General features: G+C 69.5%; 61 protein-coding genes and 2 pseudogenes. 48 read left to right on the top strand and 15 right to left on the bottom strand.

Annotation, left to right across the window (positions count from 1 at the left end):
• Positions 1 to 21 precede the first annotated feature (21 nt).
• Positions 22 to 198, top strand: a complete 177-nt coding sequence (locus ACZ56L_RS34015) for a transposase (protein WP_471068848.1) — start codon at positions 22 to 24, stop codon at positions 196 to 198.
• Positions 199 to 417: 219 nt separating this feature from the next.
• On the opposite strand, the gene ACZ56L_RS34010 is transcribed toward ACZ56L_RS34015, so the two are convergent.
• The 6 genes from ACZ56L_RS34010 to ACZ56L_RS33985 form a co-directional block, all read right to left on the bottom strand.
• Entirely contained in the window at positions 418 to 1,251 is an 834-nt protein-coding gene (locus tag ACZ56L_RS34010) for a DciA family protein (protein WP_471068845.1), read from the bottom strand.
• A gap of 10 nt (positions 1,252 to 1,261) precedes the next feature.
• Complete coding sequence (locus ACZ56L_RS34005; protein WP_471068842.1) at positions 1,262 to 2,743, bottom strand: helix-turn-helix domain-containing protein; 1,482 nt, start codon at positions 2,741 to 2,743, stop codon at positions 1,262 to 1,264.
• 1,226 nt (positions 2,744 to 3,969) lie between these two features.
• A complete protein-coding gene (locus ACZ56L_RS34000; RefSeq protein WP_471068840.1) occupies positions 3,970 to 4,260 on the bottom strand; it encodes a hypothetical protein in 291 nt (96 codons plus the stop codon).
• 34 nt (positions 4,261 to 4,294) lie between these two features.
• Positions 4,295 to 4,630 (bottom strand): hypothetical protein, encoded by a 336-nt coding sequence (locus ACZ56L_RS33995; protein ID WP_471068837.1) that lies wholly within the window; start codon positions 4,628 to 4,630, stop codon positions 4,295 to 4,297.
• A 79-nt stretch (positions 4,631 to 4,709) separates the two neighbouring features.
• Positions 4,710 to 5,267, bottom strand: a complete 558-nt coding sequence (locus tag ACZ56L_RS33990; protein ID WP_471068834.1) for a UTRA domain-containing protein — start codon at positions 5,265 to 5,267, stop codon at positions 4,710 to 4,712.
• Between the two features lie 54 nt (positions 5,268 to 5,321).
• Complete coding sequence (locus ACZ56L_RS33985; RefSeq protein WP_471068831.1) at positions 5,322 to 6,131, bottom strand: GntR family transcriptional regulator; 810 nt, start codon at positions 6,129 to 6,131, stop codon at positions 5,322 to 5,324.
• A gap of 512 nt (positions 6,132 to 6,643) precedes the next feature.
• Between ACZ56L_RS33985 and ACZ56L_RS33980 the strand changes: the two genes are divergently transcribed.
• The 29 genes from ACZ56L_RS33980 (at position 6,644) to ACZ56L_RS33840 (ending at position 26,616) form a co-directional block, all read left to right on the top strand.
• Positions 6,644 to 7,504 carry a hypothetical protein gene (locus ACZ56L_RS33980; protein WP_471068828.1) on the top strand — a complete coding sequence of 287 codons (861 nt, stop codon included), beginning with the start codon at positions 6,644 to 6,646 and terminating at the stop codon, positions 7,502 to 7,504.
• Positions 7,505 to 7,590: 86 nt separating this feature from the next.
• Positions 7,591 to 7,794, top strand: a complete 204-nt coding sequence (locus ACZ56L_RS33975) for a hypothetical protein (RefSeq protein ID WP_471068825.1) — start codon at positions 7,591 to 7,593, stop codon at positions 7,792 to 7,794.
• Between the two features lie 123 nt (positions 7,795 to 7,917).
• Positions 7,918 to 8,220, top strand: a complete 303-nt coding sequence (locus tag ACZ56L_RS33970) for a hypothetical protein (RefSeq protein ID WP_471068822.1) — start codon at positions 7,918 to 7,920, stop codon at positions 8,218 to 8,220.
• Between the two features lie 247 nt (positions 8,221 to 8,467).
• Positions 8,468 to 8,728, top strand: coding sequence for a WhiB family transcriptional regulator (locus ACZ56L_RS33965; RefSeq protein WP_471068819.1), 261 nt, complete (start codon positions 8,468 to 8,470; stop codon positions 8,726 to 8,728).
• A 229-nt stretch (positions 8,729 to 8,957) separates the two neighbouring features.
• The gene (locus ACZ56L_RS33960; protein WP_471068816.1) at positions 8,958 to 9,281 is read left to right on the top strand and encodes a hypothetical protein; all 324 of its coding nucleotides are present in this window, start codon (positions 8,958 to 8,960) and stop codon (positions 9,279 to 9,281) included.
• Between the two features lie 106 nt (positions 9,282 to 9,387).
• Positions 9,388 to 9,564: a hypothetical protein gene (locus tag ACZ56L_RS33955; protein ID WP_471068813.1), complete on the top strand. Its 177-nt coding sequence runs from the start codon at positions 9,388 to 9,390 to the stop codon at positions 9,562 to 9,564.
• A 156-nt stretch (positions 9,565 to 9,720) separates the two neighbouring features.
• Entirely contained in the window at positions 9,721 to 11,940 is a 2,220-nt protein-coding gene (locus tag ACZ56L_RS33950; protein ID WP_471068810.1) for a hypothetical protein, read from the top strand.
• A 252-nt stretch (positions 11,941 to 12,192) separates the two neighbouring features.
• Positions 12,193 to 12,750 carry a hypothetical protein gene (locus ACZ56L_RS33945; protein ID WP_471068807.1) on the top strand — a complete coding sequence of 186 codons (558 nt, stop codon included), beginning with the start codon at positions 12,193 to 12,195 and terminating at the stop codon, positions 12,748 to 12,750.
• Positions 12,751 to 12,870: 120 nt separating this feature from the next.
• A complete protein-coding gene (locus ACZ56L_RS33940; RefSeq protein ID WP_471068804.1) occupies positions 12,871 to 14,760 on the top strand; it encodes a hypothetical protein in 1,890 nt (629 codons plus the stop codon).
• Positions 14,761 to 14,774: 14 nt separating this feature from the next.
• The gene (locus ACZ56L_RS33935; protein WP_471068801.1) at positions 14,775 to 15,146 is read left to right on the top strand and encodes a hypothetical protein; all 372 of its coding nucleotides are present in this window, start codon (positions 14,775 to 14,777) and stop codon (positions 15,144 to 15,146) included.
• 9 nt (positions 15,147 to 15,155) lie between these two features.
• Entirely contained in the window at positions 15,156 to 17,357 is a 2,202-nt protein-coding gene (locus ACZ56L_RS33930) for a type IV secretory system conjugative DNA transfer family protein (RefSeq protein ID WP_471068798.1), read from the top strand.
• Positions 17,358 to 17,371: 14 nt separating this feature from the next.
• Positions 17,372 to 17,806, top strand: a complete 435-nt coding sequence (locus tag ACZ56L_RS33925; RefSeq protein ID WP_471068795.1) for a DUF6197 family protein — start codon at positions 17,372 to 17,374, stop codon at positions 17,804 to 17,806.
• Positions 17,807 to 17,873: 67 nt separating this feature from the next.
• Positions 17,874 to 18,350, top strand: a complete 477-nt coding sequence (locus tag ACZ56L_RS33920; protein ID WP_471068792.1) for a hypothetical protein — start codon at positions 17,874 to 17,876, stop codon at positions 18,348 to 18,350.
• 114 nt (positions 18,351 to 18,464) lie between these two features.
• On the top strand, positions 18,465 to 18,800 hold the full coding sequence (locus ACZ56L_RS33915; RefSeq protein ID WP_471068789.1) for a hypothetical protein: 336 nt from the start codon (positions 18,465 to 18,467) through the stop codon (positions 18,798 to 18,800).
• A gap of 250 nt (positions 18,801 to 19,050) precedes the next feature.
• Positions 19,051 to 19,515, top strand: coding sequence for an RRQRL motif-containing zinc-binding protein (locus ACZ56L_RS33910; RefSeq protein WP_471068785.1), 465 nt, complete (start codon positions 19,051 to 19,053; stop codon positions 19,513 to 19,515).
• A 136-nt stretch (positions 19,516 to 19,651) separates the two neighbouring features.
• Positions 19,652 to 20,362 (top strand): hypothetical protein, encoded by a 711-nt coding sequence (locus ACZ56L_RS33905; RefSeq protein WP_471068782.1) that lies wholly within the window; start codon positions 19,652 to 19,654, stop codon positions 20,360 to 20,362.
• 133 nt (positions 20,363 to 20,495) lie between these two features.
• Entirely contained in the window at positions 20,496 to 20,741 is a 246-nt protein-coding gene (locus tag ACZ56L_RS33900; protein ID WP_471068779.1) for a hypothetical protein, read from the top strand.
• Between the two features lie 145 nt (positions 20,742 to 20,886).
• Positions 20,887 to 21,315, top strand: coding sequence for a RapZ C-terminal domain-containing protein (locus ACZ56L_RS33895; protein WP_471068776.1), 429 nt, complete (start codon positions 20,887 to 20,889; stop codon positions 21,313 to 21,315).
• A gap of 32 nt (positions 21,316 to 21,347) precedes the next feature.
• On the top strand, positions 21,348 to 21,638 hold the full coding sequence (locus tag ACZ56L_RS33890; protein ID WP_471068773.1) for a hypothetical protein: 291 nt from the start codon (positions 21,348 to 21,350) through the stop codon (positions 21,636 to 21,638).
• A gap of 91 nt (positions 21,639 to 21,729) precedes the next feature.
• The gene (locus ACZ56L_RS33885; protein WP_471068770.1) at positions 21,730 to 22,407 is read left to right on the top strand and encodes a GGDEF domain-containing protein; all 678 of its coding nucleotides are present in this window, start codon (positions 21,730 to 21,732) and stop codon (positions 22,405 to 22,407) included.
• Positions 22,404 to 22,847 carry an ASCH domain-containing protein gene (locus ACZ56L_RS33880; RefSeq protein ID WP_471068767.1) on the top strand — a complete coding sequence of 148 codons (444 nt, stop codon included), beginning with the start codon at positions 22,404 to 22,406 and terminating at the stop codon, positions 22,845 to 22,847. The genes ACZ56L_RS33885 and ACZ56L_RS33880 overlap by 4 nt, the downstream gene beginning before the upstream one ends.
• The gene (locus tag ACZ56L_RS33875) at positions 22,844 to 23,119 is read left to right on the top strand and encodes a hypothetical protein (protein ID WP_471068764.1); all 276 of its coding nucleotides are present in this window, start codon (positions 22,844 to 22,846) and stop codon (positions 23,117 to 23,119) included. Before ACZ56L_RS33880 ends, ACZ56L_RS33875 begins: the two co-directional genes overlap by 4 nt.
• A 104-nt stretch (positions 23,120 to 23,223) precedes the next feature.
• On the top strand, positions 23,224 to 23,448 hold the full coding sequence (locus ACZ56L_RS33870) for a hypothetical protein (RefSeq protein WP_471068761.1): 225 nt from the start codon (positions 23,224 to 23,226) through the stop codon (positions 23,446 to 23,448).
• Between the two features lie 9 nt (positions 23,449 to 23,457).
• Complete coding sequence (locus ACZ56L_RS33865) at positions 23,458 to 24,204, top strand: Lsr2 family DNA-binding protein (protein ID WP_471068758.1); 747 nt, start codon at positions 23,458 to 23,460, stop codon at positions 24,202 to 24,204.
• Between the two features lie 2 nt (positions 24,205 to 24,206).
• Entirely contained in the window at positions 24,207 to 24,806 is a 600-nt protein-coding gene (locus ACZ56L_RS33860) for a hypothetical protein (RefSeq protein WP_471068756.1), read from the top strand.
• Between the two features lie 40 nt (positions 24,807 to 24,846).
• Positions 24,847 to 25,047, top strand: a complete 201-nt coding sequence (locus tag ACZ56L_RS33855; RefSeq protein WP_471068753.1) for a hypothetical protein — start codon at positions 24,847 to 24,849, stop codon at positions 25,045 to 25,047.
• Between the two features lie 7 nt (positions 25,048 to 25,054).
• Complete coding sequence (locus ACZ56L_RS33850; RefSeq protein WP_471068750.1) at positions 25,055 to 25,513, top strand: hypothetical protein; 459 nt, start codon at positions 25,055 to 25,057, stop codon at positions 25,511 to 25,513.
• A gap of 12 nt (positions 25,514 to 25,525) precedes the next feature.
• Positions 25,526 to 25,741, top strand: a complete 216-nt coding sequence (locus ACZ56L_RS33845) for a hypothetical protein (protein ID WP_471068747.1) — start codon at positions 25,526 to 25,528, stop codon at positions 25,739 to 25,741.
• A gap of 158 nt (positions 25,742 to 25,899) precedes the next feature.
• A complete protein-coding gene (locus ACZ56L_RS33840; protein ID WP_471068744.1) occupies positions 25,900 to 26,616 on the top strand; it encodes a hypothetical protein in 717 nt (238 codons plus the stop codon).
• Positions 26,617 to 26,829: 213 nt separating this feature from the next.
• Here the strand turns inward: ACZ56L_RS33840 and ACZ56L_RS33835 are convergent, their stop codons facing one another.
• From ACZ56L_RS33835 to ACZ56L_RS33820, 4 genes are all read right to left on the bottom strand, one after another.
• Positions 26,830 to 27,846 carry a ParB/RepB/Spo0J family partition protein gene (locus ACZ56L_RS33835; protein WP_471068741.1) on the bottom strand — a complete coding sequence of 339 codons (1,017 nt, stop codon included), beginning with the start codon at positions 27,844 to 27,846 and terminating at the stop codon, positions 26,830 to 26,832.
• Positions 27,843 to 28,739 carry a ParA family protein gene (locus ACZ56L_RS33830; RefSeq protein ID WP_471068738.1) on the bottom strand — a complete coding sequence of 299 codons (897 nt, stop codon included), beginning with the start codon at positions 28,737 to 28,739 and terminating at the stop codon, positions 27,843 to 27,845. Before ACZ56L_RS33830 ends, ACZ56L_RS33835 begins: the two co-directional genes overlap by 4 nt.
• A 708-nt stretch (positions 28,740 to 29,447) precedes the next feature.
• The gene (locus ACZ56L_RS33825) at positions 29,448 to 29,753 is read right to left on the bottom strand and encodes a hypothetical protein (protein ID WP_471068735.1); all 306 of its coding nucleotides are present in this window, start codon (positions 29,751 to 29,753) and stop codon (positions 29,448 to 29,450) included.
• Positions 29,754 to 29,971: 218 nt separating this feature from the next.
• Positions 29,972 to 30,172, bottom strand: coding sequence for a hypothetical protein (locus ACZ56L_RS33820; RefSeq protein ID WP_471068732.1), 201 nt, complete (start codon positions 30,170 to 30,172; stop codon positions 29,972 to 29,974).
• Positions 30,173 to 30,389: 217 nt separating this feature from the next.
• Here ACZ56L_RS33820 and mobF point away from each other — a divergent pair.
• A pseudogene (gene mobF / locus ACZ56L_RS33815) lies at positions 30,390 to 32,140 on the top strand (MobF family relaxase).
• On the top strand, positions 32,137 to 32,484 hold the full coding sequence (locus tag ACZ56L_RS33810; protein ID WP_471068729.1) for a hypothetical protein: 348 nt from the start codon (positions 32,137 to 32,139) through the stop codon (positions 32,482 to 32,484). The pseudogene mobF and the gene ACZ56L_RS33810 overlap by 4 nt, the downstream one beginning before the upstream one ends.
• Before the next feature lie 113 nt (positions 32,485 to 32,597).
• Here ACZ56L_RS33810 and ACZ56L_RS33805 read toward each other — a convergent pair whose 3' ends face one another.
• Positions 32,598 to 32,975: a hypothetical protein gene (locus ACZ56L_RS33805; RefSeq protein WP_471068726.1), complete on the bottom strand. Its 378-nt coding sequence runs from the start codon at positions 32,973 to 32,975 to the stop codon at positions 32,598 to 32,600.
• A 256-nt stretch (positions 32,976 to 33,231) separates the two neighbouring features.
• Between ACZ56L_RS33805 and ACZ56L_RS33800 the strand changes: the two genes are divergently transcribed.
• Both ACZ56L_RS33800 and ACZ56L_RS33795 read left to right on the top strand, forming a co-directional pair.
• Positions 33,232 to 33,870, top strand: a complete 639-nt coding sequence (locus ACZ56L_RS33800) for a hypothetical protein (RefSeq protein ID WP_471068723.1) — start codon at positions 33,232 to 33,234, stop codon at positions 33,868 to 33,870.
• A gap of 1,231 nt (positions 33,871 to 35,101) precedes the next feature.
• Positions 35,102 to 35,686, top strand: coding sequence for a hypothetical protein (locus tag ACZ56L_RS33795; RefSeq protein ID WP_471068720.1), 585 nt, complete (start codon positions 35,102 to 35,104; stop codon positions 35,684 to 35,686).
• Between the two features lie 30 nt (positions 35,687 to 35,716).
• On the opposite strand, the gene ACZ56L_RS33790 is transcribed toward ACZ56L_RS33795, so the two are convergent.
• Positions 35,717 to 36,394 carry an HAD family hydrolase gene (locus tag ACZ56L_RS33790; protein ID WP_471068717.1) on the bottom strand — a complete coding sequence of 226 codons (678 nt, stop codon included), beginning with the start codon at positions 36,392 to 36,394 and terminating at the stop codon, positions 35,717 to 35,719.
• Positions 36,395 to 36,808: 414 nt separating this feature from the next.
• Positions 36,809 to 37,714 (bottom strand): hypothetical protein, encoded by a 906-nt coding sequence (locus tag ACZ56L_RS33785; RefSeq protein WP_471068714.1) that lies wholly within the window; start codon positions 37,712 to 37,714, stop codon positions 36,809 to 36,811.
• 162 nt (positions 37,715 to 37,876) lie between these two features.
• On the opposite strand from ACZ56L_RS33785, the gene ACZ56L_RS33780 reads away from it, so the two are divergent.
• From ACZ56L_RS33780 to ACZ56L_RS33740, 9 genes and pseudogenes are all read left to right on the top strand, one after another.
• Positions 37,877 to 38,602 carry a DUF4241 domain-containing protein gene (locus ACZ56L_RS33780; protein ID WP_471068711.1) on the top strand — a complete coding sequence of 242 codons (726 nt, stop codon included), beginning with the start codon at positions 37,877 to 37,879 and terminating at the stop codon, positions 38,600 to 38,602.
• Between the two features lie 450 nt (positions 38,603 to 39,052).
• Positions 39,053 to 39,487: a hypothetical protein gene (locus ACZ56L_RS33775; protein ID WP_471068708.1), complete on the top strand. Its 435-nt coding sequence runs from the start codon at positions 39,053 to 39,055 to the stop codon at positions 39,485 to 39,487.
• Positions 39,488 to 39,709: 222 nt separating this feature from the next.
• Positions 39,710 to 39,994, top strand: a complete 285-nt coding sequence (locus ACZ56L_RS33770; protein ID WP_471068705.1) for a helix-turn-helix domain-containing protein — start codon at positions 39,710 to 39,712, stop codon at positions 39,992 to 39,994.
• Positions 39,991 to 41,601: a helix-turn-helix domain-containing protein gene (locus ACZ56L_RS33765; protein WP_471068702.1), complete on the top strand. Its 1,611-nt coding sequence runs from the start codon at positions 39,991 to 39,993 to the stop codon at positions 41,599 to 41,601. Before ACZ56L_RS33770 ends, ACZ56L_RS33765 begins: the two co-directional genes overlap by 4 nt.
• Positions 41,602 to 42,171, top strand: coding sequence for a transcriptional regulator (locus tag ACZ56L_RS33760; protein ID WP_471068699.1), 570 nt, complete (start codon positions 41,602 to 41,604; stop codon positions 42,169 to 42,171).
• A gap of 528 nt (positions 42,172 to 42,699) precedes the next feature.
• Complete coding sequence (locus ACZ56L_RS33755; RefSeq protein WP_471068696.1) at positions 42,700 to 45,093, top strand: outer membrane protein assembly factor BamB family protein; 2,394 nt, start codon at positions 42,700 to 42,702, stop codon at positions 45,091 to 45,093.
• Positions 45,093 to 45,227, top strand: a pseudogene (locus ACZ56L_RS33750) (IS21-like element helper ATPase IstB); the annotation flags it as partial. The gene ACZ56L_RS33755 and the pseudogene ACZ56L_RS33750, both read left to right, overlap by 1 nt.
• Before the next feature lie 181 nt (positions 45,228 to 45,408).
• Complete coding sequence (locus ACZ56L_RS33745; RefSeq protein ID WP_471068693.1) at positions 45,409 to 45,672, top strand: hypothetical protein; 264 nt, start codon at positions 45,409 to 45,411, stop codon at positions 45,670 to 45,672.
• Between the two features lie 427 nt (positions 45,673 to 46,099).
• Entirely contained in the window at positions 46,100 to 46,306 is a 207-nt protein-coding gene (locus ACZ56L_RS33740; RefSeq protein ID WP_471068691.1) for a hypothetical protein, read from the top strand.
• 278 nt (positions 46,307 to 46,584) lie between these two features.
• Here the strand turns inward: ACZ56L_RS33740 and ACZ56L_RS33735 are convergent, their stop codons facing one another.
• Complete coding sequence (locus ACZ56L_RS33735; protein ID WP_471068688.1) at positions 46,585 to 46,812, bottom strand: hypothetical protein; 228 nt, start codon at positions 46,810 to 46,812, stop codon at positions 46,585 to 46,587.
• Between the two features lie 231 nt (positions 46,813 to 47,043).
• On the opposite strand from ACZ56L_RS33735, the gene ACZ56L_RS33730 reads away from it, so the two are divergent.
• From ACZ56L_RS33730 to ACZ56L_RS33720, 3 genes are all read left to right on the top strand, one after another.
• Entirely contained in the window at positions 47,044 to 47,970 is a 927-nt protein-coding gene (locus ACZ56L_RS33730) for a hypothetical protein (RefSeq protein WP_471068685.1), read from the top strand.
• Positions 47,971 to 48,845: 875 nt separating this feature from the next.
• Positions 48,846 to 49,250 carry a hypothetical protein gene (locus ACZ56L_RS33725; RefSeq protein WP_471068682.1) on the top strand — a complete coding sequence of 135 codons (405 nt, stop codon included), beginning with the start codon at positions 48,846 to 48,848 and terminating at the stop codon, positions 49,248 to 49,250.
• A 144-nt stretch (positions 49,251 to 49,394) separates the two neighbouring features.
• Entirely contained in the window at positions 49,395 to 50,846 is a 1,452-nt protein-coding gene (locus ACZ56L_RS33720; RefSeq protein WP_471068679.1) for an NF041680 family putative transposase, read from the top strand.
• A gap of 619 nt (positions 50,847 to 51,465) precedes the next feature.
• On the opposite strand, the gene ACZ56L_RS33715 is transcribed toward ACZ56L_RS33720, so the two are convergent.
• Entirely contained in the window at positions 51,466 to 54,042 is a 2,577-nt protein-coding gene (locus ACZ56L_RS33715; protein ID WP_471068676.1) for a helicase associated domain-containing protein, read from the bottom strand.
• Between the two features lie 62 nt (positions 54,043 to 54,104).
• Between ACZ56L_RS33715 and ACZ56L_RS33710 the strand changes: the two genes are divergently transcribed.
• Complete coding sequence (locus ACZ56L_RS33710) at positions 54,105 to 54,320, top strand: hypothetical protein (protein WP_471068673.1); 216 nt, start codon at positions 54,105 to 54,107, stop codon at positions 54,318 to 54,320.
• Between the two features lie 233 nt (positions 54,321 to 54,553).
• Positions 54,554 to 54,793 (top strand): hypothetical protein, encoded by a 240-nt coding sequence (locus ACZ56L_RS33705; protein ID WP_471068670.1) that lies wholly within the window; start codon positions 54,554 to 54,556, stop codon positions 54,791 to 54,793.
• Positions 54,794 to 55,011: the final 218 nt, after the last annotated feature.

Genomic DNA, 55,011 nt, shown 5'->3' with positions numbered 1-55,011 from the left:
GGGTTGATCAGTTGAGCGGATGTGCCTGTCCGGTTAGTGACCACCGATGCGATGTGGGACCGGATCGAGGCGTTGATGCCGGCCGATCCGGTCCGTGGACGACGGTGGGCCGACCACCGCCGAACCCTGGAAGCCATCGCGTGGAAGTACTCCGGCGGTTGCGCCTCCCCCCTTTCGCACCCCCGTCGCGTCGTATGAGACACAGCCAAGTGTCTGGAGGCCATCGAGCTTGATCGAAAATTGCGCCCTGCTGGGCAGTACGTCCTGCACGGGGATATCCGGGGCCATGCTCGGGTGCATCACTTCTAGAGATGGGTGCAGATCTTGTGGCTCGGTGTCCACGCCCCCGGCTTCTGCGGAGGTCCACCGGCGGCAGCCGAGGCACTTCGCCCACCATGTATGGCACCAGCGCGTGCATCACGCGGTCCGCTCCAATGGCTGCGGTGCGGCCACCGGGCGGCCAGCCTTCTCGGTCCGGGCCCGGCGCAGCGCGGCCTCCTCGACGGCAGCGGCCTGGCGGCGCCGCTGGAGACGCGCCTCTGCGATCGGAGTCGGCGCCTCTGCCTGCGCGGCGAAGACGCGGGCACTGAGCTCGCGCATCGCCTTCGTCTGCCGCTGCACGGCCGCCGCGACCTCTGGATCAACCCGCCTTCCTGCCCGGGTGCCCTGGGCAGCGGCGAGCGCCTCCTGGTAACCGGCGCACCCCATCTCCCGGGTCCGGACCTTACCGCTGGGCTCCGGGGTGGCCTGGCGGCGGTTCGGAGCAGGCGGGGGTGGGGCGTTGGGGTCCAGGATGACGATGCTGCGCACGGCTGCGGTGCCGGTGACCTGGCGGGCTGCGGCGAGGATGCGGGTGGTGAGGTAGCGCAGCTGGGTGCGGTAGGCCATGGTCTCGGGCCAGAGGGCCAGGACCCCGGTGGTGGGGTCGAACCCGCTGGCCTGCACCCGGTCGGCGAGGGTGGGGGCGACCAGGGCGGCGATGTCGGGCCACTGGTCGAGGACGCTCGCCCCCAGGGTGGCCAGCTCCCAGACCCGGTCGGCGATCAACTCCTTCGTGACGGCGCCGAATGCGGCCGGCTCGCGGCGGTCGCCCCGGACAGTCCGGGCCGGACGGGAACGGGGTGTGCGGGCTTCGCTGGGGGTGTTGCCCCGGGCCCGGGCGGCGGCGTGGGCGGACTGGAGGGCGAGGCGGGCCAGGTCGGCACCGGACGCGCTCTCGGGCGTGGTCAGGCTGGTGGGTGTGGTCGTCATGTCGGGCCTCCTACCGGCCGGTGCGGAGCGTGGTCAGGGTGCTGGTGGCGAGGGCCGCCAGCTGCATGGCCTGGCGGACCAGGTCCGAGCCGTAGAGCTCCTCCGTCAGGTCGCGGCCCAGGGAGTGAAGGGCGTTGACGACCGTGGAGGGGTCGCCCTCCAGGAGCTCCTGCTGCACGAGGGCACGCCCCGCGGCCTTCTCTGCCTCCAGCTCCAGGTCCTCCACCGCGCTGTCCTGGGCGGCCTCGGGAACGACCGCAGGGGACGGCCGGAACGCGGCCCGGAAAGCCTCGGCGACGTGCTGACGCACGCTGGCAGTGGCGGGGGCCTGCCAGTCGCCGTCGAACTGCTCCCGCTGGCGGCGGACGTGCTGGATGCGGTGGCGGCGCATGGCCTCCTGGGTGCTGTGCCAGTGCTCGACCAGGGCCGCGCGCTTGGCCGGGGTGTCGATGCTGGTGTGTGCACCGGCCAGCAGGGTTGCGAGCAGCCCCGAGCCCCGCCGTACGTGGCCGTTGCCGATGCCGCCGCGGAAATCGATCCAGGCCCGGACCTCGGTGACCGACCATCCGGCATCGGCCACGTGCTGGCTGACCCAGGCGATACGGCGGACATGGCAGCCGCGCAGCCAGTCGATCTCAGCAATCAGCTGACCTGCGAAGCGCATGCGGTTGGCGACCAGGTTGCGCTTTTTGGGCCCACCGGCCCGGCGCTTCTTCCTCCTCGGGGTGGGGGAATCGTTCTGCCCGCTTGCGAGCTTGCTGTCAGGGGGGAAGAAGGTAGTTCCCGCAGAAGAAGCACTGCGGGAACTACCCCCCATTGGGGTGCAACGGGCCTCATCCGAAACAGCCGTCACAGCACCCTTCGCCGAGGCCTTCGAGGACGACTTCGCACGCCGCTTGCGGACCTTGCGGACCTTGCGGGCCGCCTTCTTCGACAGCTGCGCCATCAGCTCCCGGCCGGCCTCCGCGATCCCGGTCATCCGCCGCCCGGTGCCCTCACCGGCCGTACGGACACCCAGCGTCACGTCGAACTCCACCGGCACCATCCGCGCGAACTCCGATGCCTGCGCGGCCGCTCCGCGGACCCGGGTGCCCCGCACGACGTACGCGAGCAGCCCGGCCTCCCGCAGCATCCCCAGGTGGTACTCCACCGACCGCTCCGACAGCCCGGTGCGGCGTACCAGGTACGCGATGCCCGGACGGCACGGGAACAGCTCCGCGAGCTCCTGGGCGACGCGCACCGTCGTCGGCCCGAACGAGCGCGGCCCGTGCGACCGGTAGCGGCGCGGCTCGTACAGCCCGGACCTGGCCACCCAGTGGACTGCCTGCATCCACGAGTAGCCGTCCAGCGCGATCCGGCCCGTCGACGTCGATAGCCACTGGGACGCCTCCGGCACGAACAGCGTCGCGGGCAGCACGCCGACCGCGACGTCGTCGGCCGGCGGACGCGGAGCAGGAATCAGCACGGCGGCTGGTGCCGCCACGGCGCTCATCGGCCCACCGTCCCGGACGGGGTGATGAAGATCGCCTGTGTCGCCATCAGGCTGGTGTACACGCCAAAGCGAACACCCCCCTCAGCAGGCAAAACGCGCGCTTCGTGATCCATCCGCCGAGCCTGCACGAGGCGACCTGTGGACAGAGGCCAGCAAGCTCCGATTGCCCCCAGTCCTCCCGCAAGGCGGGCAACAATCTTGGAACCCATCCCGCCACACGGAACGGAGTCCCGGAGCACCATGACGGCCAGCTTCACGAAGAGGGCGGAGGACACCCGCTCGGTGAAGGGGTACCGGGCCGGGGCATCTGTGGCACTCCACCCAGAAGAACCTTCGTGATTAATGCCGTGAACAGGGAAAACAGGGTGTGCGAATTCCGTCACGCGGGACGCGCGGGTGGCTCGAACCGGCCTGAATCGGGCACCGTCAAGCTGACAAGGGTCGGGTCGATCATGCACTATGGCGAGGACACCTACTTCCATATGCGAGTCGGACCACCCGCGCAGCGGGACGGGCCGGCGAGTGGAGGCGGGAGTCCGCCCCCTCCGTGAGGAGCGGGCAGACACCGAATGGCAGGGGGGAGATCCGTTCCTTTGTCTGTTTGGTGGTGGATCGCAGAACCCCCGTGGTGGGGGCCCCGCGATCCGACGCGCAGCTGGCGCTGCTGCGGCTGTGGTGGCCGTGGTTAGTGGCCGGGTGTAGCGATTGCTGAATAACTGGCTCGATGAGCCGAAGCTCAGAACCGGCCTTGGAACCGGGACTGAGCGGCCGACCTGGGTGGTTAATCCGGTCGGAGCGAAGGGCCGCGCGGGGCCGGAGCGGGTGGTTAATCCGCTTAATGGCGCGCGCGGCCGGTGGCGATTACGTCACCCCGACCCCCTCGATACCGTAGGTGGAGTCGGCATGCCCGGAAGCGCACCCGATGGTTTGATCGCGATGGTGAAACGACGTAGTGGCGCGTGGAGTTCCACACGCGCGGGTAGCTTTCATCCCGCGAACGCCTCCTCTCCAGGTGGATCGCCCAACGAGGCTTTGCCCCGTTCGAGAGCCCCCAGTGGACCAGGCCTGGTACCTGGGGTTCTCGCCGTTATGGATCACTGCTGGGCACAGCCTAACTGCACGACCGGACATACTTGCGGGGCGAATTCGTGCAGAGTCCGAGAGGCCCGGAATGCTGCGACCGCGACGCGGGACGTAATCAGAAAGTTGCCCGTCACACGGGAAGTTCATTGACTACCTCGCAGTTCGCGAAGGTGCGCAACGAAGCGATAGAGGTCATATTTCGCAGGGTCGACCACGAAATGATTTTCGATGTTCTCGGGATACGGCTGGAGCTCAAGGATCCGGCGTCCCTCGTCGAACGCGACTTCAGTTTGCGACTGGTCGCCCAGCCACGTCCATGCCTTGACCTTCTGCGCATACAACTGCGCAGCGACGCTCTCGGTCGGCACCATGGCGATGCTGGCCTCCGCGGCCACGATGACGCCGCGGTAGTCGCCCCGGGCCAGATCCTTCACGGCTCCTCCTTCACGGTGGCTGCGGGCTTCTGGGTCAGTTAGTCGTGTCGCCGCTGGCAGCGCGATGGGCCTGGAGCACGTATGCGTACGCCGCTCCCAGATGGCCGTACGCCGTTGAGGAGTCTGCGGAAGTCGCGACGGTCGCCGACTCGGCGGCCCTGTGCAGCTGCTGGGCTACGGCAGAGGGCATGGTTGGCGTGCTCGCGAACTCGCCCAGGCTTCGAGCGATCTCGGAGAGGGGAGCGTCCTCGAGCACGCCGGTCGGACCGTTCGGGCCCGAGAGCGCGGGGATCCACCCGTTGGCCATGGTGAGGGAGCTGCGGATCTCATCCACGAGTTCGGTGGCAGCGAGCCGCTTCTCAGTGTTCATGGGGGGATCGGTCTCCAAGGACTCGCGGGGGCTTATGGGGTGGGCGCCCCGGCGTGGCCGGGGCGCCCTGAATACTTCGTCAGGCGAGTGGAGCGGCGTAGCGCAGCTTCCAGCCCTTGCCCAGGACGTGCTGGGTCACCTCGACAACGCGTCCGTTGGCGGTGCCGATGTGGTTGATAGTCAGCACGTCCGAGCCCTCGGACAGCCCCAGGCGCTCGGATTCCTCCGGAGTGGCGGTCCGAAGCTCGATGTCCTCGACGGCGGTGTCGCCCTGGTCGAAGCCGGCCTCCCTCATTCGGCTGATGATGCCGCCGACACCGGTGTCCACCTGCTCGATGCTGGCGGCCTCGGCGACGTCGACGGGGATGTACGTAGTGGCGAGCTGGATGACGCGCTCACCGTCGAACATCTCTCGGGCTCGCACGACGACGTCGCCGTCGACGCCCAGGAGCTGAGCGACATCCGTCGGCGCAGCGGCGCGGCTGACGGTGACCTCGGTGCGCGGGGTGCGGCCGGACCGGCGCAGTTCGGCGTCGAACGCACCGTGCGCACCGTTCTCTTCGCGCTGGTCGGTGGTGTACCGAGTGCGCGCGTCCCGCAGGATCACGCCGCTGTCGTCGATTCGGTTGCTAGCCATGTGCTGAATGCTCCTTGCTGGTGTCTTGTCGGACGATTGGGTGTCTCTTGCTGGTCAGCCGGTTCCCGGCGTATCTATGGCCCACTCGTAGGACAGGCGCCATTTGGCGCGAGGCAGTACGTGCAGGCAGATCTCCACGACCCGGCCCTCGGCAGTCAGTCCCATGTGGGTGATCTCCATAACGGCCTGCTCGGGGGCGATGCCGAGAGCTTTTGCCTCTTCCCGGGTGGGGGAACGTACTTCGATCTCCTCCCGGAGGCGCACCTGCGCGAATCCAGCCTCGGCCATGCGGCTCTTGCTGCCGCCTGTGCCGGTCTTAACGGCGGCGAGCGCCGGACAGGCCTCGACGACATCCGGGGGGAACCAGGACGTCGCCACCTGGACGACCTCCAGCGCTTCACCGTTGGCGGGCAGAAACACGGACATGATTCGCTCGCGTTTCAAGGCCTTCGCCCGGTGATGCATCTCGTAGATGCTGGTGACCTTCTTGGGCGGCACGTCCTTGGCGATGGTGACGGCGTTCTTGAAGTCGAATCCCTTCGCCCGCATCTCGGCCTCGAAAGCGCCGACAGCGCCGCCGGCCTCGCGAAAGCCGGGTTGGTACCGACTGGTTCGATCCGACACGATCTTGTCGATCACAAGCGAGACGTAGGTTCCCTTGCCGCGGCGAGAGAAGACCAGGCCCTCATCTTCGAGCAGACTGTAGACGTCGCGGGCAGTTTGATAGGCGATGCCGTGTTCCTGCTGGAGCTGAGGCACGCCAGGCAGGCGCGACCCAGGCGCGAGTGCGCCCCGCTCGATCTTCTCCCGGATCTCGGATGCGATCCGTTCGACCTTCCCGGGCTCCTTCTGCTTGGTGGCCACTGCTCCCCCTCCCATGCGCATCGTGAGGCCAGCGGATCTCGCTGTCCGGTGCGGACAGCATCGCATGTCTAGTTGTTTCTCGAAAGCAGGGACTCTCAGACACTCCGATCTTCTTTAACCTTACCTAGAAACTTGCAGGTCAGGGCATGTGTAGAAAACAGGTTAGCTAGACATGTTGACCGGGGAGCGATAGCAGGGTTCTAATCGAAGTGCTCAGCAAGCGGTGAGTAGCCGAATGCGGGGCGTAGCCAGTGGTGTGCTCATGCGTTTTGGGGCCCTGCTGGACGTACCACTGCACCATCGCGGTTCCTGCGGCTCGCCTCTTCGGAGGTGGGTAGTCGGAGGCGGTAGCACGATCAAACCCCCCGGCTGGCAGGACTGTGTGTACGACCTCAGCGCTGATGCGCTGTCTATCCGCCGGGATTCAGGGCCTGTTGGCTCGTGGACCTGGTGGGTGGAGAGAGCATCCGCCCCGCGAACACCCCTCCCTCCCCTCCTGCCGAGGAGTCGCCATGCCTGAGCTCGCCATGCCCAGGGCCGCCAAGCGCCGCGGCCGCACCCGTACCTCCCGCCTCAGCCCCCTCGACCCGATCGCCCTTTCGACCCTGTCGCCTGGGCACATCGACATGCGGACCGTGGACACCACGCAGACCCGCCGCATCTCGCTGGTGTGCCCCGACTGCGACACCTGGGTGGCCGTGACCCACCACCGCGGCACCTACCTGGTCAAGTTAGTCCCGCACCACACGGGCCGGGCCGGCGTCGCCGACGCGATCCGCTGCCGCTCCAGCAACCGCCTCGTCGACGTGGACATCACCGGCTACGCCTGGCGCCGCCAGTACAGGGACTGGGCGCGCGAGGAACACCTGGCGGTCGACCTCACCCGCCACCGCCGCGCCACCGTCCAGACCCTCAAGGTCGCCCGGCCCCAGGAGCGCCCCGCCGACCGGCGAGCCCAGTGGGAGCGTGCGGTGCCCGCCGCCCGCCGGGCCGACGCCGCCCGTACGGTTCCCGCCGGCGCGATCCCTACCACGCGCGGCCGGGCCGTCGACGGACCCGCCGGCGCTCCGCTGGCCATGGTCCCGCAGACCGCTGGTGACCGGCGCTCCGTCCGCGCCCTGGCCACCGGCATTCTCCGCGCCCTGGCCGATGCCGACCAGGACCGGTGCGCGAGCGACGTCCTCGCGGAGCACCTCACCCGCGCCGCCTACACGCACCTGGCCACGGTCTGGGGCCGCCCCCTGATCCAGGCAGACCAGCCCGCACACACCGCGCTGGTGGCTGCGGTCAGGGCCGCGCTGCCCGCCCCGGCCCCGGGTGAGACCGCCGCTGCGTACGCCACCCGCTGCCGCAGGACCGCACTCGCCGTCTGACCAACCGGCCTGCTCGTACCGATCAACTCCGGAACGCGGTGCACTGCGCGCCTTGCGTTTCTGATTGCCGCAGAGGAGCACACATCATGTTCAACCTCTTCATCGACGACCGGATGGTCCTGGCCGTGGACGACGCCTACGAGGCGTCGGCACTGGTCAACAACCTGCTCGACGCGGGCCACGCGGTGTGCTCGGACCTGTGGTCGGCGTACGACGAGACGGCGATGCTGACGCCCGCCCTGTACGCGGCGTGCGGCGGTGACCTGCTGTCCCTGGCGCAGAGGTACTGACACCACCAACGCCCACGGCCCTGACCGACCCGAGGAGTTACCGGGTCGGCCAGGGCCGTGGCCGTTCGTAGAGATCAGCCACTCCCCCGAAACCGTGTACGGCCCCATCAGAGAGGCTCCACGATGACCACTCCCGCCCTGTCCCCCCTGCGCACCGTGCGATCCACCGTGGCCGACGAGATCGGGCCCCGATTCCCCGGCGCGATCTATCAGAACACCGACGGACGGTTCGAGGTCCTGGTGCTCATCACCCGGCCCTCCGAGGCCGCGCAGCTCCTGCGCCGCGATGCCGCCCGGTGGGCGGTCATCGTGCGCGACACCCTGCGCCCCGATGGCCAGCCGTTCGCGGTCGGCTCGGTGTGGACGATGTCGGACCACCTGGTGCGCGCCGCCCCCGCCACGGCCGCGTACGCCCCCGCTGCCTGACAGCAACAGTTCCAGCCTCGTAGGAACGACCACGGCCCGTCGCCTCCCGGCTGAACCCGGGAGGCGGCGGGCCGTGGCTGCTCGTACGAACAGCCTGAACAGCACGACAGCCCCGGCGACTTGAGACCCCCGGGGCTGTCCAGGACCTACGTGGAGGACCTATGCAGCCCAGCATCGCACAGCACGACACCGACTCCGACACGGACATGGACGAGGCCCTGCGCCGCGTCCGCGAGGGGCGGTAGTCATGGACCGGCGCCATAACGCGGTCTGCCGCGAAGAAGACCCGGAACTGTTCTTCCCGATCGGCAACACCGGCCCCGCCCTGCTCCAGATCGAGGAGGCCAAGGCGGTCTGCCGCCGCTGCCCGGTCATGGAGCAGTGCCTCCGGTGGGCGCTGGAGTCCGGCCAGGACTCGGGTGTCTGGGGCGGCCTGTCTGAGGACGAGCGCCGGCGGATGAAGTGGCGTGCCGCCCGCAACCGGGCCAGGCAGGCGGTGTCGGCATGACGGACGCCGACCAGAAGCGCCTAGAAGACGAACTCCGGCGTATCAATCAGCAGTCGGAGGCCGACCGTCGTGCCCGGGACTGAGCGTCCCGTCCCCCAGGACGCAGACCCAACCTCACTCCCGCATTGAACTGTTCGGTCAGGTCGGCCGCCCGCACCACGGGCGGCCGACCTTTCGCATCCCCGGATCCGGGCATCGACCCGGTTTGACGTCCATCTCAGGAGGCGCCATGCGCACCATCCGCCGCGACGGCTGGACCGCCGCCGACTACGACTCCGAGCAGGTCCTGCACGAGCTCGGGCACCGCGACGCTGCCACCCGGGTCAGTCGGGCCCGCCGCCGGCGCCCGGTCCGCCGGGTCTGGCACTCGCTGCGTACCCGGCTGCACCGTCGGGCCCCGGAGACGGCCCCGTACATCGACTGGGACGCCGCCCGGGCGGCCGCCGACGCCGTCAACCGCGGCGACGTCGACGCGGCCGACCGCATCGTCCAGGCCACCGGCAACCCGCGCGGCACGGCTTTCGCGGCGTTCCGCTTCATCGGCGTTGAGTGACCTCTTCCGCCTGGCGGTTGCCTCCTCCGCCCGTCCCCGCCGCGCGCCGGGACGGACGGGGCCGAGGGGAGCCGGACAGTCCGGCCCGTGTCCAAGGGAGATCGTCATGCGCGGAGTCCGCGTCACGCTCACCACCGACATCGAGGCGCTCGGCACCCGGCACCAGGCCGGAGACCAGGGAGTCGTCGAAGAGGTGCACGCCGGAGACCACCTCACGGTCCGTATGGACGACGGCCGCCGCAACTTCCCCACCCGTGACGAGGTCACCACCGACCCGCAGTGACGGACTGCCAGTTGCTTGATCCGCCCGCACCGGCTGCCTCTGACTTCGGCGGCCGGGACGGGCGCTGAAGCGGAGCTGCCCGTCCAGCGTGACTGACCGAACTACCTGAATCGCCGCCCCCACCCAGGGACGGCACACGACCCGGAAGGAGGCGGCGTGGCCGCCACACGAACCGCCCGCAAGAGGAGTCCCGCCCGCAAGAAGTCGGCGGCAACCCGTCTGGCCCCGCAGCCCACCGCCTCCCCCACCCCTGACGTCTTCCCGGCTCCGGCCGCGACGACGAACACGGAGGCGGGGGTGGAGGTCGTCGACCTCGAGGCGTCGGCCCGTGTCGCGGACGTCCGTGACCGAGCCGCCGACGTCATCGACACCGCGCGCGAGCAGGCCGCCGCCCTCCAGGCGGAAGCCGAGAGCGAGGCGGCGCGCACCATCGCCGAGACGCATGAGCAGGTCACCGTGCTGATGACGGAGGCGCAGACCCGTGCCGCGGGTATCACCGCCGATGCTGACCAGGAGGCCACCGCTCAGCGCGAGGCCGCCCAGGCCGGCCTGGAAGCGGCGCGCGGCGAGGCCGACCGGCTCCTGGCCCAGGCCCGCGAGTATGCCAACACCCTGGTGAGCGAGGCCCGTGCGCAGGTCACGGACCTCACCGAGCTGGCCGCCACCGACCGTGCGGCCACGGCCACGGCCGTTGCCGAGCTGCGCCGCCTGGCGGAGGCTGACCTCGCCGAGATCAGCACGCTGGTCGACCAGCGCCGTACCGAGGCCGGACAGATTCTGGCCCGTGCCCAGGAGCAGGCCGACGACCTGGTGGCCGCGGCGCAGCGTGAGGTCGACAAGGCCCGCGAGCGGTTCGCCCAGCTCGCGGCGACGGCGGCGGAACAGTACGACGGGCGCCGCGCGGAGGCGGAGATGTTGTACGCGGACGCGGTCAGGGCCGCCGACGACCGGCGCCGCGAGGCCGACCAGGCCGTTGCCGCTGCGCACCGTGAGGCGGAGGATGCCCGCACCGCCCTGCGGGAGGAACTGCGCCAGCTCGGCGAGGAATTCGACCGGGCTGCGGCCTCCAAGCGGGCCGTCCTCGACAAGGAACTCGCCGACCTCAAGACGGCGTGCGACAAGCAGCGCGAGCGGCTGCGGGAGGAGGCCAAGACCGTCGCGGTACAGCTGCGTGAGGCCGCCCAGAAGGAAGCGAGCCGCATCACCACCGAGGCGGAGCGCAAGGCGAAGGCCGTCACCGAGCGGGCGAAGGCCGATGAGGCGCGTGCGCGTCGGCTGCTGGAGGAGGCCCGGGAGGCGAAGAAGTCCGCGTCCCGCTGGAACGGCTGGCAGCAGAACATCAGTCGCAAGGCGTGGAAGACCGCCCCGTGGATCGCGCTCGCCGCCGGCGTCGGGCTCGCCGCCTCGGGCGAGTACGAGCTGGCCCGCATGGTCGGCATCAACCAGTACGTCGCCCCGCTGCTGCCGGTCTCCATCGACGTCTACTGCGTCACCGCGTTCCGGGCCAAGAAGGACATCCCCTACGCGCTGCTGCTGATGGCGTCGGCGAACGTCACCTACCACCTGGCCGAGCAGGCCCACCTCGTCCAGGACGGCCAGTCGGCTCCCTGGCAGCTGACCACGTTCGTCGTGCTGATCTTTGTAGCGGTCATCTGGCGCGTCCACACGCTCATGCACGACGACAGTACGGACGCCCACGGCAGCAAGGCCGCGGCGGTCAGCCGTACCGGTACGGACAGCGGAAACGGAATGGTCGCCCGTACAGGTACGCACCGGCGTACCGAGGGAACGGACACCGCGTCGTCCAGCCGTACAGAGGGCGTAAGCCACGACCTGTACGCCGCGCACAACGCGGTTCGCACCGACGGCGCGGGCGCTGGATGGGACGGTACGGACCCTGTACGCCCCGCCTCGCACCAGCCGCGCCACAGCGGGACCGAAGGGGCGGTGACCAGGGCGTACAGCGACCGTACAGGCGGCGTACACACCACCCCCGACGGGGCGGCGCGTACAGGTACAGCGGCCGCCGGGCGTACCGGTACGGCCAGTGCGGCCGTCCAGGAACGCACCGGCACCGTCAGCGTCCGTACACAGCCCGGCGGAGAGGGTGTTCCGGGAACCCGTACAGGGACGGACGCCTCGTCCTCTTCCGTAACCGGAATGGGCAGTACGGCGGGCACGGAACGTCCCGGGACACCTGTACGGACGGACGAGGAACTCCTGCCGCTCGTACAGAACCTCCCCCGCGGCAAGGACGGCTTCGTAACCCTGTACCAGGTCCGCAACCAGCTCTCCGTGAACAACAACCGCGCGGTGCGCCTGCTCTCCAAGGCCGGCCTGCTGCACCCCGAGGACGCGGACAAGCACCTCGCCTGACACACCTGTCCGGCACACACCAAGGGCGGCCAGCCCGACTCCACTTCGGGCTGGCCGCCCTTGGTGTGTGCCGGAAGCAGTCGTTTCCCCAGTACACCAGGTCCTCCTCCGTTGAGCAGACCAGGCCCGGTACGGGACAGATTCCCCCTTCTCTTCGCCCGCCCGGCAGGTCTGTGCCGGGCGGGCACAGCCCTTTCCTGCCCCGCCCCAAGACGGGGTGAATGTGCAGGTGGAACGTCCAGGAGGACACTTATGCGCCATGACCGTGAACGCGAATACATCCAGGAGCGGTTCACCGACCTGACGACCGGTGCCCAGTGGGAGGAGCCCGCTGCCGCCCCGTACGGGCCGCCTGCCAAGGCCCCGGTCAGCGGGCAGGCCAAGCTGCTGCTGGGGGTGGCCGGACTGGCCATCGTCGGGGCCAGCGCGGTGGGCATCACCGCGTTCAACGCTTCGTCCGGGCAGGCCGAGGCGCGGGCCCAAGAGCTGCAGTTGAAGGCCCAGCAGCTCGAGGTGGAGCGGGCCAAAATCAACGCTCCGGACGCAAAAGCGGAAGCCCGCCGGGTGGCCGCTTTCCAGGCGTGCATCGAGAAGGCCGGCTTCAACAAGGACGTCTGCGCGCAGGCCTTCCCGGCTCCCGGCGGTACCGACATCGGGGGCCCGCGCGGTGCGGCGAATGCTGCTTCCGCTTCCGGTACGGGGCAGGGCAGTTCGATCGGTGTCAGCGGCAGCCTCATCATCGGCGTGGTCACGATCGGAGGCGTCGTTTTCTTCGTCCGCAGGGCCAACAAGGGCGGTAACCCCGCGTAGTTTCCTTCCCTCCTTCCTTCCCGGCCCAAAAGGCCCCTTCCCTGCCTCTGGGCAGCCGAAAGCAGGCTGCCCAGAGGCAGGGAAGGAGGGAAGGAAGTCACCGAACGTGAGGATTTTGACGTGACAGCACCCTCCGAACCGCCTCCCATGCCCGCCCAGCCCCCTGCTGCCAACCCGCCGGAGCCCGCACCGGATCCGGCCCCCAAGTCCCCCTCCGCGCCCGTCCCGGCTCCCCCGGAAAGCGGCGGAATTCTCGCTCCGGTTACCCTCGCGCGCCCCACCCGGGACGCCTCCGGCGGGTCCGCCGCCTACGCCGCGCAGGACGGTTCGACGGCCGTGGACAGCAAGCCCGGGGCGGCGGGAAAGAACACCGCTCATCCGGGCATGTGGAAGGGGATTGCGGCCTACCTCGCGAACCGCCCGCAGCGGAAGATGACGGTGCAGCACACCATCAGCGAGCTCCGCGGCTCCTCCACCGACCGCAAGATCAACCACGGGCTGACGGAGAAGCGCGGGTCCACCTCCGAGAGCAAGTCCCAGCGCACCGCCACCACCGCGCACGCCAGCAAGAGCGACAAGTCCGACAAGAACTCGCGGGACGCGAAGACGTCGGCAGCCAGCACCAAGGCCGACAAGAACTCCCGGGACGCCAAGACGGCGGACACCCGCGCTTCGGCGAAGAAGGACAGCCGCGACGCGAAGACGTCCGACACCCGAGCCTCGGCCAACAAGAACACCCGCGACGCCAAGGCGGCGTCGGACCGCAAGGACCACCACACCCGCCAGCAGACGGACAAGACATCGACCGACACGCAGGACCGCACGGCCCGTGAGGACAAGAACAGCCGGGGAGCGGACAAGGCCGGGCGGCAGCCGCCGGAGAGCAAGCCCGCCTCCGCCCCTCCCACGCCCAAGACACCTGCCCCAGGGGCGGCCGCAGCACCCGGCCCGGCCAAGACGGGGGACGACCTCAAACCCGACCCGAAATCGCAGTCGCAGTCGAAGCCGGAGCCGGGCCCGAAGTCGAAGCCGGACCCGGGGCCGGGCAGCGGGCCGGGAGCTGCGCCGGGGCCCGAGCCGGCCGGGAAGAAGGACAAGGACACGGTCCGAAAAGGGCCGTACACCGCACGGCCCGCCCGTGAGGGGGGTTTCCACGCCGGGGCACAGGAAGCCGCAGTCGAAGCGGACAAGGCAGCGTGGCGGGACGGCTACGAGGACGGCCAGAAGGCCATCCGGGACAAGGCCGCCCGCGACAAGGCGCAGATGGACGCCGCCCGGGACCGCGTTCAGGGCGCGCCGCCCGTACCGGCCAAGCCGCCTGCTTCGCCTGCTGAGGCACCGGCGAAGCCCGTCGCACCGCCGCCCAAGCCCGCTGCCCCGCCCAAGCCCGCCACCCCGCCCAAGTCCGCCGGCCCGCCTGCCGCGGCGGGCAGCCAGCAGGACATCCCCGCCAGCCATGCACGTCCGCAAGGAGCCCCGTCTGTGCCCCCGAAGCCCACCGCCCCCGCGGCCAAACCGGCCGACGCCCCGCAACCCTCCGCACCCGCGCCCGCGATGGGAGCTACGCCCCTGGGGGCGGAGATGGCTTTCGGCGGTGTTGTTCGGCTGTCCAACGGCCGGGCGATGCCGACCGGTGAGGTCCGCACTCTGCGCCACCTCACGCGGTTCCTGCAGGGCAAGGAGCTGGAAACGCATGAGATCGCCGACGGATGCAAGGAGGCCGAGGCGAAATCCACGCAACGCGTCATGGAGATCCAGAAGCTGATCGAGTCGTGCAGGAACCCGAAGATCAAGGGCGGCGCCAAGCTGGTCGCCTCCCTGCAAAAGCTGCACGAGGCGATCACCGTGCAGGCGAAGGAAGTCACCCAGCTGCACGGCAACGCCGTACGCGGCATCGAGGCCCTGCGGACGCTGAACCAGAACGCCGAGATCCGGCACGGCGGTGTCTACAAAGCCGTGATCGACAGCGATGAGACCAGCCCGGCCGAACGCGCCTTCTACCAGCGATAGACAGGAGTCATCCCATGGCAGAGACCACCTACCGGCAACTGCGCGCCGAGGTCCAGGCGCTGGCCCGTCTGGTCGCGCTGGACGGTGAGGCGGTCCGGCAGATCGGGCAGCGCGCCGACCAGAACGCCCAGGCGGTGGCCACCGTCGCCGACCGCCTCGCGAACGTCGAAGTGGACACCCTGACCACCGGCGAGGCCAAGGACGTCTCCCGGATCATGCGCGGCCTGTCCAAGGTGTCCATCACCGTCGCCGCCGCCTGCGACACCGTCGTCGGCGCCGCCCGCGCGGCCGACGCCCAGGCCCGCAGGACGCACGAAGGCATCGACGAGCAGGTCGGCGCGATGAACGTCCCCATGGCCCAAGCCGTCTTCTACACACAGGAGTAACCGACCGTCATGTCCGAGATCACCGTGACCCGCCGCCCCCACGCCGCCGACCAGGTCCCCGCGCTCGTCTCGGTGATCGCCCCTCCCCTCCTCGGGGCGCTCACCCCGCTCCTGGAGCCCGGGCTGGCAGCCCTCACCGCGGCCGCCACGGTGGCCGGCAGCGGGGCCTTCGCCACCCACTACGTGGGCAAGGTCCCCGACCGCGTCCTGAACGCCACAGGGCTGCGCGACGTCCTGGGTGCCCAGCGCTCCACCCTGCTGGGCTCCAGCCTCCTCACCTCGATGGCGACCGTGCCGGGGGCGTTCCTGGGGCCCGCCTACACGGACGCTCTGATGGCCGGGGTCCTGGACCCCGTATCGGTGTCGGGGCTCGTGTCCGCCGCCTGGTGGTCGGCGTGGGCCACGCTCACCTACAAGCTCCGCCCCGCCCTGGCCGCCCGCCGGGTCAAGATTCCGGCCCCGGCCCCCGGTGCGCCGGCGGGGCCGGGGCCGGGCGGTCTGTACAAGGTCTGGGCGGACCACATCTCCTCGGAGGGCGGCGCGCACCCCGGCCAGCACCTGGTCGGTGTGCGGGACTCCGGCGACATGTGGGAAGGCATCATCGAGGCCCCGCAGGGCAAGTCGGTGAACGTGGCCGCCGAATCCGTCGGCTCCGCCTACCGGGTCCCCGCCGCCTGCGTTTCCTTCGCTCCCGGTCACCACCCCGGCGAGCAGTACGTCACGGTGCTCCGCACCCCGCCGGCGGAACTGGACCCGAACACCATGGAAGGGCTGTGGGCCCGGCTGGTACGGCCCAAGGTCATGCCCGGCACCCACCTCGAGGACGCCCAGATCGACCCGGCCACCGGGGGGTGGGTCGCATGGGTCGTCGCCGACGACGACGTCCCCGCCGTCCCGGTCCCCGACCGCAAGCAGCTGGTGGGCGCCCTGCACTCCGCCATGACGCTGGTCGACTACCAGCCCCACCCCTCCAACCCCCGCAAGGGCAAGATCCGGATCATGGAGAAGAACCCCCTGGAGGACGGGGTCCCCTTCCCCGGCCCGCAGGTCCTGGAGCCCTCCACAGGCGGCTACATCGCCGTCGGGCGTGGCGTCTCGGGCCGCGTCGCCCGTCTCCAGCTCTTCGACCCGGTCCTCGGCGCGCAGCACGTGTTCATCGCCGGCGTCACCGGCTCCGGCAAGGGCGGCGTCGTCCAGATCGTCGCCCTCGCCGCGCACCTCGCCGGGATGGCGATCATCAACGGCGACCCGAAGGGGTCCTCCAACCCCGACGTGGAGGCGATGGCGGCCTACTCCGCGACCGGCGACGACACCATCAAGTCGCTGCGCGTCGCCTACGCACTGCTCCAGCACCGCATCGCGGACTCCGCCCGGCTGGGCCGCAAGAACTTCAAGGCCACATCGGACTGCCCGCGGGTCATGGTCGTCGTCGACGAGACCCACATGGTCACCGACCCTTCCACCGAGCACGTCAAGGAAGCCGTCTTCATCCTCGACAAGATCGCAGCCCTGGGCCGCAACCTCGGCATAACGCTGCTGATCGTGAATCAGGCCGTCAACGCCGACAAGCTCGGCGGGTCCACCGCCATGCGGATGAACGTGATCCAGGGCGGCGCGCTCGTCATGCTCCGCACCGACAGCGCCCAGTCCAACCTGGTCACCGTCGACGGTTTCGAAGGCATCGACCCCGGGGCGATCCCCGCCGCCTGGTCCGCCGAGGACGAGCACCTCGTCTGGTCCGACGACATCCCGATCAACGACCCCAAGCGCACCTACGGACTCGGCTACGTCGGCTCCCCCGGCGAACCCGTCCAGATGATGCGCACCTGGATCCTGGAGTCCGCAGCCCCGCACATCCGCCACGACCGCATCATCTGGCCCAAGGACTGGCCCGGCTGGGACGACCGGCACGACATCGCCGAGATCCCGGTCAACGGCGACGACGACACCACCCCGATCACCTCTTCGGGCGGAAGCAGCGGCCAGTTCGCACCCCCGCTCACTCTGGCGTTCAAAGCTCCGGCCGAGCCCACCGCGGACGCCGCCGTCCTCACCGTCCTCGATGACGCGGTGGGCCTGGAGGTCCCCAAGGACGACATCCGCGCCCTGACGGGCCTCAACGAGAAGACGCTCTCCAACACGCTGACCGCCCTCGTCAAGAACGAGACGATCGAGCGCGTCAAGCCCGGCGTCTACCGCAAGAACCACTAGAAGGGACACCAGCCATGCGCGGACACCTCCCCCAACCCGCCTCCCGCCCGGCGCCCCCGGCCGTCCCCCTGGCCAGGGGCACGGCCGGGCCTGACGCCCGCGCCGTGCAGGCCCTCATCAGCCAGATCGAAGAGGTGTACGCGGCCAGTCCCACCGGCTACCGGGACCCCAGCGTCCGCCACACCCTGCGCACCGCACGCGAGCTGATCATCCGCCACGGCTGGACCCGCGGCACCCTCTGCGACCACCGCGGCCTGTGCCTCCTGGGATCCGTCCAGGCCGCCGCCCTCGCCTACGACCCCCACGTGTGGGCACATGAAGTCAAAGCCGCCGAGGCCCAGCTCATGGCCGCCCTCGGTACCCGGGATCCGCACGAACTCTCCCGCTTCAACAACCGCCAGCAGCACCCCGGCCCGGTGCTCGACCTCCTGCTCCGCGCCGCCCACTGACCAGCTCAAGATCCTGAAAGCCACTGTTCCGCAGACCAGTTGTGCGGTTCCATGAAGCATGGACTGGATGGACAGCGCCCCCAACCCCGAGCACTACCCGGGACCGTGCAGCTGCGGTGCGCGGGACGACCACCCGCCCACCCTGGACTGCGACATCCACCCGCCCGCGCAGATTGAAGTGTCGGGCACCCGTACCGCCTGCCTGCAGGTCCTCCAGTTCTTGCGCACCCGGTACACCATGCTCATCGAGCATGAGTGGCAGACCCCGGGGCCGCGGGAATCCGAGGAGTGGGTGTTCAAGCTCACCGTGGAAAGGCCCCGCTTCGCGCCAGCCATGCAGTACACACCGCCTCCGCAACCCACACTGGAAGAGCGGGTCCGGGACTTGTTCCTCGATGACGCGGTAGGCGGAGAGACGGCCGTACACGACCTCTGCCTCATCACCGGCCTGGAGGAGAAAGACCTCTCCCCCATCCTGGACGCCATGACCGCCACCGGCGAGATCGAATACCTGCGGCCCGGCATCTACCGCAAGAACAGATAGCCGCCGCCTGACCCCTCCCCTCCCCATAGCCCCACCCTGCGCCCCGCTCGGAGATCCCTCCGGGCGGGGCGCCGCGTTGCCCTGCCCACCCCAACCACCAGGAGAGATACACCTGTGCGCCGCTACCGCTACCGCTGCACCGTCTGCCGCACCACCAGCCCCGTCCTCCACGAACTCCCCGACCTGGCCGCCGAAGGCGAAACCCACCGCCTGACCCTGCACGGCGGACACATACCCGACGAAGAAGTCGCAGGTGAAGTCGACAGACTCGGCCGCTGGTACGCCGCCCTGACCCCGCTCGTCGCCGTGCACGCGCGCCTCGCAGACGGACTCAGCGACCTCCACAACACCAAGACGACCGGCCACTACTGGTGGGCCAGCCTCGGTGCCGCCCTCATCCTCGGCGCGGCCGCCGCCCTCGTCTTGGCCGTCATCGCCGCAACCCTCTGACCCCAGCCCCGACCGCCCTGCCTGGTCCTCACCCACCCCGGGTGAGGGCCGGACAGGCCGACCGGCCCCCTTCCCGCGCCCCGCCGACGCACCGACGTCAGCGGGGCGCGGTGTCGTCCACCGCCTGCTGGAGGAGATCACTCGTGCTCATTCCTCGCCCGCGCCGCCGGATCGGCCGGCCTCGCCCGCAGCGCCCCGGCCCCCGCTACCCGCAGCCCCCGCACCGCCTCCCGAATCCCTGGAGCCGGTGATGCCCCGCCGCCGCAAACGGCGCCGCCGCGAGGCGAAACGGGTAGCGCGCAGCGACGCGCTCCTCGAGGAGTTCGACCGTGGTGCGGTACCCGAGGGACTGGTCACCCGACGCAAGTTACGGGAGATGGGCCTCAGCCCGGGTGGCAACAGGGGCCCGGTGGCCGTCCTGCGCTGCAAGCCGTGCAGGAACACCCCGCAGTGGTCCTGCCAGCACCCCACCAGGGGCTTCCTGCTCCGCGTCGACCTGGCCGTGCCCAAGCGGACGCCGACGCTGGCTCAGGAATGGGCCTTGGACCGGGCGATGGCAGCACGACAGACCTGCCCCGTCCCCACCTGCGGCCGAAGGTACGAATTCTGTCTCCCGCTGAAAAAGGTCGGCTCCTGCCTGGAGTGCGCCGAGGGCGTCCCGGCCGACCCGAGCACCTACACCACGCCTGCGGCCCCGCACCTCCTGGCCGCGTAACACCCCCAGCTCCCGGGGCGGCCGCAGGCGATATGCCCGGCCGCCCCGGTGACACAGGCGAGGTACGGCCAACGGGCCGCCGCCCGCCACTACTTCCACCTGCCCCACCATCCGACCGACGAAGGAGCACCCCACCATGCAGCGAACTGTTCACCGCGCCTCCCTGGCCGTGGCCGATGCCGTGACCGAGGGCCTGGACACCGTCACCGCCGTGCTCGGCGGCGCCGCCGGTGCCTGGGCGGCCTACACCCGCACCCCCGCCACCTGGCCGACCGACGGGCGCCTGGCCCTGGCCGGCGGCGTCGCGGTCGTGTCCGCCGTTGCCGCGAACTCCCTGGCCGACGTGTTCCTGGCTCCGCTGCGCCGCCGGGTAACCGCGGCGCGAAGCAGCCTCCGTCCCGCGATCGGCCGGCGCCCCGCGGTACCGATGCCGGTGGTCGTGCCGGTGCCGGACTCCCTGACCGGCGCCCTGGCGCAGACCGTGGCCGCCACGGAGACCGACGCCGCCGTCCGGGCCGCGACCGACATGTGGAACGTCGACCGCAGCGAGGGCTTCCTGCGCAACCAAGACCGGTGGCGGGGATACGAGGACGGCACCGCATCCTTCTTCCTCGCGCCCGGCGTCTGGCTCTACTACCAGGCCACGCCGACCCAGTACGGCCGCAACAGCGAGTACACCCTGCTGACCGGGGACGGCGAGCAGCCGGTACCCATCCGGCACATGGAGGAAATCCGCCACCAGCTCGCCGCCCGCGCCGCCGGACTCCCGGCCGCCCCGGTCACCGAGAGCAGCGACCACACCCCGGCGGAGCCCCAGGGCAAGGACATGACCGCCGCCACCCGGTGACCGGTCCTTCCCGCACCCGCCTGGAGCGGGTGCGGGCCTCGGTCGACATTGCCACGCTCGCCAACCCCGCCCCCCACATCGCTCCCTCCCCGGCCAAACACCTGCTGGCCACCCGATCCGAGAGGACACCTCCATGAGCACCGCCACCCTCGCCGCCTTCACCGAACCGGACCGCCCCAACAACCTGCTGATCCGGTTCATCACGGTCGGCGGCTCGTACGTAGACGTCACCGGTTCCGGCGAGCACGCCAAGAACAACCGCTGGACCTGCCACGGCTGCGGCGACACCTCCGACCGGCCCCAGGAGGACTACCTGTTCCACATCCGGCCGGACGCCAACAACCACGCCGCCACCTGCCGCGCCATCCCGCTGCGGTGACCACCCGTCCTCCGTTCGCCACCCACCGCCTGGGCGCGTAACACCCCCGGCCCCCGGGGCGGCTGCCGGCCACGAGCCCAGCCGCCCCGGTGACATCCCCGCACCCCCGCACGCCTCCACGCTGACCAGAAATGAGGTCCTCACCATGACGAGCCCGCCCGCCACCACACCGACGACCACCGACCCCCAGGTGGTGATCGTGTCCTTCGGCTACCTCCACGGCCCGCTGCCCACCGACGGTGTCGACGTCCTGTGCGACCTGCGCCGTCACTTCAAGGACCCGCACATCGATCCCGCGCTGCGCCACCAGACCGCCCTCGACGACGCGGTCCGCACCACCGTCGACGCCACCCCGGGCATCCCCGAGCTGGTCCAGGCGCTCGCCGACACTGTCCACGCCTACCAGGCCGGACCCAGCGCCCACCAGCACACCATCAACGTCGCCCTGGGCTGCGCCGGAGGAAAACACCGTGCGGGCAGCGTCGCCCTGGACCTCGCTGACGCCCTGCACGAGCGCGGCGTCACGGCCACGGTCCTCCACCGCGATCTCCACCGGCCCGTCGTCGACCGCTGACCGGGCGGCCGACACAACGAAGGGAGGACGTCATGTTCCTGCACCGCTTCGAGGTCGACGTCCCGATACACAGCCTCAACACCCCGGAACTGACCGGTGTGCACGTCTTCATCGGTCTCGCCGACTCCCCCACCACGGCTCTGCGTTGCGCCCACGAGGCGTACGACGCCGCGCTCGCCGCGCAGCAGACCGGACAGGACACCTGCGGTCTGCGGGTCGGGGACTGGGGAGCACGGGGGCTGCGGTCCGGCTGGGAGCTGGAGTGGCCCGCCGCGACCACTAGCCGTTGGCACAACCCGAACCACCTGCTCAACCCCAAGTAGTTCCGCCCCGGGACGGCCGCCATCGGCCTGGTAACCACGTCGACCGCCCCGGGCCACCCAACTCGTACGAGACGAGAAGGAGACCCCCAGTATGGACTCCGCCCTGCGCGCGTACACCCGGATCGGGCAACGCGCCCTTCTACTGACCACCGCCGCCATTCCGCTGACCGGCTGGGCGGTGCACGCCACCGTCCTGCACCGGCAGCTCGCCGCGAAGAGCCGCGACCCGCTGACCGGCCTGCTGCGCCGCGACGCCTACACCGCCCGCGCCCGCAAGGTCCTGCGCCGCCACGGCGACGACACCGCGGTGCTCCTGGTTGACGTCGATCGCTTCAAGCAGATCAACGACACCCTCGGGCACGCGGCGGGCGACGCCGTCCTCGCCACGTACGGTGCCCGGCTCACCGCGTGGGCGGGCCCCGGTGCGGCGGTCGGCCGACTCGGAGGCGACGAGTTCGCCCTCGCGCTGGAACTCCCTGCCGATGTCCGGTGGCAGCGCCTGGAGCAGCTGGTCCGCATGCTCTACACGCCGGTCGTCCTGGGCGACGGACGCCGGGCCTTCGTCGGCGCCTCCATCGGCGCCGCATCTCCGCCGGCCGTCGGCAGCCACGACCTGTCCGAACTGCAGCGGGCCGCCGACGCCGCGATGTACGACGGCAAGCGCTCGGGGCGGGCCGTCCTGGCGACCACCGCGCACACCACGGCCCCGACGGTGAACGGCCGCCGGGCGGGACGGCCGGGCGCAGCTGCATGGGGGCGAGCAGCATGAACACCCCACTCCCCAAGGGCGACTGGATCCGGGCGATCAGCATCAAGCAGCCCTGGATCACCGCCATCCTGACCGGCCAGAAGACGGTCGAGAACAGGGGCCACGACCAGTGGCCGTGGCGCGGGCCCGTGCTGCTGCACGCGAGCCAGAGCCTCGACCGGCCCGCCCTGCGCCACCCGCTGGTGGCCCGCACGGTGCGCGGCCGCGACCTGGTGACCGGCGCCGTGCTCGGCGTGGCCCAACTGGTCGACTGCCACCAGGACGCAGACGGGGCCCCGCCCTGCACTGCCTGGTCGGAGCCCGGAGCGTTCCACCTGGTCCTGCGCGACGTCCAGGAACTCGCCCTGCCCGTCCCCGCTCTCGGGCGACTCGGTCTCTGGAAACCGTCTGAAGACCTGCTTATTCAGGTTCTTCAGCAGCTGCCCGATCTGCGGCCGTGACCGGCCGCAGGAAGAGCAAAGAGCAGTCGTTCGAACCGGGCACCGTCCCGACCCCGGGCGGGCTGCTCGACTGGCGCGACTCCCGCCACTTCGACGGCCGGCAGGCCCCCTGCACGTTGTGCCTGCGGCCCGCTCCCATGCGCTCCCACGCAGGGGAGGCCGTCCACAAGGCCTGCGCCGAAGCGTGGATCGAGGCGAACCCGGTCGAGGCCCGTCTCGGCAGGTTCGCCAACGACCTCCAGGCCAAGCGCCGCGACACCGGCCACGCCTGACACAGGAATGCCCCGGAGGAAGTCCGTTCCGTCACCAGCCGTGTGGCCAGCCGGACCTTCCCCGGGGCTCCCTCACCTTCGCACGTTCAAGGAGCGCCTTGACCATGCACCCCGAAACCCATCCCGCCGCCAGGTCGCAGGACGCCGGCCTCCCGGCATCCCGGACGCCGTCCACGGCGGCCGCCGTCACCGAGGCGGACTTGGCCTACCCCCAGCCCGCCGCGCACCCGCTGTGGTCGCGCCGGTCCAGGTGCCGCCCGCTCACCGCGCAGGAGCAGCAGCGCAACCGCGATCTCCTGCTGGCCGCCCTGTGCGGCCCGCACACCTAGGAGGCCACGGTGCGCCACATCAGGAACCCTCTCGCCGCCGACCAGCTCACCCCCACGCCCCTCACCCCGGAGCAGGTCACCGCGGCCCGCCGTACCACCGCCCGCCACGCCCACGGCCGCGACGATCTGACGCTGCTCCTGGACGCCCTGGGCATCCCCGCCACGCTCCAACTCACCACGAACGGAGACACCATGCCGACCCCGACGCAGACCCCGGCCCCGGCTTTCACCGCGCAGCAGGCGGTGGCCGTGTCCCTCCACGCCAACGGCACCCCCCTCCCCGAGATCACCCGGTACACCGGAATCTCCGAAGACGACCTCACCCCGCTCCTCGCCGCCTCCCAGGACGGCACCCCGGTCCTGACCGGAGGGCTGGAGGAGCTGCTCGCCTGGGCACAGCAGCACAGCGCGGCCAGCGTCCGGCGCAAGGCCGACCGCATCCGGGCCGACATCGAAGAGCTCACCGCCCGTCGCCAGGCGGACGACGCCGAAACGGCGGCGCAGGAGCGCGTGGCCGCCCTTCAGGCGGAACTCCGGCAGGCGGAGGACGCCTTGCGTGCGGTCAAGGCCAGCACCCGCACCACCACGTCCCCGGCTGCGGCCTCGCCGCTGCCGGACGGGGTGGGACGGGAGGAGATCCGCGCGTGGGCGAAGGCCAACAACCACGAGGTCGCCGCCCGCGGCAATCTCCCCCAGCAGGTCGTCGACGCCTACACCGCCGCCCACCGCACCCTCACCTTGGCGAAAGCGAGCTGACCATGAGCACCCCCGAAACTCTCACCGTGGTCCTCGACGGGTTCCTCGACGACGGCGTCCTCGGCGATGAGCCGCTGCTCATCGAACTCCGCGAGAACGTCGCTCACTTCCAGCTCGTGGTCTCCCCCACCGAGGACCGTGTCGACGAGCTCGTCCTGCCCTGCCGCGCACAAGGCGACCTCGCGCAGGACGCCCTGACGCTCGGCACCTGCGACCTCTTGCGCGTCACCGGCAGCCTCCGCCTCCCCCAGCACCCCGAGGACGGACTCTTCCTCGACGTCACCGGACTTGAGGTCCTGGAGACCGGCACCGACGTCGACCACGCCGACAGCACCGACGAACTCGGACCGGCAGGCCTGTCGGAGCACGGATGGATCGAGCGGTTCGGCGACTACCAGGTCTGGCACGACCCGGACACCGGCACCAGCCACATCTGGCACACCTCCGGCCAGGCCGTCGGCATCGCCGACGACCCCCGCGACCTGGAGGACCTGATCCGCGCCTACGAGAATCCGGACCCGGGCCCCCAGGAGCAGCCGCCCCCGGCGCGAAGGCGACGGCTCGCCGCCCTGCTCATCCGCCTGCGCCTGCGCAGCACCTGACCCTCTCCCCCGAGATTCATCGACACCCCGGAGGCCCACTGTGGCTCCCACTGTCACCCTCAGCCGGGCGTCCCGCTGCCGTACCTGCGACGGCCGCGACGCCACCGTCCTCAGCGAAGTACCCATCGGCGAAGCCCGGGCGCTGCCCCTCGCGGACGACCGCGCGGCCGCCGCCGGGCACGGGGCGCACGTCCACGTCGACCAGGACGCCGACCGCTTCCAGGTCGTCAGGCCCCTGTAGGCGCAGGATGCCGATCCGTCCCGAAAACAAGCACCGGTACCCGCCTGACTGGAAAACGATCAGCACGTGGATCCGGTTCGTACGGGCCGCCGGCCGCTGCGAGTGCACGGGTCACTGTGGCCTGACGCATCCCGGCGGCCGCTGCCCCGCCGTCCACGAGGAGATCCACCCCGACACGGGGTCCGTGGTCGGCCTCACCACCGCCCACCTCAACCACACCCCCGAAGACGTGCGAGAGACGAATCTGCTCGCCGCCTGCCAGCTCTGCCACCTGCGCATCGACCACGGACACCACCGGGTCACCCGCTCCCTCACCCTCGCCGCCCGCGCGGCCGCCGCCGGACAGCTCGGCCTCCTCCCCGAGACCACGCTCGCCCGCACCGAGCCGCCCACCCCACCACGCCCGGCCCACGGGCGCAGCCCTGTGGCCGCAGTCCAAGAACCCCTCTTCCCCCACGCCGAATAGGAGACGACCCTCATGGCCCGCATCACCGTGTCCCTCCAGCCGCTGCACCACGGCCGCGAATGCCACCACACCGACGCACAGTGCCCCGGCCCCACCGGATACCGCGTGCGCTGCAGCCACCACGGCCAGGTCGGCGAACCCCACGGCCTGCGCACCCTCGCCGAACAGGCGCAGCAGCAGCACCTCGACAACCACCGGAAGATCGCCGCCCGGGCCCTGACCACCTGACCCGGCGCAGGCCGATCAGCCCGCCCCCGGCCGACCCAGCCGCCCCCCCGCAGGCTGCCCACCGATACCGTCCCGCCCCCGGTTGTCGCACTGCACCAGCTGCTCGACCAACGGCTCGACGGTGCCCCGAGCGCCACCTCGGAAAAGGAGACCGCCCGATGATCCGCCACTTGTTCCACCGCTGCAGCCACGCGCCCGGCGACGTCACGCCCGAGGACCAGGCGGCCGTCGACGCGGCCCGCGCACGCCTCGCCGCCATCGCCGCACTCCGCTCCCCGAAACCCTGGACACCCGAACTCGCCCAGGACATCGCCGTGCGGGTCGGCCCGTTCATCGAGCGAGCACACCCCCGCCCCGGCGACGACCGCGGCCCCGAGGTGATCGCCATCTCCCTGGCTCACCCCGACACCGGAACGGCTGCGGCCTACCTCCACGGCCACCAGCTCAGCTACACCGGCAGGGGGTGGCTGCGCTGCGAGACGACCGCGATCCTCGGCACCTGGCAGCCGGCCTACGCACCGCTCACCCACGCCGCCGCCAACCTGCCCCTCCCCGACGACATCGGCATGGACCCGGCGCACTACGCCGTCACCGTCGAAGCCTGCAAGCAAGACGGCAGCGGCCACACCCTCCTGCGACTTGGCCCCTATATGCAGACCCAGCACGCCTCCCAGGACGCCGCCCGGATCATCACCGCCTTGGAGGGACGGGAGACCACACTGGTACCCGGTGCCTGGGTCAGCGCATGGACGACACCGTTCGACGCCAGCACCCACGAGGACTACATCGATCCGTACGCGGGCGACGTTCCCGAGCTCCTGGACGACACCATCGCGGGGACGGCTCATGACCAGGACTCGGTCCGGAGTAGCTAAAGCCGAAGCTGGACATGCTGCACCGCCAGAAGATCCTGCTTGCTGACGAGACCGTCGTCGTTTGCCTGGCGGTTATGTCGGGGAGTCGACCCGCGCAGAGATCGGCGACGCAGACTCGCTCAGGCACCTCACCGATCGTCCGGACAGCTGACACACAAGAGGCCCGGTTTCCCGTGTTCAACGCGGGAAACCGGGCCTCTTGTGTTTTCGGGCCTATGCCTGTGTAGCCGTGGCGGGTGCCCGCTCGATGAGCAGCTCCGTGACCGTCACCAGCTCTTCGGGCGGAAGCTGAGCGACAAGAGCATCCACGATCTCCGCAGGCAGGACGCCCGTGAAGTCGAGCGTGGCGGGACGCTCCGCGCGCGCACGGGTATTAACGGCGTTAACGGTTTCGCTCTTCGCCGCGCCAGGCCGCGAGGGATCAGCGGAGGCATTAACGGCGTTAACGGTGTCCGTGTCCGGTACCGGCGGCGCTGGGTGCGGCGAGCGGGGCCTGGGGGGCTTAACGGCGTTAATAGCCTTCATCGCCGCTTCCGCCTGCTCCGCCTTCGGCATGCGCCCGATTCTGCGGGCCGGCTCCACCTTCAGGTCCCCGGCTTCCACCTTCTCCTGCAGGTCCGGGATGAGCTCCAGCAACGCGAGCCGCTGGGATACCCAGGCAGCGGTCTTCCCGAGCCGCTTGGCCACCTTGCCCTGCGACCCGTGAACCTCGACCAGTTCCCGGATGGCCTTCGCCTGGTCCATCGGGGGAACGTCGACCCGGTGCACATTCGCGATCAGCGCCGATTCGAGCATGTCCTCTGCGCTGGCCGCGAGGGAGTCGTTGACGTCGATACGCAGTTCAGCCAGTTCAGCCAGAGCAGCGGCCGCCAGGCGTCGATTGCCGTCGATGACGACGTACTCGGCAGCCCCGATCTCTTCTTCCTTCTCCGCATGAACGGACAGGAAAGCTGCCCGCCGGACAACAGCTACCGGCTGGAGCTGGCCCTTCTGGCGCAGCGACTCCGCCGTCTCTTCGAGGTCGGTAAGCGCATCACGAGGGTTGAAGGGGTTGTGTGCCAGCGCCGACAGCGCTACTGCGGCCGGCGGGCGCTTTCCCTCTCCCTTCATGATCTGCTCGCGCGTACGGATCGGGCGACGCGGCTTGGGGGTCTGGTCGGTTCCCTCTTCGTCGATCGCGAACCCCTGGGTCACCCGCTCGACCTGAGACTTCGACTTGGTCTGCCTCATACCGCCAACTCCTTCGCCAGGTCCCGCATCGCGTTGGCGTGCTCACTGTCCGGTGCGTATTCCAGCAGTGGGATCTCTCCGTCGCTGGCCTCGCGGCCTTCCTTGAGGTCTCCGATCACCGCGAGCACGGACGGCGAGGAACTGCGCTCCCACTGGTCCTTGTTCTGGCTGACGAGCTTGCCGCGGCGGCTGTCGTAGGCGTTGACGACCAGCCCGAGATAGTCGACCGTGATGCGGCCCTTCTGGCAGAGGTCGTCCTTCTGCTTGCTCAGCAGCTTGAACGCCCGGTGGGAAGCCTTGTTGGCCCACACCGGCGTGATGATGCCGGAACGGTCCGCGAGCTCCCCCTCCCGCCGACGGACGTAGTACAGCGCGGTGTCCATGTTCAGGCCGAGGCTGGGCGGCCCGTCGATGACGATGACGTCGTAGTCCGCCTCCAGCGGCTCCAGGGCCCGCTCCAGGGCGGCCTCGCTGAATGACACCTTGGAGAGAGAGACATCGCGCAGGAACGCGTCATCGGACGCCGGGAGGAGATGGAGGCGCTCACCGAAACGCTCCTGGTCCAGTGCCACCAGCAGGTCGTGAATGTCCTCCTTGGCGGTGCCCTCCATGTGCATGAGGAGTGTCTCCACGTCCTCCTCGTACATGAGGTCCTCGAAGCCGAGCTCGGACGTGAGGTGTCCCTGCGGGTCGTAGTCGACGATCAGCACCCGCTTGCCGGCTTCGGCCAGGGCCTGGGCGATGCCGCTGCTGATGAAGGTCTTGCCGACTCCGCCCTTCTGGTTGGCCACTATCACCCGGGTGACCGGCTGGGCCGTGAGCGGAGAGGAGGGGGAGGGGTGTGCCTCCAGCCACATGGTGATGGCCTGGGCGAGTCCCTGAACGTACGTCACACCGCGTTCACCGCAGGTGTCTTTGAACTTGTCAGGCTCACCGGGGGGCAAGAACGTCCCCCAGGTCTTCGCCCCGTCAGTGGCTACCTCCGGAGGCTCCTGAACGTCGTACCACGCCTTGATGGCGTGCTCCGCTGCGTCTTGGATGTCCATGCCGTGCTCGAAGGCCCTGATCTTCAACAGGCGCCGAAGCTGCGGGGTGAGCGCGGTAATTAGTTTCTCTCGTTCTCCGCGCGGAACTGGAATGCTCATGTGGGGAACATTACTAGGTCGAATCGTACGTAGGCGGCAAGCAGCAACCACGGACACATCCGTTCGCTACGACGCCGCATCACGATGTCAGGCCGTAAGTGTTCGAGAGAGCAACGGGCCGCGCGAAACAGCACCACCCGCGGCGGCGTGTCGGACAAGGCTGCTAGGCGCCGGTACCACGCCATCTGACGGCCCCTCGGACAGGTGGGTATTCCGGCGCCAGGGGATGACACATCCCCAACACCAGGGACTGAAGAGACTGAACCTGTGACTTCCCCGCCCGCACCCGAGCTGCGTCCGTCGCTAGCTGCGAACGCGTCAACGAGCAGGCCGTCGGTGTCGCTCCTGGCACAACGCGCCGTGCGAGCGAGGCGGGGACTTGGGCCGGTGGGCCGCGGAGCCCTGGCCGAACGCACACCGAGCGGATCAGGAACGTGACCACCTCACGACTGCATTTCACGGACGGGTGAGGATGCCGTGGGTGCCGATGCGGCGCCAGATCACGTGCGGTGTGCCGGGACGGAGCGCCGCACCGTAACTCCATGTGGCACGTCCGGCGGGCCCGGTGCCCATGGACCAGGTCAGCTCGTAGACGCCGGGTGCGCGCTGGACGCGCTTGACGCGCAGGCCGGGACGGAATCGTCCTCCGGTGCGCAGGTCCTCGACGAAGGCCGTCACGGTCTGGAGGAATCGGCGACGCTGTTCGGGGGTGAGACGGTCCAGGTCGGTGGTGAAGCGGGGGGTGGTCTCGTACGTGGGCACGGCGAGTTCCTCCAGGACGCACGAAGCCCCCGGCCGGTGGGCCGGGGGCGGTGGTGGCTGGTCGTGTGGAAGGGCGTCGGTGACGTGGTGCGTTCAGTGGTGGGTGGTCGGGGGAGTGGTGCGTTAGTACGCGTGGGAAGACGTTGGTGCCGGCTGGAGTCGCAGTTCGTGGCGGGTGGTGCTGATGTGGTCGGCGCGCAGCATTCGCACGGCCGCCGTCAGCTCCCGCTGCGTTCGTTCATCAGGTCGTTCCACTTCTGCTTGATGACCGGGTTGCTGGCGCAGGCGGCGCAGTGGGGCAGGTAGTCGATTCGTGTGGGGTACCGCGCGTTCGACGAGCGGACGATGACGTCCACGGTCAGCGTGAGGGGCCGGCCGCACAGCGGGCAGAGGTCTCCGTGGAGCAGTTCAGTGGTCATACGGCGGACTGCACACACCGGCGGCTTACCGTCTCGGGCTGGCCCGGCGGCCCGCCCGGCGGACGCCCCGGTAAAGACCTGGTGATGGCCTCCCGCCCGGCGGGAAGTACCCGGGGACACGCTTCTGTGCAGGTCAGTACCGGGGTTCCATGGGCCGATGATCAGCATGTCGCCAGTTCGCCCGGGGGCCGGGGTGCGCTACCTCTTCCGTGGCGTGATGGTCGGCGACGGCCACCGCCGGGCGGGTACGCCGCTGCGCGCCGCCCAGGACGAAGCCGGTGTCCCGCCCGGCGTGTGGAAGGGCCGGGGACTTGCCGCGCTCGGCCTGACGGCCGGAGACGTGGTGAGCGAGCGGCAGGCCGAACTCCTCCTGGGAGAGGGCCGGCACCCGGACGCCGACCGGATCGAGTACGACCTCCTGGCACAGGGGGAGAGCCCGGTACCGGCGCGGCGGGCGACCGTGCTGGGCAGGCCTATCGAGTGCAACGCCTCGCCGAAGACGGAGAAGGCGAAGGAGCGCACGCCGTGGCTGGCGATGGACTTGGTTTTCCGGGCCCCGTCGACGGCCCACATCGCGTGGGCGCTCACCGATGACGAGGCCCGTCTCGTACTGGAGTCGTGCCAGGACATCGCCCGGGACAGGACGCTGGGGTGGCTGGAGGAGTCGGTCGCACAGATCCGGTGGGGGAGCGGCGGCAGACACCGCCGGCCGGTGAAGGACGGGTTGATCGTCGCGGTGTTCCGGCACTACGAGTCCCGTGCTGCCGATTCGCGGCCGCTGCTGCACGACCACGCGGTCGTGTCGATCCGGGCCCGGCGGCCGCACGACGGGAAGTGGGGCAACCTGTCGGCGGACTCGCTGATGGCCCACATCGTCGCGGCCGACACCCTCTACACCCTGTACTTCATGGAGGAGGTGTCCGCCCGGCTCGGGTGGGCGTGGGAGCCCCGCGAAGTGACGCCCGGCCGCCGCTCGGTCATGGAAATCGCCGGGATCGACCGGCAGCTGATCGGCTGGCAGTCGACCCGCCGCCAGCAGATCGAGGACGCGCTGCCCGCCCTCACCGCCCGGTACGAGGAGAAGCAGGGGCACGCGCCGGGGGAGCGGGCCGCCTACGCGCTGGCCTGCCAGGCCGCCGACCGGACCCGCTCGCCGAAGCGCACCGAGCTGTTGTCGCTCTCCGAGCTGCGCCAGCGGTGGCGGGAGTCAGCGGTCGCCGCGTTCGGCGCCGACGTCGTGGACCGGCTCGCACAGCGGGCGCGGGCGGCGGCCGCGGCGGTGTGGGCGCGGGTGCGGCCGGTGGTCGACATAACGCTGGCGGCCGTAGACACCGTCGCCGTGGTGTACGTGATGCGCGGTGCGTTCAAGCGCCATCACCTGCTCGCCGAAGCGCGCCGCCACCTCTCCTACGTCCTGCGCGGCCGCCCTCACGAGCCGGGCCTGGACGAACAGATCGTGCAGGCGGCCGTCGACGACTACACCCGCCCGGCGAGCCGGCGGATGATGACCGCCGACCTGCACGCCCTCTACCCGCGTGACACCGAGGACCAGGCCGTGCTGCGCCCGCTGACCCGAAAGCAGGCCGCGATTGCGTACGAGCGGGCCCGCCTCGCCGTCGACGCCCTGGCCTGCCGGGTCCACGCGGTGCGCCGTGCGGAGCGACTGGGTTCCCGCACCCCGTCGCCGTGCCCGCAGCTCCGGGACCGTACCCGCGGCCGTTCCGCACCGGTTGGAAGGACGGCCGTCTCCTGGAGCAGGAGACCGGCGTCGGCACGGTGGAACAGACGTGCCAGACCGTGGAAGCCGCCGCCGTGAAGTTGGCCGCCACGATCCAGGACAGTCGGCGGGCGCGCGAAGCGGCCCACGGCCCCCGGCCGCAGCCCACCCTGGTGGCGGCCCCGTCGCCGCGCACCCAGCAACCCGGCACCCAGCACACGCCGGGCCGGACCACAGGAGGAGTCACGTGAACACCCCGGAAGAACGCCCCGACCCCGACGAAGCCCTCGCCCGCGCCCGTGCCGCCCGCCCGGAGATGGCCGTCGCGCTCAACGAGGGCCAGGAGCCCGGCCCCGGCGAGCCCCTAGGGTGGCAGCCGATCTGGAAGCGGCCCCGGAAGCCGAAGTCGAAGGAGGCGAAGAAGACGGAACTGCGCAACCAGCGCAAGCGACTCCAGGACGCCGGGAAGCGCCGCCTCACCACCTCGCAGTCGCGCCGGCCCCGCTCCCAACAGAGCCGGATCGGCAGCGCGGCCGCGCGTCGTGATGCGCGCACCCTGTCCCGGATGCGGCACTCCAGTGCCTGGCTGTGGTGACGATGCCCGGCATCGGGTGGAAGCCACCCGATGGACTCCACTCGATGTGCCTCACGAGGTGATGTACATCCGCGCGCCCCCGGCCACACGCTGGCCCTGCTGCTCTGCGACGGCTACGCCGCCTCGGTGAGACCGGCCGCGAGGGCGCGGGCCGCGGCAGGCAGGTGCTTGGAGCGGGCGTCGACGAGGTCGCCCGAGAAGACGGACTTCCAGTACGGGTGAGTGTTCACCTCGATGGACAGTTCCAGGATCCGGGCCCGGAGCGCGGCGACCTCTTCGGCCTGTTCGTCGGTCCAGCCGGGGGAGGCGGGGAAGACACGGTTGCGCAGTTCCCCGGTCTCGGGGGCGATGGTGCGGTACTGGCTGGTGTGCCCCTCCGTAGGTGCCACGGACCAGGGGAGAGTGCTGTACAGGTCGGCGAGTGCTGCGTGTGCGTGGTGGAGCTGCTGCCGTGCGGTGAGCAGATCAGTGGGGAAGGTGCGCGAGGTCATACCCAGATCGTAAGCATGTTCGATTATGTTGGGTGGGTGGGCACCGACCATGTCACCCATCCGCCATCCCCTCCTCCCCCTTCTGCGCATCTGACCAGCGGTCCCCGTTTTTTCATGGGCGAGCCGACCACGTGCTCGACCGCCAGCCCTTCGGTGCCCCGGTTAAAGCCGGCGGATTCTGCACCTGCCGGGACGGCGGGGCGCTCGGCGGGTGACGATGACCGGCGACACACAGCAGCGAGCAGGGGAGGGCGACATGCCCATGGGACGCAAGGGGTGCCCGGTGGCGACCGTGCTGACGGTCGAGGAGCACCGCCGCCTGGCGGAGGTCGAGGTCGGGGCCAATCAGCTGGAGGACTTCACGTGGTGCGAGCTGGAGCCCGGCACCCACGAGGGGGACTGGCACTACGCGGAAGGGCAGGCGGGCAACGACGGCATCTGGTGGCTGCGCTGGAAGTCCGGCGCCCGCGAGATCCTCAGCATCCCGTACTGCCCCGTCCAGGAGGAACACTCCCAGGGCCGGCTTCTGGCCGATGACCGGGCCTCGTGCACGCTGTTCGAAGGGCACGCCGGCAGGCACGACTTCGAGTACGGGGTCGAGGCGAATCCGTCGGGCCTGCTGCACCGGGCCCTGACGGTGGGTGACCTCCGCAAGGCTCTGGAGGGCCTGGACGACTCCACGGCCGTCCGTGTCGGAGCCGTCAGCGACGGCGTCCTGCCCGCGACCGGAGCCGAAGTCCTCCTCCAGGCCGTCGCCGAAGGAGCCGGATCCCGCACCCACCTGAGGTGCGAACTGGACGACGTGCTCGTGCTGCTCATCGGCCTCAACACGATGGCGCCAGGCGACCGGCCAGAGCACACGGCGACCAACGCGCCGCGGGGGCTGCCGGTATGAGCGAGGCCTTCCCCGGGTACGGGCCGGTGCGCGGTGATGCCGTCCTCGTCCTTACCGACGCCACCCCAAGACGCGACTGACCGATGACGGGTGACCGATGACCGGTCACCGCCCCAGCCGGGAGTTGCAAGGGCCGGTCACGGCGTTGACGTGCTGCTTGACCGATCGCGGGAGACGGTCCGGTCACGCCCGGCCCGCCGATCGGTCACGAGTTCTGTTGGGCAAGCCCTCGCCGCGGAGGGCTTGCCCAGCGTCCGGGCCGCCGGGCGGGACGGCCCCCGAGTTCGTGGCGTCACTGTCTGGGAGGCGGTGGCCGGAGGCCGTACCTGCGGTGGGATCTTGCCGGGCAAGCCTGAGCAGTGGGGCAAGCCTTAGGGGAGCCTGGGCAAGCCTTCCGTGTGGGCGGGCTTGCCCAGGACAGACGGCTCGGTCAGCGGTCTGCGCAGCTCTGCACCGGCTGTAGGCCGCACCTGGCCCAGGGGGTTGCACCGGAGGGGGGCTGCAGAGGTGTCTGGAGGGGTGCACTGGGCGGGGGACCGAAGGGGTGACCGGCGGTGGGACCCCCCGCATCTGGTGATCTTGCATTCGTGCAGCTCAGGGGCCGTGGGCAAGCCCCCTTCGTAAAACGACACCTCTTTGTCCGCGATAGCCGGACCAAGAGGTCTGTCCCGTGTCCGGGGGGCGGCGGCGCCGCGCCGAGTCCGCGATGAACGAACGCATGCGTGCGGCCCTGCACAAGATGGGGGACGGACCGGGGCCGGCCCCGGTGCAGCGCGGCCCAGCCCCCCTGATGGTCCAGGAGTTTTGGGCCGCCGTCGCCCGCACCGGCACCTGAGCGGATTGACCACCCGCTCGACCGCCAGGTCGACCGGATCCCGGTACAGCACCGCTCTCCCTCTCCCCGTCCACGGCCGCGCTCGTGGTGGCCGTCTGCTCCCTGCCGGGCGGCAACTGCAGGAAGAGGAGAAGCGGAGCGCGGGGTGGGAGGGACGTGTGGCCGGCGGCGGCTGCCGGACGGGTCGCACATGCGGGTGGCAGTCCGGGCAACAGCCTGAATCCAGTGCTGGCGGCGGTGGACACTCGCGCCCACGCGGATGAGCGTGGGCCTGGACGCGAAAGAACTGAAGGCGGGCACGGAGGGCGTGGATGCCGTGGCTGACCCCGACGGGCCTGGCAGCCGAAGCGCTCGCCCTACTGGACCGGCTGCTGATGTGCTGGACACAGGCGGAGGATGAACCTGTTCGACTCTGCCGCGCACTACGCCGACTACGAGGACGAGCCCGGCGGGCTGTCCCGGCTGGAGAAGAAGATCGCAAAGTTGGCGCCGCGCCCGCAGTGGGTGATGGAGCGGGTATGGACCCCGGACGAGGCGCACGACGCCGCCTACGCGAAGGACAGCGTGACCCTGGGAGGCCGGCGGCTGCACCCGCGCGATCTCGACGCGTACACCACGACTGCCTACGAGCTGGCCGCACTCACGGACGAGGACGACGACTTCGACCCAGGCGACCTTCAGGACGAGGCCGACCTGGTCGGCGGGGACCTGGACGCGGCCCTGTCCTGGGCAGCGGCGGGCATGTGTGCCCTGCAGCAGTCCCTGCCGTACCCGTTCCGCGACGTCCTGCTGTACGGCGACACCGACAACCGGCCCGCGTACCGGCTGGTGTTCGCCTACGCGACGCTGCTTAGCCTGAAGCATCCGCGCAAGGCCGCTCCGTGGTTCACGGCGATGGTGTACTTCAACCCGATGGACAACATGGGCGCCCGTTTCCTCGCCCCGAGCGGCCCCGGGGAAAGCCCGCCGTGCACGCTCTGACGACCCGTCTCACCGAAGTTTGACGGCCCCTCAGCGAGGTGCTGGCCAATCGCCCAGGCCCGCTTGCCTCTCCTGCAAGGGGGACGAGGCGACCTCGTTCACGATGGGGGCGACGAGCTGGCGAAGGTCGGCGATGTCTCGGTAAAGCACCGCGATCATGCCGGCGTGGCGGGCGGCGTCGACGTTCGTTTGGCTGTCGTCGACGAAGGCGCAGCGGTGAGCGGGGACACCCGCGTGCTCGGCGGCGATCTTGTAGATCTCGGCGTCGGGCTTGGCGATGTGGATGCGGGAGCTGTTGACCACGTAGTCGGCCAGGTCGGTGAGGCCGAGCTGGGCAAGGTCGTCTTCGAGCCAGACGGTGGCGTTGGTGACCAGCACGACGGGGATGGTGCGGCGGACCTGACGGATCAGCTCGACCACGTGCTGGTCCGCGCGGGACGGGGCGTGGGCGAACGCGGTGGCGAGATCTCCCGCCTTCTGGGCGGGGATCTTGGTGGCCAGGGCCTTGGAAATGGATGCAGCCCACTGGGTCCGGCTGATGCGGCCCAGTATCAGCGGCATGTCCCGCTCAGGGGCGAACGCGATCTCCATGGTGGTGCCGGGAGCGATCCCGGCGGCCTGCTCCTGGCGGGCCACCTCGTCCAGGTCGTAAAAGCGGATGACGTTGTCCAGGTCGCACAGCAGGGCATCAAACGCGAGGTCGCTCATGGCCAGTGATCATGTCAGAGCACCCGACAGCACCCGGTTCTTGGGCCTTCTGCAACACCCCGCCGGCTCCCGATCACATCGACGCACTGTTTCGGGTTTCACCCTGGCGAAAAGACGGTGGCCAAACTTCGGTGAGACGGGTCATCTGACGACCTGGCCCCAGGGGGGGGCGTCTCCAGGACTGTCACGGCGGGTGTCACGCTGACTGTCACGGTGGCCGATATCCAGGGTCTGACCTGCGGATACCTGTCAATTTCCGTCCTCGCTCCGGCCGTGACAGTCAGCGTGACACCCAGGAGCGGCTATGGATATCGCTTCCTCACCCGCACGCAGGCCGGGCTCCTTCGCCACCCCTCCTTTCACCGGCTGCGCCCCGGCTTGGCGCCCGAGCACCGCTGAGCCAGCCAGGCCGGTTCAGCGCATTGTGTACGTGCTGACCCGGTGGCGGGCGGTGTGCCGCTCCAGCTGTGCGCGCACGCCCGGGTCGCGGAGGTGGAGCTCCTGGACGTGCAGCAGCGTCGCACCGTCCCCGGTCGGCGGGCCGGGCGGCAGCAGCCCTATCTGCTGTGCGATGCCGTCCTTCCACCCGCCCGGCGCCCGGTGCCCGACGAGCTGGCGGACGACCGCCTCAGTGCCCAGGCAGATCACCTTGCGGCGGGCCTGGAGACAGCCGCGCAGGACCTGACGCAGCCCGACCGGCGTCTTCGAGGTGAGCTCGACCTCGACCGCGAACAACAGCTGGATGTCGGGGCGGATGACGACGAGGTCGGGCCAGTGCACCGACCGCACCCCCAACGGCACCGCCAGGGTCTCCCCACGGTCCGCTCCGACCGGCGCCAACTGCGGTGCCCCGACATCGGCCAGGAACTGCGCCGCCCGCCCGACAACGCCGTCGGCGGTGCGCCCCTCGCGCCCGGTGAGCACGACCGGCTGCCCGGTGCCGGCCTCCTGGCGCACCCCGGCATCCGCCAAGGCGAGGCGGTGCAGCAGCCGTTCGCTCGGAGGGTGCGGTGCTCCCAGCCCGGTGCCCGAGAGGCGGGCGCCGCGTTCCGTCGTCCACACCACCGTTCCCGCCCACCGGGTCTCCGCGGAGCGGAACAGCAGCCCGGCCTCCGTCATCAACCGCACCCGCGTGCGGGCCGCCTCCATCTGCCCGCCCCAGCACGCGGCCGCCGCCTGCCGCAACGTCAACGACCCGTACCTGGTGGCTAGCGCGAGCAGCTGCTCGTCCGCCACCGTGCGCACCCAGCCGTCGCCCCGGACCTCCCCGGCACCCTGCGAGGTACGGCGTCGTGCCGCGCGCTTCCGGTATCCGCTCACCCGCGCCGCGTCCTGCCCCGGCTGGCCTTGTCTACGAGTTTGGGGTTCTGGCACAGATCTTGGGGATCGATAACGGGTTGTAACGGTGCACGATGTGTCGGTGTCAGTGGGCCCATATACGTTCGCTTGGCTGCCCGGCCGGGTGGCGAGGAGGGATGAGACATGAAGCAGGTCGGGGACGCGCGACTGGCAGCCGGGCCTGAGGCCACCTGGTACCTGGAGGCGGTTTTCACGCCCGGTGCACACCTGGGGACGGTGTACGACGACCCGACCACACCCGTCGTGGTGACGAGCATCGAGGAAGTGACCACCATCCGTGTGCCCAGCGGCCGTCTTGTAGTCGATGCGCCGTGGGACGACGAGGACACCGCGAAATACGAGCGCGGCTTGCCCACGAGGCCCCCGCGGGAGCTGGCGGTGCGCATTCCCCCGGGCGTCCACCGGGTGGAGATCGCGTGGACGGCGGGCCCGTACGAGTTCTTCGGCGAGCACTTCGACGGCGTCGAGTGCGCCGCCACGCGCTTGCGCATCAGCGATACCGCTGTGGTCGGGTGGGAGATGGGCCTGGGTGTCGACGACGACATCGACCGGCTTGAGCCGGGCGAACGTCCCCGGTTTGGCGCGGACCACAATGTCGGCTGTTTCGCTGACGCCGGCGCGTGGACGGCCTTGTCCGCGCCGTTCCGTACCTGTGTGAACGGCAGTTGGGTACCGCGTGGCAGCGGAGAGCTGCCGGGCTGGTGCGACCGGATAAGCGACGAGTCGCAACAAGCCGATCTGGTGACATTCTCGGCGCAGTCAGGCGGGGTCGTCTGGTTGGGGCGGACTAAGACCGGCGATGTAGCCGCGATCGTCGTAACCAGTGGCATGTCCGGAGCTAAGGCGTGACGTTGTTGCCGCCTTTCCCTGTCCTGCAAGTCGATGGGACGGTCCGGGCTGCCCGTTTTCACTGGAAGGAAGCGGACACCCCCTCAAACGAGGGTCTCGACCGGCGGGTGGTCGACATCGCGGTGCCCTCGTCGGTCGAGGAGAAGAGACGCGGGGGAGGCCCGCGAAGAGGGTGCGGGGCCGTACGCTCGTGATCGTTGCTGCGCTCGGCAGCACACACCACAGGGGAGGGGAACCCGATGACGCGCAAGGACCCGAACTGGGATCTGCACGAGGACATTACGCGGCGCCGCCGGGACCCGGGCTGGGGTCTCGTCCCCGACAGCCGCTGGGACTGATCCCGCAGCATCCGACAACAGCCGGCCCGGTCCCGTGGGTTTCCCTGCGGTACCGGGCCGTGGCGTTCCATGGCGGCCCGTATCCACAGGGTCGGTACGGAACGCTTCTCGGATGGAGAACACGACACCGGGCCGGTCCCGGAAGAAGATGAACCGGCGGGCACAGCGTGCCTGCCCGGCGCACTACCACCCCCGCAACGACGACGACCGCACGCTGTTTGCCGCACGGTTCCCGCAGGGAGGGCTGCCCGCGCAGGTGCGGTTCCTCCTGGACCGGGAGGACTGGACGCTGCCTATGCTCGCGTCGCGGGCATCCCTGACGCGTCTGACGGGCCGTCTCCTCGCCCGGGGGTGGCGTTTGCCGGTCGGGCCTGGTCCGCGGCGTGAGGTCCGGCGCCTGGTCGCGGACCTGGTGTGCCCGGCCTGCATCGCCGACCGCCGCCGGGAGCAGCAGGAGGAGCAGGCGGCGGACGAACGCCGGGCCCGCCGTGAGGAACTGCGTGCCCGCCGCCGGGCGATGGAGGAAGCGCGGCACCGCGAAGACTGAGACGCAGAGGTGCAACGGAGGGGTGAAATGCACCCCTCCGTTGCACCCCTGATCTGCGGGTTCTCTGTGAGACGCCGTGACGGGAAGGGCGGTTCAGGCTGGTGTTTCGCTGGCAGCCGCCCGCGAAGCACCCTTGCATCAAGATGAGTTAAAAAAGGCATGAGTAAGCTATGTATCAAAAATCCATGCGCTCTATGCATGATTTGCCGCTATGGTAGGTCTATGGGAATGAGCTTGGAGGAGTCGCTGCGGCTGACCGTCGCAGCGCTGATGCAGGCGACGGGGGAGTCGCAGCGGGTGGTCGCTGAGGCGTTGGGGCTGACCCAGACGCAGGTCTCGCGCCGTCAGTCCGGTGCCGCCTCGTGGCAGTTGGACGACGTCGACGCGCTGGCCGCCCACTACGGGGTGCGCCCGCTCAATCTCCTGGACGGGCCGACGAAGGCGTGCGAGGCGCTGCCCGCCGACCGGCTGCGCACGACCGGCCAGAAGAAGGGAGTCGGCCGATGAGCGGCTTCGACGCGATCGACTCGCTGCTGTCCTCCGTCACCGAGCAGGCCACTCTCCCCGAGCCGGGGGTGCGCCGTGAGCTGCGCGAGCGCGCGCACCTGTCCCGGGCGCAGGTCGCGAAGGCGCTCGGGGTGAGCCCGTCCACGGTGTCCGGCTGGGAGTCCGGCCGTGACCCGGGCGGGGAAGTTCGTACCCGGTACGCGTACCTCCTGGACGGTCTCGCCGCGAAGTTCGCCGACCAGGCCCCGGCCGTGGAGGACGACGAGGACCAGGCCGACACCGATCCGTCTCCCGAGGACACCTCCACCGAGGCCGCGCCCGAGGACGACGAGCGGGCGGACGACGTCGACGTCCTGGCGGTGCCCGAGCCGTGCGTACTGTGCGGCAACCCGGCCTCGCACCGGATCGACGGCTTCGCGCAGCACCTCGATCCCACCGACTGCCGGACCGCTCCCGCTGCTCCGGTCCCGGCTCCCGCTCCGGCGGAACCGGCCACCGACGCCGACGTCGTTACCGCCGCGTCCCGTACGGCGGCTGCCCCGACGTCGGCGCCGCCGGTCCCGGCGCGTGCGGCCCGTACGAGCCGTCCGGCCTCCCGGCCGACGGCACAGCAGAAGCCGCGGGGGCGGGCGTTCCAGGAGGAGTCCGGCCCCGGTGACCTCATCGTCCAGGCCGTCCAGGCCGCCTTGTCCGAGCACGGCGGCGACGTCGAAGAAGCCACTGCCGCTCTGGTCAAGCGGGCGATCCCGGACGCGATGGCGCTGCTGGACGAGACCCGCAAGGGAGGCCGGTACGACGTCGTCGCCCACCCGGCTTTGCCGAAGATCCTGCGCAAGCAGACCTCCAAGGGCGCCGACCAGGTCTGGGAGGCCCGCCCGAAGTGGACCCGGCGCGCACTGCCGCCGGGGGCGCATGAGGTGGTCGCGCTCGACATGAACGCCGCCTACCTCTCCGCGCTGAAGACCCACCTGCCGATCGGGCAGCTGGAGCACTCCACCGGCTTCGACTTCGACCGCCGCCGTGCCGGGGTCCACCTGATCACCCCGCCGGCCTGGGAGCACGAGGACGTCCTGCCCAACCCGATCGGCAACCGGGACGAGCCCGGCCCGCTGTGGGTGACCGAGCCGACCCTGCGGCTGCTGCTGCGCCTGTCCGGCCCCAAGCACCGGCTGTGCGACCCGCCGGAGATCCACGAGTCCTACACCTCCGGCTCGACCGAAGGGCTGCTGGAGAAGTTCCGCACGACGCTCACCGAGGCCCGCGCCCAGGCGCTGGCCGAGGGGGACGAGGCGACGCTGGAGTACGTGAAGGCGATGTACTCGAAGTTCGTCTCCACCCTGGGGGAGTCGAACTACAACCGGGAGATCTACCGCCAGGACTGGATGCACCTCATCCGCTCCCAGGCGTTCGCCAACCTGTGGATGAAGGCGTGGAAGGCTCATGAGGGCGGCCTGCACGTGGTGCGGGCGATGGGCACCGATGAACTTCACGTCATCGGCGACTGGCACCAGGTCTTCCCCGAGGGCCGGGGCGTCACCGAGGTCAAGGTGAAGGACACGTACACCGTCGGCACGACCGCCGACGGTCAGGCGGGGGAGGGGAGCTAAGTGCCCGAGAAGAACATCGACTTCGGCAAGTTCGGGGCCAGCGGCATCAAGGGCGGCGACGCCCTCGCCCGCCAGCTCGACCGCCTCGCCCAAGGGATCACCACCCCGGTCACCTCCAAGCGCGGCTGGACGGCCCGCCTGAATTACCTCACCCGCACCGACCACGCCCGCCAGGCGGCGAAGGCCGCCGGCCTGACCGTCACCGACCGCACCCTCAAAGCCTGGCGCGAGGGCAAGCGTGCTCCGTCCCGGGCCAGCCTGGAGAAGATCGAGCGCGCGTACACCGCCGTGCGACGGCAGAACGTCGCCAAGCATCTCCTCAAGCGGCTCAACTCCGGGGGCGGGACCCGGGTGGAGATCCACCCGGTCAACCAGTCCCAGGTCGACCAGCGCCAAAAGCGCGTCGTGGAGTACCGCACGATGAACGTCCGCCGCTGGGACACGATCGTCGGCTCCTGGGCCGCCAGCGACCACAGCGGCCTCGAAGCGGCCTGGGACGACGTCATCGGCGATCTCGGCTCCAACTGGGGCCAGTACGAGTACGTCACCAACGTGGGCTTCGCTGCCTGATCCGCACACTTAGGTGTTTGCTGGCGATCACGCTGTTCGGCGCCTTCGGCTTCGCCCTGACGAATTTGGCAGGGTTTGGTTGGCAGGTGTCCGGCCATGGGGTTCGCCAAGGGTGGCGATCGTGTCAGCCGGAGCGATGACCAACCGGTTGCCGCCCGCGCGCTCCTCGTGCATGGCCAGATGGTTGGCGCCCAGCGCCCTCGTTGCTTGGACGATGAGCAAACCTTCTATACGGCGCTGGCTGAGAGCGGTCCGCGCGGCGATGCGGGCGTGCAATAGATCGGCGAGAGCCCTGAGTGCGGTTGTGGAGACGCGCGCGAGGGCGGCTATTACTGCGAGGTGCCAGATCTCGTTCATGGTGGCCGCCTGTTCTGACGTGGTGGTTTTTCGCATTCCGGTGTGCCGAGATGCCGTTGATGCCACAGTGGGGGTCACTAGGGTTGTCCGACAGCGTCTTCTAGCCGGTGCTCTTCTGACACAGCTGAGAGCGGCATGTGCGGAGAACTGGGAATTGTCCGGAGGTGGGGGATGGCTCAAGATGGCAGTGCTGCCCGGCGGGGGCGACCTTGGGGAGAAATCCGCGCTTCCAGCCAAGAGCTCGCTGACCTCGCGCAGCTGCTACGCGAATTCATCAAAAGCGCCGCGCGTCCGCCGACCCTTTTCGAGCTTCAGACCCCACTGAAATACGGCCACTCCCGGCTCAGTGAGTTCTTCGGAGGCAAGTCCTTGCCCCCTTGGCAAGTGGTCGAAGATCTAGTCGAAGCCACAGTGCCGGAGCCGCAGCGCCGAGAACGGCTCCGGGAAGCCCGCAGGCTGTGGGAAGCAGCCAGACGATCCCCTATCTCGAAGACGCCGGTGGTGATCTCTCCCAGCCCTGCTGAAAAGCGTCAGGTCGAATCAGTGGGGCAGCAACTAATCGACGCGTTGCACACGGTGGCCGAGGTGGAGCGGGCGAAAGCGAAGGCAGAGAAACTCACCATGTGGCTGCTGTTCGTCATCGGCGGGCTCCAAGAAGAGCTTCGTCATGTACGGCAAGAACGGGAGGAACTACGCACGGCGGGCGGAACGCATACCGCTGAGTTGGTCTTGGAGCGACGCGAGGATCAGATCCTCACCCTGTACGCACGTGCCGATCAAGACTGGCACCAGGCCCGAGAGAAAGCCGCGGCGGCCGCAGAGCTATTGCAGACCGCACACATGCTGCTGCTCCGGATGCAGGAACAAGTGGCAGAACTCAACGCCCGTGGCGCTACCGTGCCGCACGCCGCCACCCCGCCCGCCGAGGTGTACGCCGCAGTGCCGGGGGACGCGCAGATCGCCGACATGCAAGCTGTCCTGGAGCGCTCCGACATCTTACTGACACAGACCGGAGACGATCTGGAGCGGCTGCGCAGCACAGTGAACGAACAACTTGCCCTCACCGACGAAGACACCGATGTGCAATCGGCTGAGGTCCCCCTGTCAGAGCCTCCGGACAACTCACTCACCAGCCAGGACGGCCCGGACATTGTGCGGCGTACCGCTCTCGGCAGCGCTGAGGGTGACGTGGCGCCGGATAAAGGGCCGACGCGGCGAGCGGTTCTGTGGTGGGCAGGCGGCCTGACCACCGGTGCGGGCGCGGCTGCCTACGCGGGCACACAGTGGCTGGGAGCAGGCTCGCGACGCCCGCTGCCGCCGACCGGAGCGTCAGGCGGCACGGGGAAGGCGTCCCCCAGCGCCCCTGGGGTGCGAAAGTGGGCCTGGAACTACCGGACGGGCAGCAAGATCTACATGCGACCGACAGTCGCTCACAGCACCGCTTACCTCATCGATGCGGCCGATGAAATTTATGTCAATCCCAGTCCGGTTAGTGCCGCCCATTTGAGCCTCGACGATTCGGACAAGCCGTTCCAAGCCATCGATCTCACCAATGGGAGTCTGCGGTGGAGAGCTGCCGGCACAATGCCAGTAGGTGCGGTGATTAGCGATCCGCCGGTGGTAGTGGATCGAACAGTCTTCACCGAAACCCCCACGGCTCTGGTGGCATTGAACGCAACGACGGGCGAAGAACAGTGGCGCTCAGCCCAGATTGGTATGCCCCTTCAGGGGGCTGACGGAGTCGTATACGCAAGCAGCCCCAACGGCTGGCTCTATGCCTTGGACGTCCGGACCGGGGATCGCACCTGGAGCAGCCGCACCAGCTCCTGGGGGGGAATGTCCAACCCATCGTTGCTCTCGGATGAAACGATCTTCGTTCAGGACGGCCAACACGTCCTCTTCGCGGTGGACTCCAGAAGCGGCAGCACCCGCTGGAAATACGGGGCTCCCCAGCACGACGACCCTCTCCGCCTCGCCCCCGGCCGCATCCTTCTGCCACGCAGCTTCGACTCGGACGCCCTCCTGCGCATCAGGGCAGTTGCCACCACCACGGGCAAGACGGTCTGGGAGAAGCCGGCCTTCGGAGCAATCCACTGGCCTTGCACCGTCGCGGGCAACCGGGTGTACCTCACCGATGACAGCGGGACCGTCAGCGCGCGGGCCAGTGCCGACGGCGAACTTGTATGGAAGAGCTCGGTCGGCGGCACACCGTCCCTGGAGTGGAAGTCGAGCGTGACTGTCCGCGCCTATGCTGCCCCGGCGGTGGCCAACGGACGGGTGTACGTCGGTACCTCCTACGGTGTTCACGCCCTGGACCTTGAGACGGGCCGCAAAGAATGGCACTGCCCCACGGGCGGCCCGGTCATCGCACCCCTTGTGGCCACCCGCGAAACGGTGTACGCCGCAAGTCAGGACGGACAGCTGTACGCCATGAACGCGCGCACCGGCATTCTGAACTGGACCGCGCGGACTGCCGGCCCGCTGGTCAGCAGCCCCGTATTGACGACTGGTTGGCTTGTGGTCGGCAGCGTCGATCGACACCTCTACGGAATGCGCCTGAGCTGACTGCCCCGAGAGCCGGGCTCTGCGCGGCCATCGTCGACCGGCTCACCTTCAACGGCGCGGTCATCCAGATCGGCACCGAGTCCTACCGCCTCGCCTACACCACGGCCCAGGCCGAACGTGCCCAGGCCGGATGAGCCCCGGCCCCCGCCCCCTCTGCCTGCCGGGCGAGCACGAAGCGGGCCGCCGTGGCCCGGTGGCGGCGTCTGCCACGGTGCAGACAGTGAGGCGCACGACTGCGGCGGAGACTATGACCGCGGAGACCGGAGCTTGTGCGGGGACGGCGGCGGGCTGCCAGGGCGACGGTGGCGCAGGTTCGTGGCGGAGGCCGCCACCCTCAAGGCGGAGCGCGGCGAGGCCGCAGCGGAGCGAACCGTCGCCGCCGAGCCACAGGCCGAGGAGAGTGCGCTTACCGCTGCACTCCGGGCGCAGGAGATGCCCGACGCAATCGCGGCCGGGGACGACACGCGCATGATGCACGCGTTCGTGGAAGTGATGGGGGAGAGCACCGGATCGGTCACCGCCCGCATGCAGGCCCTGGCCGAAGCCGTCGAGGACAACCGTCGCAGCACCACGGGCTGACCACTTGTCGCACGACCACGAGCGGGGCCCGGGGCGCGTCAATCGCCCCGGGCTCGGCCCTGTTTCTACCGCATTCGGGGACTCGCAGCTGCGCCAAGAAGGGCCCTCCCTATAGGTAGGGGGATTTGTCGATGGACATAGCGGGTGCAGGTCAGGTTCCGCAGGCCCTCCGGACCGGACCACGGGGACGAGTTTCAGCGAGACGCGATGAGAGGGACCCGCTGGTGGGGCGATCGCGGCATGCGGGCGGTTCCCTCGCTTGGGGGAGGCCAGCGCGGCGCAGACATGGGTGTCTTCTCCCAAGGCCGCCGGATCCCGGTACTCTTAGCACATCCGTTCGATTTCTGTGTGGCTTCTGGGTGGCCGGGTGTGACTAACAGTCAGACCCCGACCACCCACACCCCGCACATCGAGCGAAGGGAAACTCATGACCGGAAACAGCGAGAAGCCGAAGTCCGAAGAACCAGAGGACGGAGGCCCACCGCAGGTCCGGGGTGAGAGTCGTCGCACCGTTCGCGAGGTACTGCTCGCCGGCACCGTCCAGGCCCTCCTGGCTGGTCTCGCCGAAGAGGCCGCGCTCTGGATCGTTCAGTGCGCGGTGTGGCTGTGCGACATGCTCGCCAGCCTCCTGTAAAACGCGAGGCGCCCCCTGGTGGTGAGACACCGAGAGGGCGCTAGAGGTGCGCATTTCTACACCCGCGGCGGTTCCTGTCTGGCATACCTGGCTTGGCAGGGGCCGCCGTTGTGATGACTTCAGACCGTCCGTCGACCGTGGCCTGCCTCTTCAAGGGGCCGCCATGAGGGCGTCGGGTCTGCGGCCTGGGCGAGGCCGAACGTCACCTTGCACACTGTTTTACAAATCGTAATAGGCGCGCAGACCAACTGTACCGGGCTCTCGCCCGGGCGGGCTGGTTACGGCCGGGGCGGTAGGCGGTGGGTGCGGCGCTCGTGGAGGTGGGTGCGGCGGTCGGTCCACCAGGTGAGGCGGTCGCGGGAGTTCTGCGGGAAGACCCTCTGGAGGATGCCGAGGACCAGGCCCACGAACAGGAAGCTGATGGCGCACCAGAGAGGTGCGCCAGCCAGTACCTGGACGAGGCCGCCCGTGCCGAGCAGGCCCGGTATCAGGTTCTGTGTGGTCATTGGCGGGGCCCTTCGCTCGCGGGGAAGTGGTACGACCAGCGAACCGGAGGGTGAGGGTGTTGCCCGAGAGGCCAGCGCGGATTGCCTGGTGAGGAAGATATTGCGGGGAAGGCAATGGGGTGCTGGCAAAGGGGTATATCCGAAGCAGGGCTGCGCCGGAGCGGGCGGTGGTCAGTGCCTCCCCTTCCTGAAGGGCAGGACAGCCGGGACGGGACCGGGGGGGGGGAGGACATGACCAGCAACGAGAAGCCCCCCAGCGATCCGCCGCAGGGCGAGACGTACGGGGACGCCGTGAAACGTCTCCTGAAAGAGGCAGGGCAGACACAGGAGCAGTTTGCTGCGGCCAAGAACATGACCACGACCAAGGTCAGCAGAGCCCTGGATAACAAGATCACCACGCACTCCCCGACCGACGCCTTCCACAATGCTGTGCTGGCCTTCCTCCGCCTTGACAAGGACAACGAGAAGGCCCGCTATCTGAAACCCCTCTACGAAGCCGCCCGCAACGAAGGGGGGAAGAACTACTGGGAGGACGAGTCCAGTCGGTGGATGGCAGATGCCAAGCGGTTGGAGGCCGAGAGCAGCTGGTTGTGTCTGACGGTCGAGGACTGCGCGTTGCGTGTGGAGGCAGCGATCCAGGATCGTGACGCCGCGCGGGGAAGGCTGGGCGAGCTCCGGGAGCAGCTCGCTCTCCTCGGCGCCGAGATGGAGCGCCGAGGCAAGCACCTGGAATCCGGGGCAGCCCGCTCGTCAACAAAGATGGCAGCTTTGGAGGATCAGTTGCGCCTCGCAGGCCAGGAACTCCGCGACGCGCGCGCGCAGGTACGGGCTGCCATCACCAGCAGTGCCTTTCTGCTGAGGCTCGTTCAGGACCAGCAGGAGCAACTCACGCTCACCGGGAGATTCATCCACGCGCTCGAAACGCAACCGACCGACCAGCACAACCCGAACCAGACCTGGGGGCATGGCGACAGCATGCGCCCCCAGACGGACCGGCCGGCGGCGCGAGGCTCCCGGCCGTTCACCAATCCGGACGACATTCGCGCGGACCCACTGCGAGAGGACGAGTACGAATCCGTCCTGGACTACGCCGACGTCGAGGCGTCCATTGCCGAGATGCTGAACCGGAGCACCACCGCCGACTGCGCAGCGAGGTAGCACCGCCTGCGGGATCGGGAGGACGGAGGCGCTCTGCGGTCTGGAAAGCGTCACCGGCCGTTTCTGCGCGAGCCGCCTTCAGGCTCTCGCGGAGTACGTCGAAAGGGACGGCGGTCTTCTTGATTGATGTGCGTCGTGTTTTTGTCACTGTGTGGGCGTCAAGTGGGTGCACCGCTGTCGGGTCGTGGTGGCCGGATGTGAGAGGTACGGCCCCGCGCCTGACTGCCAGCGGGTGCACGTCGCTGGGCGACGGGGGTTAGAACGACGGGGTCTCGGTTCCGCCGTGCCTTCGGCGTTGGAACTGTTCCCGAGTGATGTGGCCGTCTCTGAAAGCCTTCTCCCAACCAGCCTCAGCATGGTCTTCATTGGGATCTTGCTCGCGGAAGTCGGCTTCCCACCCATCCGGGTCGTGACTGGGGTCCGGCTCTGTCCATGGGCCAGGTTCGTACGACAGGCCATAGTCAGGACTTCCAGGGCCGTATTCGTCTTCTTTCCTGCCGTGAGCCATGTGGCCTCCCCGCCCTTCGTCCCGAGTGCCGTCGAGCCTACGGCCAAGCACGGTCCTGCGCCGTGCGACCGAGGAAGATTGAGGTCGTGGGCGTCGAGGTCCGGGTGTGGCGGCGGGCATCGAGACGCTTAAGCCGCCACCGGACCTCAGCTTGATCCTTAACCTCTGAGCCGACTGTGTGATCACTTGCCAAAGCGATTGCAGGGCCGACGGTGGCCGGGACTGACGTCCTTGCGCAGGCGTCACATTTCTTCATTCCACCCCGGGCTCCCGTGCGGGTGTACAACCAGCTAGCGTTGCTGATGATTCGGGCACGTGGGATGTGAGGCGTGAGAAGGGACTCCTGACTCATGGGACTGATGCGGAAATGATCATCATCCTGGCGTTCATGGTGTTTACCCCGCTGGGTCTGCTGTCCTACGCCGTCGGCAGGAAGTCCTCGCCGCGTATCGGCTGGTTGTGTGCTGCGATTCTGATCGGCCTGCCAACAGCATTGCTTGTCGGCGTACTTGGCCCCTGGGGCAGGCCGGACGCCACGCCGCAGCCTCAGGTCAAGTACGGCAACCCGTACAAGCCCGGCTCTGTCGAGTACGCCCAGTACAACCGGGGCAAGGACATTGCCGCTGCACTTGCCAAGCAAGGAAAGAATCCTGGTTCCGGCATGTCGGACGATGTCGGCCTCTGGTGTGCGGATCAGTTGGCCCCTGTCGTCGGAAGCAGGGATGCGATCCCTGAGGCGATGGAGCAGGGATGCCACGAAGGGGCCGGGTAGCACTGCCGTTTAGGCCACTCAGCTTGATCCTCAATGCTGGTCTGGACAATCACTCTTTGGGGTGGGCGCCGCTCATGGAGACGGCATTCCTCGCGAATCTGAATTCTGCTGAAAGCTCAGTTGAGTTCATGAGGGGGACGTGGGATGAGGGTGCTGGAGCCGGTCCGTGAAGGGACAGCGTTCGGGGAGCTGTCCCGCTTCCGAACGGCTTTCTACGGGTGCCTGTCCGCGCGGGCCGACGCGTTCTTCGAGCTCACCGACGCGTTGTTGTGTGCGGACGGTCCGACCCGGACGCCGGTGGAGTTGTCGCTGCTCGCCGAGCACCAGCGCGGCTACGGCTCGCTGTACGGCGCTCTGAATCATGGCCGCCTTGACACGAACGCCCTGCGCGACCTGCTGGTTTCCCTGCCGCTTCCGCGGTTCGACGGGCGGATCGTGCTCACGGTGGACGTCTCCCCGTGGCTGCGGTCGGACGCCGCCTGCTCGCCGGAGCGGCTGTTCTGCCTGGTCCACGGCCGCAACGGCCGCTCATCGGACCATGTGGTGCCCGGCTGGCCGTACTCCTTCGTTGCCGCGCTCACCCCGGACCGCACCTCGTGGACACAGGTCCTGGACGCGGTCCGCCTGGGGCCCGTCGACGACGCCGCGGCCGTCACCGCAGACCAGTTGCGGGCTGTGGTCAATCGGCTGATCGCGGCCGGCCAATGGCAGCACGACGACCGGGACATCCTGGTCGTGATGGACGCGGGCTATGACGTGATGCGCCTGGCCTGGGCACTGCGCGACCTGCCTGTCGAACTGGTCGGTCGTCTGCGTTCGGACCGTGTTCTGCACCGTCCGGCGCTCTCCCGCGAGGAGTACTACCGGGCCCACCCCAAAGGGGGTCACCCGCCCAAGCACGGTAAGGAGTTCAGCCTGGCCAGGCCCGCGTCGTGGCCGGAGCCCTCCGTGGTGACGAAAAACGACACACCTCGCTACGGCAAGGCCGAGGCCCGCGCCTGGGACCGGCTGCACCCCCGGCTGAAACAGCGGTCCGCGTGGATCGACCATGACAGCGACCTTCCCCTCGTCGAAGGAACGTTGATCCGGCTCAACGTCGATCATCTGCCCGGCGACCGCGACGCGCCGCCGGTCTGGCTGTGGTCCTCCGCCACCAGCGCGACCCCGGACGACGTCGACTTCATCTGGTCGTGTTACCTGCGCAGATTCGACCTTGAACACACGTTTCGCCTGTTCAAGCAGTCCCTGGGCTGGACCCGACCACGGCTTCGCGACCCGCAGGCGGCGGACCGCTGGACATGGCTGGTGATCACCGCGCACACCCAGCTCCGTCTTGCGCTCCCACTCACGGCTGACCGGCGCAAGCCCTGGGAGAAGACCACCCGTCCCGGCGCTGTGCTCACCCCGACCCGCGTTCGGCGCGGGTTCAGGAACATCCGCCCCCAGCTGGGCAGTCCTGCCCGTGCACCACAACCCACCCGGCCGGGGCCAGGCCGCCCGTCCGGCTCCAGAAACCGACACACAGCCACCCGCTACGGCGTCGGCAAGACCATCAAACGCCCCGAGACCATCACCGAACGTAATCAGCGATGTTAAGGAACAAGCTCAGAAGCCGTCCCGCTTCTCCTTGATCCGTGACGTGCTGTGAATGCGGCTGGCGCCTCGGAGATTCGTGCCGCCGCGACCTCTGGATTACACGGGTTCGTTGAACGGCCGGACCCCCTGTCCAGCCTCGGGGAACAGCGGTACAGGGGCTAACTGAATCGTTTCAGAATGAGATTCGATGACGCTCGTGCACGCTGCCGGAACCGCCCTCGCCACTCCCGTAGCAGTGGGTCTGGCCTGCACTCTGTCACTGCGGGGGCGGCGCCCCCTCTTTCGGTTCGCCGCCGCCCCCGCCGTGGGCGTCTTCTGCCGGGGCGCGGGGAGTGCGGGAGGACTCCCCGGCCTGGACCGGCAGTGGACGCGGCGGGAGCCGCCTTCTCGGTGAGGTGGCTCCGGCCCTTCACAGTGGTCGGTCGACCGGCCCGGGGGCAGGGAGCCAGAAGGTGCTCGCAACCGCCGCCGTCTCAACCGGGCGCGGGTGGAGAACACCTTGTCCGGAGCATAACCGCGCCCGCGACGGTGCGACAGGTGCGAACAGGCCGCACCGCCAAGCCGTCCCGCACCTCTTCCGCCGCCCGCTCCGCCGGCCTGCTGGTGTATGCATCCGTGCTCATCGCGCCGCTGCCTTCTTCGCCGTGGTCCACCGCATCCCCAGTGCGTCGAGCTTGGCCCGGCGTTCGGCGGGGAGCTTGTCGGCACGCTTACGGATGTTGTCCAACACCATCCCCAGCTTCACGTCCACTACTCCAAGGCCGCCAGCACTGCTCTGAGCGCCTCCCGGCCCGCCGTGCATCTCCACGGACTCCACATGCTTCCTCGGCACCTGAAGGTGCCCCTCACGGGCATGGAACGCCTGCGCCGCCGCGAGGTTGAGCATCCACTTGTCGTCCTGCGTCCGCTTCACCGGCCGCTCCGACTCCTCTGCCGGTTCGAGACCGAGGGCGTTCTCCAGCAGCCACTGCTGCGCCGGTTGCAGTGCGTCCCACCCGAACCGGCACCCCTGTACCCACCGTCCGAGGTCCTCGCCCTGGACGACGACTTCCCCGGCGGTCATCGGCATGCTGCCGCCGTGCTCCAGGTGGTTCTGTACCAGCCGCAGGCAGCGCTGCCAGCCCGCGTCCCACACCGGCGCCCACCCAGGATCAATCTCATCCAAGGCGTCCCGCCGCTCCTGCGACAACCCCCCGGCCGCGGGGCCCTCCGGCAGCCCTGCCTCCAGCTGCTCCGCACGGGTATCCGCGAGCCGGGCCGCCGTGCGCAGGTTCTTCGCCCACGTCCCGATGGGGTACCCGTCCCACACGGCGGTGGCCGGCGGGAGGAAGTGCCCGTGCTCGGCAGCCCAGCGGCGGGCCACGGCGAGCCCTTCCTCGAAAGCGTGGTCCTGGTGGGCCCACACCACCCCGAGCTTCTCCAGCTCCCGCACCCGCTCCGCGGCCAGGTCCCCAGCCCGGTAGTTCTGGCGCTGCTTCTTCAGCCAGGTCCCCAGCGGGAAGGAGCCCGGCGTCCACTCGGCTGGCGTGACGTAGTCGTACGGGACCTTCAGCTCCCCGTTCTTCGCGACCTCCTTCGCGTACCGGGCCGCGGCCGCGAGCCCGGACCGCCAGTAGTCGGTCTCCGGATGCAGCACCCGCAACGCCACGAACCGCGCCACCTCCGCCGGATCCCTTGGCGTCGAGAACTTCAGCAGCTCCCGCGCGGGCGCGCTCGGACCCTGCGCCTCACGTGGCTGCCCCTGGACCTCCGCGTCGCGGTCCTCGTCGATGTCGTCGCCCTTCCAACTCCCGGCCCGGGGACGGGAATCGGCGAGGGCTTCGATCACGTCCGTGTCGTGGGCCCGCAGCGCTCCGAGGACCTTCGCGAGGGTCTCAGCCCCCGGAGACGTCAGCATTTCGTCCGGACTTTCCCCCGGAGCAAGGAAAACCGGAACGACCAGACTGGCAATTTTTCCGTCGCCCGGCTGCATGCGGAGAGCCCTGCCAACCATTTGCACGATGTCGACCATCGAACCCTGCGCATCACAAAAAGCGACAGAATCACAGTCCTTGGTGTCGACGCCTTCACCGAGGACGCGCACGGACGCGATCATCTTGAACATCGCCGGATAAGCAACCGTGCCGCCTTTCCCGTCGGGCACCTCGATCACGTGCGCTGCGAACTCCTCCAGCTGCTCCTTGCGGTAGACCGGCTTGTGCTCCCCGTACAGCCACGACGCCCACACCCGCTCCGGTGCGTGATAGCGCTTCGGGTCCTCTGCGTACAGCCGCGCCGCGACACCAGGCAGGCCCTCGGCCATGGCCTCGGCCTCGCTGACCCTGGAGTGGAAGGTCAGGCACTTCCGCAGGTTCTCGTCCGCAGCAGCCGTCAGCAGCCCGGCCTGGAGCGCCGCGAGGCGGGCCCCGCGTACGAGGTCCGAGCCCCGGTCCCCGCCGGCCTGCGCCGCATGCAACTCCGGGTCGGAGATATCGACACACACCACCTGGTAGGGCGCCACCAGACCCCTGCTGATCGCCTGGGACAGCGTCAGCTTCCACGCCACCGGCCCGAAAATCGGTGACCCGTCTTCCATGCTTGCCACCAGCCGCGGAGCCTCCCGCCCACCACGGCGCGCGTCCTCGGCGGACTCCCAGACCCGGGCCGTCGCCGTCATGTACAACCTGCGCACCGCCGGGATCTTCGACTGGTCATGCACGCCCGCCCACGCCTTCTCAGCGTCCCCCGAGGTGCGGTGGGCTTCGTCCACGACCATCAGGTCAAACGGCTCCAGGCCGATCTCATGCGCCAGCTGAACGGCCGTCGTCGCGGTCGCATAGGTCGAGAACACCGTCATCAGGTCCTCGTCCTGCACCCAGTACAAAAGCTCCGCCGCCTCGGTCGTGCACGGCATCCCGCTGGACGCCGCGACCTTCGCCTCGCACGCACCGACCATCGCCCCCGCACGCCCCGCCCGACGCCACTCCGCGGCCATCTGCGCCAGCAGATCCACCGTCGGCACCAACACCAGCACCCGCCGCGCGTTCAGCCGCTGCGCGGCCACCGCAGCAATCCGCGTCTTCCCCGACGCCGTCGCCGCGATCACCTGGCACCGCAGCCCTTCCTCCGGCACGCGGGAGCCGGCCGGGAGCTGGAGATGGCGCAGCACAGCATCAACAGCCTCGATCTGATGCGGACGAAGCTCTTCCTTCGACATGCGGGTCCTTCCCTGGGGCATACGTGGTGCACGTTGTCCGAGCAACCAGTCGGGGGCCTGCCATGGATCTTGCGATCACCATCTTCGTCACCATCCTCGGTGCCGGATTTGCGCTTTCCGCACGAAGGCTTGCCCGAAAGAACAAAGCGAACTCGGCCCGGCTTGGGCTGAAATTTGATCTCAGCGAGAACGGTTACATTTGGATGTACCGAATATTTGGTTCTTTCTTCTGGATAATGGGAATCCTGGCTTTAACAGGTGTCATAAAGCCTGGTTAGTATCGGTAAGTTTCCGGACTGGTGATGGTCCGTGCTCTTGGTCCAAGGTAGCGGGCCTAGAAGGATGACGCACAGAGGTTGGGGGGAGTGACAGGAACTGTTCGCTACTGGTGGCGCCGGGGATGCGGGTTGTCCGGTTCGGCTTGCCTTTGACCGTGCTACCTCGCTGACTCGCGTCCGGGGTGTGCGTGCTTTCGAGGGGCGAGGGCACATGCCTCACCAAGGAGGCCTGTATGAGAGAACTGCCCAACCGTAAGAGCCCGCAGTGGGCCAAGCCTGGAGCCAAGTGGATCCCCTGGGTCTTCTGGCCGATGCTGGCAGCCGGCACTGCGATGCTGGCGTGGGGCCTAGCTAGCGGCAAGGAACCCGGGATGCTGGTCAGCCCGGCCTGCTCCGTTTTCGTATTCGCCTGGGTGCTGATCCACAACCGCTCGGTCAGGCGGAGGAACCGCCAGCAGAACCCCGCCCCATAGCCAGCCGCCCGCGCCGCGGGCTCAACTCGCCTACCGAGTAGGCGAGTTGCCAGCGCGGAGCGCTGGAGCAAAGGGAGGCGGAGCCGACCGCCCGGAGGACGCTCCGCGTCCTCCGGTTGCGCAGGGCCACGGAGTGGACCGGTAGCCCGTATCGCGGAGCGATACGGGAAAGAGCCGCGTAGCGGCTCCGCGTCGTGTCTGCGGAGCAGACCGCGCGC

The sequence above is a fragment of the Streptomyces sp. NPDC039736 genome (assembly GCF_055596485.1).
This window is presented reverse-complemented; position numbering and strand designations above follow the sequence as displayed.

What these genes read in the sequence shown, in the direction of transcription:
- ACZ56L_RS34010 (WP_471068845.1), bottom strand. Translation starts at nt 1,251, where the DNA reads ATGACGACCACACCCACCAGCCTGACCACGCCCGAGAGCGCGTCCGGT.
- ACZ56L_RS34005 (WP_471068842.1), bottom strand. Translation starts at nt 2,743, where the DNA reads ATGAGCGCCGTGGCGGCACCAGCCGCCGTGCTGATTCCTGCTCCGCGT.
- ACZ56L_RS33995 (WP_471068837.1), bottom strand. Translation starts at nt 4,630, where the DNA reads ATGAACACTGAGAAGCGGCTCGCTGCCACCGAACTCGTGGATGAGATC.
- ACZ56L_RS33990 (WP_471068834.1), bottom strand. Translation starts at nt 5,267, where the DNA reads ATGGCTAGCAACCGAATCGACGACAGCGGCGTGATCCTGCGGGACGCG.
- ACZ56L_RS33980 (WP_471068828.1), top strand. Translation starts at nt 6,644, where the DNA reads ATGCCTGAGCTCGCCATGCCCAGGGCCGCCAAGCGCCGCGGCCGCACC.
- ACZ56L_RS33975 (WP_471068825.1), top strand. Translation starts at nt 7,591, where the DNA reads ATGTTCAACCTCTTCATCGACGACCGGATGGTCCTGGCCGTGGACGAC.
- ACZ56L_RS33970 (WP_471068822.1), top strand. Translation starts at nt 7,918, where the DNA reads ATGACCACTCCCGCCCTGTCCCCCCTGCGCACCGTGCGATCCACCGTG.
- ACZ56L_RS33965 (WP_471068819.1), top strand. Translation starts at nt 8,468, where the DNA reads ATGGACCGGCGCCATAACGCGGTCTGCCGCGAAGAAGACCCGGAACTG.
- ACZ56L_RS33960 (WP_471068816.1), top strand. Translation starts at nt 8,958, where the DNA reads ATGCGCACCATCCGCCGCGACGGCTGGACCGCCGCCGACTACGACTCC.
- ACZ56L_RS33955 (WP_471068813.1), top strand. Translation starts at nt 9,388, where the DNA reads ATGCGCGGAGTCCGCGTCACGCTCACCACCGACATCGAGGCGCTCGGC.
- ACZ56L_RS33945 (WP_471068807.1), top strand. Translation starts at nt 12,193, where the DNA reads ATGCGCCATGACCGTGAACGCGAATACATCCAGGAGCGGTTCACCGAC.
- ACZ56L_RS33935 (WP_471068801.1), top strand. Translation starts at nt 14,775, where the DNA reads ATGGCAGAGACCACCTACCGGCAACTGCGCGCCGAGGTCCAGGCGCTG.
- ACZ56L_RS33930 (WP_471068798.1), top strand. Translation starts at nt 15,156, where the DNA reads ATGTCCGAGATCACCGTGACCCGCCGCCCCCACGCCGCCGACCAGGTC.
- ACZ56L_RS33925 (WP_471068795.1), top strand. Translation starts at nt 17,372, where the DNA reads ATGCGCGGACACCTCCCCCAACCCGCCTCCCGCCCGGCGCCCCCGGCC.
- ACZ56L_RS33920 (WP_471068792.1), top strand. Translation starts at nt 17,874, where the DNA reads ATGGACAGCGCCCCCAACCCCGAGCACTACCCGGGACCGTGCAGCTGC.
- ACZ56L_RS33910 (WP_471068785.1), top strand. Translation starts at nt 19,051, where the DNA reads ATGCCCCGCCGCCGCAAACGGCGCCGCCGCGAGGCGAAACGGGTAGCG.
- ACZ56L_RS33905 (WP_471068782.1), top strand. Translation starts at nt 19,652, where the DNA reads ATGCAGCGAACTGTTCACCGCGCCTCCCTGGCCGTGGCCGATGCCGTG.
- ACZ56L_RS33900 (WP_471068779.1), top strand. Translation starts at nt 20,496, where the DNA reads ATGAGCACCGCCACCCTCGCCGCCTTCACCGAACCGGACCGCCCCAAC.
- ACZ56L_RS33895 (WP_471068776.1), top strand. Translation starts at nt 20,887, where the DNA reads ATGACGAGCCCGCCCGCCACCACACCGACGACCACCGACCCCCAGGTG.
- ACZ56L_RS33890 (WP_471068773.1), top strand. Translation starts at nt 21,348, where the DNA reads ATGTTCCTGCACCGCTTCGAGGTCGACGTCCCGATACACAGCCTCAAC.
- ACZ56L_RS33885 (WP_471068770.1), top strand. Translation starts at nt 21,730, where the DNA reads ATGGACTCCGCCCTGCGCGCGTACACCCGGATCGGGCAACGCGCCCTT.
- ACZ56L_RS33880 (WP_471068767.1), top strand. Translation starts at nt 22,404, where the DNA reads ATGAACACCCCACTCCCCAAGGGCGACTGGATCCGGGCGATCAGCATC.
- ACZ56L_RS33870 (WP_471068761.1), top strand. Translation starts at nt 23,224, where the DNA reads ATGCACCCCGAAACCCATCCCGCCGCCAGGTCGCAGGACGCCGGCCTC.
- ACZ56L_RS33860 (WP_471068756.1), top strand. Translation starts at nt 24,207, where the DNA reads ATGAGCACCCCCGAAACTCTCACCGTGGTCCTCGACGGGTTCCTCGAC.
- ACZ56L_RS33850 (WP_471068750.1), top strand. Translation starts at nt 25,055, where the DNA reads ATGCCGATCCGTCCCGAAAACAAGCACCGGTACCCGCCTGACTGGAAA.
- ACZ56L_RS33845 (WP_471068747.1), top strand. Translation starts at nt 25,526, where the DNA reads ATGGCCCGCATCACCGTGTCCCTCCAGCCGCTGCACCACGGCCGCGAA.
- ACZ56L_RS33840 (WP_471068744.1), top strand. Translation starts at nt 25,900, where the DNA reads ATGATCCGCCACTTGTTCCACCGCTGCAGCCACGCGCCCGGCGACGTC.
- ACZ56L_RS33835 (WP_471068741.1), bottom strand. Translation starts at nt 27,846, where the DNA reads ATGAGGCAGACCAAGTCGAAGTCTCAGGTCGAGCGGGTGACCCAGGGG.
- ACZ56L_RS33820 (WP_471068732.1), bottom strand. Translation starts at nt 30,172, where the DNA reads ATGACCACTGAACTGCTCCACGGAGACCTCTGCCCGCTGTGCGGCCGG.
- ACZ56L_RS33805 (WP_471068726.1), bottom strand. Translation starts at nt 32,975, where the DNA reads ATGACCTCGCGCACCTTCCCCACTGATCTGCTCACCGCACGGCAGCAG.
- ACZ56L_RS33800 (WP_471068723.1), top strand. Translation starts at nt 33,232, where the DNA reads ATGCCCATGGGACGCAAGGGGTGCCCGGTGGCGACCGTGCTGACGGTC.
- ACZ56L_RS33795 (WP_471068720.1), top strand. Translation starts at nt 35,102, where the DNA reads ATGAACCTGTTCGACTCTGCCGCGCACTACGCCGACTACGAGGACGAG.
- ACZ56L_RS33790 (WP_471068717.1), bottom strand. Translation starts at nt 36,394, where the DNA reads ATGAGCGACCTCGCGTTTGATGCCCTGCTGTGCGACCTGGACAACGTC.
- ACZ56L_RS33780 (WP_471068711.1), top strand. Translation starts at nt 37,877, where the DNA reads ATGAAGCAGGTCGGGGACGCGCGACTGGCAGCCGGGCCTGAGGCCACC.
- ACZ56L_RS33775 (WP_471068708.1), top strand. Translation starts at nt 39,053, where the DNA reads ATGGAGAACACGACACCGGGCCGGTCCCGGAAGAAGATGAACCGGCGG.
- ACZ56L_RS33770 (WP_471068705.1), top strand. Translation starts at nt 39,710, where the DNA reads ATGGGAATGAGCTTGGAGGAGTCGCTGCGGCTGACCGTCGCAGCGCTG.
- ACZ56L_RS33765 (WP_471068702.1), top strand. Translation starts at nt 39,991, where the DNA reads ATGAGCGGCTTCGACGCGATCGACTCGCTGCTGTCCTCCGTCACCGAG.
- ACZ56L_RS33755 (WP_471068696.1), top strand. Translation starts at nt 42,700, where the DNA reads ATGGCTCAAGATGGCAGTGCTGCCCGGCGGGGGCGACCTTGGGGAGAA.
- ACZ56L_RS33740 (WP_471068691.1), top strand. Translation starts at nt 46,100, where the DNA reads ATGACCGGAAACAGCGAGAAGCCGAAGTCCGAAGAACCAGAGGACGGA.
- ACZ56L_RS33735 (WP_471068688.1), bottom strand. Translation starts at nt 46,812, where the DNA reads ATGACCACACAGAACCTGATACCGGGCCTGCTCGGCACGGGCGGCCTC.
- ACZ56L_RS33730 (WP_471068685.1), top strand. Translation starts at nt 47,044, where the DNA reads ATGACCAGCAACGAGAAGCCCCCCAGCGATCCGCCGCAGGGCGAGACG.
- ACZ56L_RS33725 (WP_471068682.1), top strand. Translation starts at nt 48,846, where the DNA reads ATGATCATCATCCTGGCGTTCATGGTGTTTACCCCGCTGGGTCTGCTG.
- ACZ56L_RS33720 (WP_471068679.1), top strand. Translation starts at nt 49,395, where the DNA reads ATGAGGGTGCTGGAGCCGGTCCGTGAAGGGACAGCGTTCGGGGAGCTG.
- ACZ56L_RS33715 (WP_471068676.1), bottom strand. Translation starts at nt 54,042, where the DNA reads ATGTCGAAGGAAGAGCTTCGTCCGCATCAGATCGAGGCTGTTGATGCT.
- ACZ56L_RS33710 (WP_471068673.1), top strand. Translation starts at nt 54,105, where the DNA reads ATGGATCTTGCGATCACCATCTTCGTCACCATCCTCGGTGCCGGATTT.
- ACZ56L_RS33705 (WP_471068670.1), top strand. Translation starts at nt 54,554, where the DNA reads ATGAGAGAACTGCCCAACCGTAAGAGCCCGCAGTGGGCCAAGCCTGGA.